This window comes from Rossellomorea sp. RS05, from assembly GCF_039822645.1.
GTDB classification, from domain to species: domain Bacteria; phylum Bacillota; class Bacilli; order Bacillales; family Bacillaceae_B; genus Rossellomorea; species Rossellomorea marisflavi_B.
In genome coordinates this window covers 57,672-115,342 of the sequence record NZ_JBDKWY010000008.1, presented here as the reverse complement: position 1 = coordinate 115,342, position 57,671 = coordinate 57,672, and the positions used below count along the sequence as shown (strand labels likewise).

General features: G+C 49.4%; 51 protein-coding genes (2 of these 51 cut by a window edge). 10 read left to right on the top strand and 41 right to left on the bottom strand.

Annotation, left to right across the window (positions count from 1 at the left end; all coding sequences use genetic code 11):
* From ABJ225_RS18140 to ABJ225_RS18120, 5 genes are all read right to left on the bottom strand, one after another.
* On the bottom strand, positions 1 to 1,595 hold the 5' portion of the coding sequence (locus tag ABJ225_RS18140; RefSeq protein ID WP_056532917.1) for a BglG family transcription antiterminator. Its footprint begins 319 nt before the window's first position; the window shows 1,595 of its 1,914 coding nt (coding positions 1-1,595); the start codon lies at positions 1,593 to 1,595; its stop codon lies beyond the left edge, outside the window.
* A gap of 68 nt (positions 1,596 to 1,663) precedes the next feature.
* Positions 1,664 to 4,294 (bottom strand): mannosylglycerate hydrolase, encoded by a 2,631-nt coding sequence (gene mngB / locus ABJ225_RS18135; RefSeq protein WP_347321269.1) that lies wholly within the window; start codon positions 4,292 to 4,294, stop codon positions 1,664 to 1,666.
* Positions 4,295 to 4,385: 91 nt separating this feature from the next.
* Positions 4,386 to 5,498: a PTS fructose transporter subunit IIC gene (locus ABJ225_RS18130; RefSeq protein ID WP_056532911.1), complete on the bottom strand. Its 1,113-nt coding sequence runs from the start codon at positions 5,496 to 5,498 to the stop codon at positions 4,386 to 4,388.
* Positions 5,499 to 5,517: 19 nt separating this feature from the next.
* Positions 5,518 to 5,838, bottom strand: coding sequence for a PTS fructose transporter subunit IIB (locus ABJ225_RS18125; RefSeq protein WP_048006779.1), 321 nt, complete (start codon positions 5,836 to 5,838; stop codon positions 5,518 to 5,520).
* 5 nt (positions 5,839 to 5,843) lie between these two features.
* Positions 5,844 to 6,302 carry a PTS sugar transporter subunit IIA gene (locus ABJ225_RS18120; protein ID WP_079514742.1) on the bottom strand — a complete coding sequence of 153 codons (459 nt, stop codon included), beginning with the start codon at positions 6,300 to 6,302 and terminating at the stop codon, positions 5,844 to 5,846.
* A gap of 202 nt (positions 6,303 to 6,504) precedes the next feature.
* Here ABJ225_RS18120 and ABJ225_RS18115 point away from each other — a divergent pair, with 202 nt between their 5' ends.
* Entirely contained in the window at positions 6,505 to 7,299 is a 795-nt protein-coding gene (locus tag ABJ225_RS18115) for a VLRF1 family aeRF1-type release factor (RefSeq protein ID WP_056532902.1), read from the top strand.
* 96 nt (positions 7,300 to 7,395) lie between these two features.
* Positions 7,396 to 7,683, top strand: coding sequence for a hypothetical protein (locus tag ABJ225_RS18110; RefSeq protein WP_053428774.1), 288 nt, complete (start codon positions 7,396 to 7,398; stop codon positions 7,681 to 7,683).
* A 159-nt stretch (positions 7,684 to 7,842) separates the two neighbouring features.
* Here the strand turns inward: ABJ225_RS18110 and ABJ225_RS18105 are convergent, their stop codons facing one another.
* Entirely contained in the window at positions 7,843 to 8,643 is an 801-nt protein-coding gene (locus tag ABJ225_RS18105; RefSeq protein ID WP_056532896.1) for an RDD family protein, read from the bottom strand.
* A gap of 101 nt (positions 8,644 to 8,744) precedes the next feature.
* Between ABJ225_RS18105 and ABJ225_RS18100 the strand changes: the two genes are divergently transcribed.
* Positions 8,745 to 9,719, top strand: a complete 975-nt coding sequence (locus tag ABJ225_RS18100; RefSeq protein WP_056532893.1) for a stage II sporulation protein M — start codon at positions 8,745 to 8,747, stop codon at positions 9,717 to 9,719.
* Here ABJ225_RS18100 and ABJ225_RS18095 read toward each other — a convergent pair.
* The 11 genes from ABJ225_RS18095 to ABJ225_RS18045 form a co-directional block, all read right to left on the bottom strand.
* Positions 9,699 to 11,057 carry a DUF58 domain-containing protein gene (locus ABJ225_RS18095; protein ID WP_082529589.1) on the bottom strand — a complete coding sequence of 453 codons (1,359 nt, stop codon included), beginning with the start codon at positions 11,055 to 11,057 and terminating at the stop codon, positions 9,699 to 9,701. The genes ABJ225_RS18100 and ABJ225_RS18095 overlap by 21 nt on opposite strands.
* Entirely contained in the window at positions 11,008 to 11,934 is a 927-nt protein-coding gene (locus ABJ225_RS18090; RefSeq protein ID WP_056532881.1) for an AAA family ATPase, read from the bottom strand. Before ABJ225_RS18090 ends, ABJ225_RS18095 begins: the two co-directional genes overlap by 50 nt.
* Positions 11,931 to 13,055, bottom strand: coding sequence for a DUF4350 domain-containing protein (locus ABJ225_RS18085; protein ID WP_056532875.1), 1,125 nt, complete (start codon positions 13,053 to 13,055; stop codon positions 11,931 to 11,933). The genes ABJ225_RS18090 and ABJ225_RS18085 overlap by 4 nt, the downstream gene beginning before the upstream one ends.
* A gap of 20 nt (positions 13,056 to 13,075) precedes the next feature.
* Positions 13,076 to 13,705 (bottom strand): DUF4129 domain-containing protein, encoded by a 630-nt coding sequence (locus ABJ225_RS18080; protein WP_056534644.1) that lies wholly within the window; start codon positions 13,703 to 13,705, stop codon positions 13,076 to 13,078.
* A 37-nt stretch (positions 13,706 to 13,742) separates the two neighbouring features.
* A complete protein-coding gene (locus ABJ225_RS18075) occupies positions 13,743 to 14,675 on the bottom strand; it encodes a DUF7847 domain-containing protein (RefSeq protein ID WP_347321268.1) in 933 nt (310 codons plus the stop codon).
* 229 nt (positions 14,676 to 14,904) lie between these two features.
* The gene (locus ABJ225_RS18070; RefSeq protein WP_142126398.1) at positions 14,905 to 15,537 is read right to left on the bottom strand and encodes a response regulator; all 633 of its coding nucleotides are present in this window, start codon (positions 15,535 to 15,537) and stop codon (positions 14,905 to 14,907) included.
* Positions 15,530 to 16,576, bottom strand: a complete 1,047-nt coding sequence (locus ABJ225_RS18065; RefSeq protein ID WP_056532867.1) for a sensor histidine kinase — start codon at positions 16,574 to 16,576, stop codon at positions 15,530 to 15,532. Before ABJ225_RS18065 ends, ABJ225_RS18070 begins: the two co-directional genes overlap by 8 nt.
* Entirely contained in the window at positions 16,573 to 17,304 is a 732-nt protein-coding gene (gene liaF, locus ABJ225_RS18060) for a cell wall-active antibiotics response protein LiaF (protein ID WP_079514732.1), read from the bottom strand. The genes ABJ225_RS18065 and liaF overlap by 4 nt, the downstream gene beginning before the upstream one ends.
* Before the next feature lie 89 nt (positions 17,305 to 17,393).
* Complete coding sequence (locus tag ABJ225_RS18055; RefSeq protein ID WP_290031575.1) at positions 17,394 to 18,038, bottom strand: PspA/IM30 family protein; 645 nt, start codon at positions 18,036 to 18,038, stop codon at positions 17,394 to 17,396.
* 20 nt (positions 18,039 to 18,058) lie between these two features.
* Positions 18,059 to 18,403 carry a lmo0954 family membrane protein gene (locus ABJ225_RS18050; protein WP_056532857.1) on the bottom strand — a complete coding sequence of 115 codons (345 nt, stop codon included), beginning with the start codon at positions 18,401 to 18,403 and terminating at the stop codon, positions 18,059 to 18,061.
* Between the two features lie 1,479 nt (positions 18,404 to 19,882).
* A complete protein-coding gene (locus tag ABJ225_RS18045) occupies positions 19,883 to 21,670 on the bottom strand; it encodes a M3 family oligoendopeptidase (protein WP_238283557.1) in 1,788 nt (595 codons plus the stop codon).
* 199 nt (positions 21,671 to 21,869) lie between these two features.
* On the opposite strand from ABJ225_RS18045, the gene ABJ225_RS18040 reads away from it, so the two are divergent.
* Together ABJ225_RS18040 and ABJ225_RS18035 are read left to right on the top strand one after the other, a co-directional pair.
* Positions 21,870 to 22,595, top strand: a complete 726-nt coding sequence (locus ABJ225_RS18040; protein ID WP_309300023.1) for a TspO/MBR family protein — start codon at positions 21,870 to 21,872, stop codon at positions 22,593 to 22,595.
* Positions 22,596 to 22,639: 44 nt separating this feature from the next.
* Positions 22,640 to 22,777 carry a hypothetical protein gene (locus ABJ225_RS18035; RefSeq protein WP_162244076.1) on the top strand — a complete coding sequence of 46 codons (138 nt, stop codon included), beginning with the start codon at positions 22,640 to 22,642 and terminating at the stop codon, positions 22,775 to 22,777.
* A gap of 28 nt (positions 22,778 to 22,805) precedes the next feature.
* Here ABJ225_RS18035 and ABJ225_RS18030 read toward each other — a convergent pair whose 3' ends face one another.
* The 3 genes from ABJ225_RS18030 to ABJ225_RS18020 form a co-directional block, all read right to left on the bottom strand.
* The gene (locus ABJ225_RS18030; RefSeq protein WP_179125698.1) at positions 22,806 to 24,686 is read right to left on the bottom strand and encodes a cation:proton antiporter; all 1,881 of its coding nucleotides are present in this window, start codon (positions 24,684 to 24,686) and stop codon (positions 22,806 to 22,808) included.
* Positions 24,687 to 24,752: 66 nt separating this feature from the next.
* Positions 24,753 to 26,069: an oligosaccharide flippase family protein gene (locus ABJ225_RS18025; protein WP_347321267.1), complete on the bottom strand. Its 1,317-nt coding sequence runs from the start codon at positions 26,067 to 26,069 to the stop codon at positions 24,753 to 24,755.
* Positions 26,070 to 26,184: 115 nt separating this feature from the next.
* Positions 26,185 to 29,349 (bottom strand): efflux RND transporter permease subunit, encoded by a 3,165-nt coding sequence (locus tag ABJ225_RS18020; protein WP_347321266.1) that lies wholly within the window; start codon positions 29,347 to 29,349, stop codon positions 26,185 to 26,187.
* 163 nt (positions 29,350 to 29,512) lie between these two features.
* Here ABJ225_RS18020 and ABJ225_RS18015 point away from each other — a divergent pair, with 163 nt between their 5' ends.
* The gene (locus ABJ225_RS18015) at positions 29,513 to 30,343 is read left to right on the top strand and encodes a TetR/AcrR family transcriptional regulator (protein WP_056532842.1); all 831 of its coding nucleotides are present in this window, start codon (positions 29,513 to 29,515) and stop codon (positions 30,341 to 30,343) included.
* A 56-nt stretch (positions 30,344 to 30,399) separates the two neighbouring features.
* On the opposite strand, the gene ABJ225_RS18010 is transcribed toward ABJ225_RS18015, so the two are convergent.
* The 3 genes from ABJ225_RS18010 to gntK form a co-directional block, all read right to left on the bottom strand.
* Positions 30,400 to 31,056: an oxidoreductase gene (locus tag ABJ225_RS18010; protein WP_347321265.1), complete on the bottom strand. Its 657-nt coding sequence runs from the start codon at positions 31,054 to 31,056 to the stop codon at positions 30,400 to 30,402.
* Positions 31,057 to 31,114: 58 nt separating this feature from the next.
* Positions 31,115 to 31,834, bottom strand: coding sequence for a YebC/PmpR family DNA-binding transcriptional regulator (locus ABJ225_RS18005; RefSeq protein ID WP_048006760.1), 720 nt, complete (start codon positions 31,832 to 31,834; stop codon positions 31,115 to 31,117).
* 90 nt (positions 31,835 to 31,924) lie between these two features.
* Complete coding sequence (gntK, locus tag ABJ225_RS18000; protein ID WP_079515371.1) at positions 31,925 to 33,445, bottom strand: gluconokinase; 1,521 nt, start codon at positions 33,443 to 33,445, stop codon at positions 31,925 to 31,927.
* 295 nt (positions 33,446 to 33,740) lie between these two features.
* Between gntK and ABJ225_RS17995 the strand changes: the two genes are divergently transcribed.
* On the top strand, positions 33,741 to 34,589 hold the full coding sequence (locus tag ABJ225_RS17995) for a MurR/RpiR family transcriptional regulator (protein ID WP_148985987.1): 849 nt from the start codon (positions 33,741 to 33,743) through the stop codon (positions 34,587 to 34,589).
* Positions 34,590 to 35,642: 1,053 nt separating this feature from the next.
* Here the strand turns inward: ABJ225_RS17995 and ABJ225_RS17990 are convergent.
* The 7 genes from ABJ225_RS17990 to ABJ225_RS17960 form a co-directional block, all read right to left on the bottom strand.
* Complete coding sequence (locus ABJ225_RS17990) at positions 35,643 to 37,349, bottom strand: adenine deaminase C-terminal domain-containing protein (protein ID WP_347321264.1); 1,707 nt, start codon at positions 37,347 to 37,349, stop codon at positions 35,643 to 35,645.
* Positions 37,350 to 37,365: 16 nt separating this feature from the next.
* Positions 37,366 to 38,418, bottom strand: a complete 1,053-nt coding sequence (locus tag ABJ225_RS17985) for an ABC transporter ATP-binding protein (protein ID WP_218245087.1) — start codon at positions 38,416 to 38,418, stop codon at positions 37,366 to 37,368.
* Between the two features lie 15 nt (positions 38,419 to 38,433).
* Positions 38,434 to 39,219, bottom strand: coding sequence for an ABC transporter permease (locus tag ABJ225_RS17980; protein WP_481900639.1), 786 nt, complete (start codon positions 39,217 to 39,219; stop codon positions 38,434 to 38,436).
* Between the two features lie 6 nt (positions 39,220 to 39,225).
* Positions 39,226 to 40,047 (bottom strand): ABC transporter permease, encoded by an 822-nt coding sequence (locus ABJ225_RS17975; protein WP_056532828.1) that lies wholly within the window; start codon positions 40,045 to 40,047, stop codon positions 39,226 to 39,228.
* 26 nt (positions 40,048 to 40,073) lie between these two features.
* Positions 40,074 to 41,003, bottom strand: a complete 930-nt coding sequence (locus ABJ225_RS17970; RefSeq protein ID WP_347321262.1) for a nucleoside hydrolase — start codon at positions 41,001 to 41,003, stop codon at positions 40,074 to 40,076.
* A gap of 17 nt (positions 41,004 to 41,020) precedes the next feature.
* On the bottom strand, positions 41,021 to 42,064 hold the full coding sequence (locus tag ABJ225_RS17965; RefSeq protein ID WP_347321261.1) for an ABC transporter substrate-binding protein: 1,044 nt from the start codon (positions 42,062 to 42,064) through the stop codon (positions 41,021 to 41,023).
* A 175-nt stretch (positions 42,065 to 42,239) separates the two neighbouring features.
* On the bottom strand, positions 42,240 to 42,575 hold the full coding sequence (locus ABJ225_RS17960; protein WP_056532820.1) for a hypothetical protein: 336 nt from the start codon (positions 42,573 to 42,575) through the stop codon (positions 42,240 to 42,242).
* Between the two features lie 198 nt (positions 42,576 to 42,773).
* Between ABJ225_RS17960 and ABJ225_RS17955 the strand changes: the two genes are divergently transcribed.
* Positions 42,774 to 42,932 (top strand): hypothetical protein, encoded by a 159-nt coding sequence (locus ABJ225_RS17955; RefSeq protein ID WP_156183299.1) that lies wholly within the window; start codon positions 42,774 to 42,776, stop codon positions 42,930 to 42,932.
* 19 nt (positions 42,933 to 42,951) lie between these two features.
* Here ABJ225_RS17955 and ABJ225_RS17950 read toward each other — a convergent pair whose 3' ends face one another.
* Positions 42,952 to 45,192 carry a UvrD-helicase domain-containing protein gene (locus ABJ225_RS17950; protein ID WP_347321260.1) on the bottom strand — a complete coding sequence of 747 codons (2,241 nt, stop codon included), beginning with the start codon at positions 45,190 to 45,192 and terminating at the stop codon, positions 42,952 to 42,954.
* A 252-nt stretch (positions 45,193 to 45,444) separates the two neighbouring features.
* Between ABJ225_RS17950 and ABJ225_RS17945 the strand changes: the two genes are divergently transcribed.
* Positions 45,445 to 45,684, top strand: a complete 240-nt coding sequence (locus ABJ225_RS17945) for a hypothetical protein (protein ID WP_235563412.1) — start codon at positions 45,445 to 45,447, stop codon at positions 45,682 to 45,684.
* 55 nt (positions 45,685 to 45,739) lie between these two features.
* Here ABJ225_RS17945 and ABJ225_RS17940 read toward each other — a convergent pair whose 3' ends face one another.
* The 3 genes from ABJ225_RS17940 to ABJ225_RS17930 form a co-directional block, all read right to left on the bottom strand.
* A complete protein-coding gene (locus ABJ225_RS17940) occupies positions 45,740 to 46,516 on the bottom strand; it encodes a methyltransferase domain-containing protein (RefSeq protein WP_347321259.1) in 777 nt (258 codons plus the stop codon).
* Positions 46,517 to 47,548: 1,032 nt separating this feature from the next.
* On the bottom strand, positions 47,549 to 48,673 hold the full coding sequence (locus tag ABJ225_RS17935) for a DEAD/DEAH box helicase (RefSeq protein ID WP_347321258.1): 1,125 nt from the start codon (positions 48,671 to 48,673) through the stop codon (positions 47,549 to 47,551).
* On the bottom strand, positions 48,670 to 50,001 hold the full coding sequence (locus ABJ225_RS17930; RefSeq protein WP_347321257.1) for an ATP-binding protein: 1,332 nt from the start codon (positions 49,999 to 50,001) through the stop codon (positions 48,670 to 48,672). The genes ABJ225_RS17935 and ABJ225_RS17930 overlap by 4 nt, the downstream gene beginning before the upstream one ends.
* A gap of 236 nt (positions 50,002 to 50,237) precedes the next feature.
* Here ABJ225_RS17930 and ABJ225_RS17925 point away from each other — a divergent pair, with 236 nt between their 5' ends.
* The gene (locus ABJ225_RS17925) at positions 50,238 to 50,534 is read left to right on the top strand and encodes a hypothetical protein (protein WP_347321256.1); all 297 of its coding nucleotides are present in this window, start codon (positions 50,238 to 50,240) and stop codon (positions 50,532 to 50,534) included.
* A gap of 26 nt (positions 50,535 to 50,560) precedes the next feature.
* On the opposite strand, the gene thrB is transcribed toward ABJ225_RS17925, so the two are convergent.
* The 7 genes from thrB to leuB form a co-directional block, all read right to left on the bottom strand.
* Positions 50,561 to 51,490 (bottom strand): homoserine kinase, encoded by a 930-nt coding sequence (gene thrB / locus ABJ225_RS17920; RefSeq protein ID WP_218245081.1) that lies wholly within the window; start codon positions 51,488 to 51,490, stop codon positions 50,561 to 50,563.
* Positions 51,484 to 52,548 (bottom strand): threonine synthase, encoded by a 1,065-nt coding sequence (gene thrC / locus ABJ225_RS17915; protein WP_056532798.1) that lies wholly within the window; start codon positions 52,546 to 52,548, stop codon positions 51,484 to 51,486. The genes thrB and thrC overlap by 7 nt, the downstream gene beginning before the upstream one ends.
* Complete coding sequence (locus tag ABJ225_RS17910; RefSeq protein WP_347321255.1) at positions 52,545 to 53,843, bottom strand: homoserine dehydrogenase; 1,299 nt, start codon at positions 53,841 to 53,843, stop codon at positions 52,545 to 52,547. The genes thrC and ABJ225_RS17910 overlap by 4 nt, the downstream gene beginning before the upstream one ends.
* A gap of 183 nt (positions 53,844 to 54,026) precedes the next feature.
* Positions 54,027 to 55,010: a threonine ammonia-lyase gene (ilvA, locus tag ABJ225_RS17905; protein ID WP_286188102.1), complete on the bottom strand. Its 984-nt coding sequence runs from the start codon at positions 55,008 to 55,010 to the stop codon at positions 54,027 to 54,029.
* Entirely contained in the window at positions 55,010 to 55,615 is a 606-nt protein-coding gene (gene leuD / locus ABJ225_RS17900) for a 3-isopropylmalate dehydratase small subunit (protein WP_079514717.1), read from the bottom strand. The genes ilvA and leuD overlap by 1 nt, the downstream gene beginning before the upstream one ends.
* Positions 55,616 to 55,626: 11 nt before the next feature.
* Complete coding sequence (leuC, locus tag ABJ225_RS17895) at positions 55,627 to 57,042, bottom strand: 3-isopropylmalate dehydratase large subunit (protein ID WP_347321254.1); 1,416 nt, start codon at positions 57,040 to 57,042, stop codon at positions 55,627 to 55,629.
* Positions 57,043 to 57,081: 39 nt separating this feature from the next.
* A protein-coding gene (gene leuB, locus ABJ225_RS17890) for a 3-isopropylmalate dehydrogenase (protein WP_048005705.1) crosses the window boundary here: on the bottom strand, positions 57,082 to 57,671 show its 3' portion. Its footprint extends 523 nt past the window's final position; only the last 590 of its 1,113 coding nucleotides appear in the window; the start codon falls outside the window, past its right edge — the gene reads right to left on this strand; the stop codon is at positions 57,082 to 57,084.

Here is a 57,671-nt window from a genome sequence, read left to right as displayed (position 1 = left end):
AAATCGTGATCCACGAAGTCTTCTGCTTCCAACTGCTCACTCATGCTTTTCAGCAGGCTCTCCTTGTCCACCTTATCTTCTATGTGGCGGAACAGAATCGGTCTGAAATAGGTCGTGAGCATGGTCGATTTCAGGATCGACTCATTCATAATGGCTTCTACTTGCTTTGATTCATCCTCTGTCAGGAAAGGACTGACAATCGCCACCGGTTTGTTCTTTTTGGACAATTTCACTGTCGAGATGACGATGTCTTCACTGATGCTCTCCCGATGTTCATATTCATAAAGGGAAATGATATCCGTAATCACCAGGTCCCTGAACGTGGCACGCAGCTTCGTTTCCAGGAGACGGGCGGTTCCAAGTCCTGTCCCGCATACGATGAGCGCCACTTTTTTTCGGTCTGACTCAAGGAAGTACTTCCGCTCAAGGGCTGCCCCGATATGAAGGACGAGGTAGCCGAGCTCATCGTCGTTTACCGCGCTCGGAAATCGGTCCTGTACTCCCTTCACCGCCCCTAAAGTGACCTCATAGGCCACGGGATAGTTGATTTTGATATGATCCAGGAGAGGGTTCTTCATATTCATATTGAATCGGATCCGGTAGAACATGGCCTTGAGGTGAGAGATAAGATCCGATTTCAACTGGGTGTCGGATCGGAGGTCATAATGATGCCGCTTATAGATATACTCAAGCATATCCATGACGAGCTCATGTTGCTCATCTGCCATATAGTCTCCGTCCTTCACCTTTGGGCGCACCTTGCTCATGATCTGCAGCAGGAAGTAAATCTTCTCCGCATCGGAGAATTCGAGGGAGAATGTTTCCTCAAGTTCACTCACGATAGTTCCCGCCAATTGCTGATAGTCGACCGGTGCTTCAAATGTGGCAAACACTGAAATTGGGTGCTCTGTACGGATTCGTTCAATAGATATGGCTGTATGGATGATGAGATTTTCCAGAGCGATATCCGGCAGATTCAACGAGTGCTGCCTAAACTGAGCCGTCAGGATAGTGGAAATCTTCTCTAACTCCTTCATGTCAAAAAAGCGATGAAGGGCGCTGGCCCGACCGATTTCGGAGGAACCTTGCGATAGATTTTTCGCAAGGCAGAATCGGATGTTCTTTTCTTCCCCGTCCACTCTTACCCCGTGGCCCGGTTTTGACGACAGTTCCAGATGATACCCTGTCAGGATTCTGCGAACGTTTTTCATATCATTGTTCAACGTGGCCCTGCTGATGAACATCTGATCGGCCAGGTCTTCGAGCTTCGTGTATCCTTTTGATAATAAAAGGGATTTCAAGATGTTTTGAACGCGGTAGTCCGGGTCATCCTGCACCACGTTCTGGCGGTTGAATTGTTCACATAAGCCATCAAACGCTTCTTTTTCCCATACCAGAAGGTGATATCCTTTCTGCCGCTCAAGGGCTATCTCTGCTCCATAGGGTGCAAGACTGTCATTGAGCTTTTTGATATCGGTTCTGATGGTGCGCGTGGAGACTTCAAAATGGGATGCCATCTCATCAGGCAGCCATCCATCCCTCTCCAGGAATGATTGAAAGATTCCGGCAAGGCGTTTATTCAAGAATAAATTCAATTGCATCTCCTCTTTTCGACTGCCACCCAACGTGAACAATCATAGGGGGGATACCCCTATGATTGCATTCATTTTATTACGTAGGTTTGAAGCTGACAGTGTGACAAGTCCGTGATGTTTTCCATAGCTGTTGTTTCGTTCAGGGCGACTGCTTCCAACGTGCGATTCTTTACATCGACCGTCGACTTTGAAGTCTCGTATGGATTGAAGCATCGCAGGATGTAAGCATCCGACCGTTCTGCTTTCTTGATGGCACTCACTGCAGCTGTGTGGTCAGGGCTGACTTCAAACAGGCTGTATTCCTTTTCATACTTCGCTTCTTCATCGCGATTCGAGAAGATCAAGCGCCCATTCAGGAAGTCTGCCAGTTGATACACCGCAAGCGGCGACAGGTACTCCTTCGCTGTCCTCACAAGCTCTGCATCATCAAAGCCGCCTGTATTCATCTGGTATGCAAAGGTGAACTTCAATTCACCGATCATTTGTGCATCCGGAGTTTCGATGATTTTCTCTCCAGAAGCACGACCAGGTCTGTATAGCAGATCTTCTTTGCCCATGTATCCGAACGTACGGAACAGGGTGAGGGCAATCGTGTCATAATGCTCGCCGATGATTTCATACTCACGGACTCCTTCTGTGAAGACCGTGAATCCATGCCCCTCATCATGCAAGTTCACGAAACTTTGCATCGGTTCGATGGAAATCGGCTTTTCCTGCCACTCTTCTTCTTCCCACACATCCAGCTCCGGAAGGGCAACTGGTCTCTTGATTATACCAAAAGGCTGATCTGCATAGGAGAACCTGGACGCAATATCCGTTGCGAATACTACGCGGAGACGATGGCTTAGTGCCTGGTTATCCAAGTCGACGTTAAAGTGGATAAGTGGATCTCCGGAACGAAGTGAAACCGTTACAGACAGAGGCATATCCACAGAGCATTTCCCATTGGCCCGTTCTTCCAAGTCACGTGGTACTTCCATCAACAGATTGATGTTCATGATTTCCTCTACGGCATTCCTTCCCACGTCCACCGTTCCGTCCGACCCGACAGAGCTGATGATCAGATCTTTGCGTGGCGGTGAGTAGTTGTATGAATCCCCATCGTCACCGTTTTCTTCGAAGATCATTTGATTTTTATAGACGCTTCCTGTCGGCTTATGCGTAATGGTCAGGGTGCAATCATCCTCAAATTGAATGCGGTAGTGGTCATTTTCAATCGCATCGACTTTTTCATTCGGCTGATCTCCAAGTTCGTTTTCTTGCAGATCAAAGTAGAACTGCGAATATCCGAGGGACGGGATCTCATTGACTTTGACGACCAGTTTTGCTGCATATACCTTCTCAGGCAGATAGACTTTCTTGCTTGGATTGAGATAGATATGCTGATTGAGCACATAATCGGTCAGCTCGGTTTTTTCCTTGATCGTGAAAGGCAGCTGTTCACCGTTTACATCACGGATCGTGAATTCCTTCTCCGGAAGATAGGCGTCGAATTCCACAAACCCCTTCCGTGCATAAGGAACCGCATTGAATACTGTGAAGGAGAAGGTTTCTTCTTGATTGATCTTCTGAGCAATCATGCGCATATGAAGCTCAAGGAGATTGTCCCCGAGATCCCGCGCCTGCTTGTACCGGAAGAAGACATCCTGATTGGTTGTATCACTGTTGCAACCACCAATGCTGTCATGGGCGGCATTTTCGAACATGAGCTTCCAGATCTCCGCTACAGTCTCATGAGGATAGTCGTGCCCGAGGGAATGGCTGATTGTGAGAACAGGCTCGAGGGTGTTCGTAATGAAGTTCTCGATTTGGTTGTTCAATTGCTTCAGGTCCGCCCTCGTCGAGAAGATGGTCTTATGGATCCGGCTGTGCTTCCCTTCTGTCAGTTCTCCTTCCAATACCGGCAGTGAAGTGGCGGATTCTTTGATTTCCTGGAGGAAGCGCTCTGGCTCGTTCAGGACATACTCACGGTCTTCATCGATTTCGTTGAATCGATTGATGAGCTCAGGCAGGTTTTTGCGGATCGGGGCCTGGTCGAAACCATTCGGGAAATAAACATGCTCCGTAGATGCTTTTGCTTCGAGCTTCCCGACTTGTTCATTGAGATACGGTAGAATATCGTCCTCGCCTTCAGGGATATTGCCTCCGTAGTAGTAACCGAATGGAATCTGAACAGCGAAGACTTCACTGCCATCTGATCCCTTCCAAGTAAACTCCGTTTGCTTCAGGCGATTATCGGCAACCCCTCTCCAGAAGAGGAATGTATCGATGCCGAACTGCTTGTAAATCTGGGGCATCTGAGCCGCCTGGCCGAATGCGTCGGGCACATAGCCGACAGCCATGGAGTGACCGAAAGATTCCGCAATGCTTTGACCGTAGTAAAGGTTCCGGACGATGGATTCGCCGGAAATGACAAGCTGGTCGGTTTGCGTATACCAAGGGCCGGTCATGATGCGCTTAGCTGCAATCAACGCTTCCAGTCTCTCCTTGTCTTCTGGATACCATTTCAAGTAATCATCAAGGAGTGATGCCTGCGCATCCAGCAGGTAGTACTTAAACTCTTCGTTGTTTTCAAGTGTTTCAAGAACTTCCTTCACCTGTTTCGCAAGATAGATTTTGGAACGGGACGTTGTGAAATACCACTCGCGATCCCAGTGTGTATGGGGAATGACGTGTACTTTTGTTTTTGCTTTCAACATGATGACCTCCTGAGGAGAAGAGATTCCTCTTCCTTTATGAGTGATCTTGGAAATAACCCTGTCACGGATCTCTCCGTGACAGGCGGTTGATTTATTCTAAAACGAGCTCGATCTCGTCCTCTTCTGTTGGTTTTGTCGTTTTGCTTGTTTTCACTTCTTCTTCGTCATTGAAGTTACCTAGGAGTACCGCACCGATTGCGATGATGAGGGCTCCACTGATTCCTCCGATCAAGTATGCGAACGGATTACCGATGGAGATGGCTCCGTAAAGACCACCGATCGGTGGCATCTTGTCAAAGGCGCCGAGCAGGATCGTGATGGCTGCACCAGCGGCACATCCGATCATATTGAGCGGAATCATCTTCAATGGGTTGCGGAGGGTGAATGGGATCGCCCCTTCCGTGATGCCGATCATCCCCATGATCCAGGCACCGTTCCCTGCTTCACGGAACGTTGCGTTGAATTTGCTTCTTCGGATGACGGTCGCAATCGCATAGCCGAGCGGCGGGATGCAGATTGCGATGTTGATCATGATGTTCGGAAGATAGATACCGGAAGCCAATAGGGCGTTCCCTGCCATCCAAGCTGCCTTGTTGACCGGTCCACCAAGATCGAAGCCGATCATGGCTCCGAGGATGACAGCTAGAAGGACTTTGTTCGTTCCGCTCTGGGTCATGCTATTGATCCAATCGATCAGCCCCTGATTCAGTGCACCCAGAGGTCCACCCAAGACAAGGGCCATGAGGATTCCCGTGAGACCGACGGTGATGAGTGGAAGGATGATCAACGGTACAGTGCTTGCCGCTGCTCCTTTGATCTGAACTTTGTTCTTAATGAGGATCGTGAGGTAACCGGCAAAGAATCCGGCAATCACGGCTCCAAGGAATCCTGCATTCGTACTGATGGCCAGGCTTCCACCGACAAATCCCGCGGCAAGTGCTGGCTTCCCGCCGATTGAATAGGCGATGTAAGCAGCAAGAATCACATTGAGGAGTCCGATTGCCGTCCAGCCGACTCCCTGGAAGAGGTACACATAATGCAGGAAGCCTGATGCGTCTGCATAATCATCGAGGTTGCTTACCCCGAATCCGAACCCGATCATTTTCGCAATTGCGACCACCAGTGATCCACCGATGATGATCGGTAGGGCGAACGATATACCTGTCATCAAGTGCTGTTTTGCTTCCGATAACCACTTTTTCATCTTAAGTCCCCCTTTGGCCCTATGCGTTTGCTTTTTGAACGGCTTCTACCGCTTTTTGAAGAACAAGCTCTGCTTTACTGACTGCCTGACCAATTTTCACCCGCACGATGCGTTTGCCTTCGAAACGTTCCATATCTTCAATCGCCTTATCTGCTGCGATGATGACGAAATCTGCTTCCGATGCTTCCAACGGGGTGATTTCATTTACTTTCCCTAGGGCTCCCTGTTGCTCGATCTTCACATCATACCCAAGCTTCACTCCTGCTTTCTCCAAGGCTTTCGCTGCCATCGGTGTATGGGCCAATCCTGCAATACATGATGTTACGCCTACGATTTTCATAGCGGTCACGCTCCTATTTGATTAGTAAAATACTGATAAAATTCTTCTGCTGTCTCGAGGCTCTCCAGCTTCTCTTTGAATTCATCTTCCAATAGATTCGTTGCCAGGGAAGCGATGACTTTCAAATGAAGATTCTCCAGATTACTGCTCGGCATGAGGATCCCGAAGACGTACTTCACGTCCTTTCCGTCCAGAGAGTCCCAGTCCACTTCATTCTTTAAGCGGATGAAACAAATCCTTGCCTCCATGACGGCGTCGCTCTTCGTGTGGGGCAGGGCGACGGATTCTGATAGTCCGGTGGAATATTCCTTCTCCCGCTGCCAAAGATCCCTCACCAATGCTTCTTTATTATCTGTTATGTTGAATTTGACCGATACATCGCCGATGAAGTTCATGATATCTTCTTTCGTTTTGAACTCCTGTTCCAGGAAGATCAGCTCCGGTGATAGTAGCAATTGTGTCACCCCTCATATTGTTGTCGTTTGCTTATGAATCTATCATAATGAAATCGCTATCATAGATGAATATAAAGAATTTCCAAAACAATCGGAAAAAATGTACACGAAAGATTTGACACACTATTTACATACAAATTTACCTATATATGTTTAAAGTAGTTCCCCTCCGTTTAAATACATACCATACACTGCTTAAAGGAGGAGTACCATGAGTTTCCCAAAACTGATGAATAAGTTGGAGAACCTGCACCTGCACACCCCCGATAAGATGCTGACCGTGTACTTGAATACTGACCGGAGCGATCCCGATCAGCAGGGTGGAGAATGGAAAATCGCCTTGAAGAACGGATTCAACCGGCTCGAGGAATACCTGGAGAGCGCCCCTGAAGAACAGGAACGTTTGAAGGATCTCCGTCCGAAAGTCGAAGAATATGTGCACAGCAAGGAGCGTGAACTGCCCCGGAGCTTCATTTTTTTCGCCTCCCGGGACAGCGGCATCTGGGAAGCCATCGAGCTTCAGGTGCCGGTGGAGACCAACTTCTATTGGGAAGAAGATCCTATGCTTGACGGTCTGAAGGACCTGCATGAATCCTACCCTCATACAGGTCTTATCCTCATACAGCAAAATCAGGTCAAGATCCTGACGTCTGCTTTCGGCAACCTCTTATCGAACGAATCCATGGAGTTCGATCTCGACACCGATGACTGGCGGAAATATGAAGGTCCACACCACGCAGACGCCAGCATGGGAAGTTCCAAGTCGAACCAAAAAGAAGAGTTCGAAAACCGGGTCAAGGCCAACCAGCAGCGCTGGTGGAAGAGTCTCGCCAGTATGCTCGATAAAAAAGCAGCTGATGAGAAGTGGGAACGAATCGTCCTTGTCGGCAACAAGGAAGAAGCAGCCGTCCTGGAGGAAAACATGAACAAGGAAGTACATGAGACAATCGGAAAGAATCTCCTCAATGAAAATGAACATCACGTAATCGAAAAAATCCTCGCGTAGAACGGAAAGATCCCGCCGGAAACCGGCGGGATCTTTCATTCTTTCATGCACATCCGCCCACTCCATTCATACACTGAAAACAGGAGGTGTGCGCCTGTGCTATCACGAATTAAATGGTTATCTTTTTCAATCGAGCTTTTCTTGGCCGTACCGATTTTCGGGAATCTTGCCGGTGAATCCATCCCGTATCTTCTCTGTCTCATTTCCCTGTGGCACCTGGGAGTATTCTTCATTTCCCGATCGGATGACCAGCCCGTTCTCGGAAGTGTGCTTGGAATCATCGCTTCCTTCCTTAACTTCTTCCCTGTCATCCGGCTTATCGCCCATGCCATCACTGCGATTGTCCTCATTTTTGAAATTCAAAAGGCTCCTGGTATGGAGTGATAAACTCAAAAAATGGAGAATAATGGTTTCATTATTCTCCTCCAAAGTAAACCTACATAAAGGGAAACTTCAGGGTCTTTCCTCCATGCAACACGGGGATTCCCCCACTCCGACACAATAAAAAAAGCCCTATGCAGTGAAACTGCATAGGGCCCTCTTCTATAATTCATATTCCCACTCATCGCGAAGCTTCAAATAAAGGATCAGCAACGTATTCTCTAGCTGCTCATACGTCTTCTGCTCCTTGCTCAATTCAAGCTTCGGAAACAAAACGGTGGCTATCTTCTTCGTCAGCTCGTTCCTTTTCTCGAGGGGCAGATTGGTGAAGCGTTCTGCGTACCCTTTCAACAAGGTCCAGTCCCTCTCATTCAGCTGCTTCATATTCCATTCCTCGATCTTAAGATCTTCACTCTTGAGATTCCTTCTTTGAATCTCCTTGTCCAGCCTGCTCATCCGCTTACTCTTGGCCCTTCGCTCATGAACCACGATCGTTCCCGCAACGAGGTCTCCAAGACGTTTATGTTTGGGATGGGCATACACCATGATCATTCCCAGTACATAGTAAGCAGGCAGTTGATCGATGATCCTCATCAAGTTCCGGATCACTGAAGAAAGAAGCGTGATACGATGGCCATTCTCCTGCATCACATGGATGCCGAGTATCTTTTTCCCGATGGTCTTACCGTTCCAAAAGTACTCAAGACCGGCAAAGTATCCCCAGTTAAGGATGAACATCACGATCACCACGCCCAAAATCAGATAAGGCGATACAGATCCAAGACCTAAATACATATCGAATCCCCATACGCCTAAGAATGTGATGAACAGGATCAAAAGAGCGACGACGGTGATGATTGCCTGATCAATGATGAGGGCCGCCGCCCTGCTTCCAAGTCCCGCCGGCTCAAATTTGAGGGAAACGTATTCGGGGGTTTTGACTTCCACTTTTTCTTCCATCATGAAAATAACCTCCTTTCTATTGAATTTCATGCGAAACAGTTTCTATTTTTTCCTAAAATTACTATAATAAGAGGTATCATTACCGACAGGAAGGTGTGCTCATGAACGTCAAACAGTTCGTTAAACAACATAGGGAAGACTGGAAACGCCTTGAAGAGTTGGTGACGGTCCTCCAGAAAAAGAGAAATGCCTCCGGGGATGCCATCCGGCGCTTCAATAAGCTCTATCAAAAGGCGGCCCAGAATCTCTCATACAGTCAGACCTATTATCCGAAAGAAGATGTTACTCAATACTTGAACGGCCTTGTATCCCAATCCCATAATCTGTTATACAATGACCAGCTATCGAGCGGAAAGCAGGTACGCCGATTCTTCTCCACTACGTTCATCGGACTACTCCTTGAACAGTGGAAAGCTGTCGTTATCGCCATGGGACTGTTTTTCCTAGGAGCAGCAGGGGCGTTCATCGCCGTCATCGGCGACCCCCTCGCCGCTTATTCCATCCTGCCTGACAGCATGGCCCAAACCGTCGATCCTTCTTCAACCGGTGAAATCGATGGAAATGTGGACTCCCCGACCATGTCGGGAGCCATCATGACGAATAATATCCAGGTTTCCTTCCTTGCATTCGCAGGCGGCATCACGTTCGGTCTGTTGACAACCTATGTGCTGATCTATAACGGCATCCTCCTTGGAGCCCTTGCTGCCGTGTTTACCAATGCCGGACACACCTATGAATTCTGGGCGTACATTCTCCCTCATGGAATGATCGAGCTTACAGCGATTTTCATCGCCGGCGGTGCAGGGCTTCTCATGGGGTATAAACTTTTTGTACCCGGCACCCTTTCAAGGGGCTATCATCTAAAGGTGCAGGCCAAACGATCGGTCCAGCTCGTTCTCGGAACGATTCCGCTGTTCATCATCGCTGGCCTCATCGAAGGATTCATCACACCGGCAGCGATTCCCCTGTCAGTGAAATATGGAATCGCCCTGGTGACCGTTCTGGGACTCATCCTTTATGTCGCCATCGGAAAGCTCCTTTTAGGAAGAAACAGATTACAAGAGACCTCTGTTTAACACATCAATATAATGGGAAACGGCCGTTGAAGCCAGTTTCTCCTCACGGGCCTCCAGCATATGGAGGCCTTGTTTTTCCCATTTTATCTTTTCTTTTCTCTTCTCCATGATCTGTTGCTGCGCCATGCTCTTGATCATGGTCGCCTTCACATTGGCAGGCTCATCCTTGCTCCTATTTATGACCGTCTCATCTTCCACTCCGATTGTCAGGAATAAATGCTGCCTTCTCAAACGTTGGAAATGAAAGAGGAGACTATCTTCATTCAAGAATGTGTGCACATCACTGAATAAGAGAAGGAGACTGCGCTTTCGCTGCACCGACTGGATATGCTGGAACACAAGGGCATAGTTTGATTCTGCCGCATCCACTTGAAGCGAGTAGATCTGCTCCAGGATCGTCTGCATATGCCCCATTCCTTTTGCCGGCGGAACATATACTTTGATTTCCCGACTGAAGCCAATGACGGATACATAGTCACCGTTCTTCAATGCAGCCGCCGCTACGGTCATGGCAGCTTCGAGTGATTTCTCCAGCCGATTCCCTTTTTTCAATTCTGCCCCCATCATCCGTCCGCAATCGATGAGGATCGTGATGTACTTCCCGTGTTCCGGCTCATACTCATTGGTCATGACTTCCTGGAGCTTGGCTGTCTGCCGCCAGTTGATCATACGAGGGTCATCGCCCGTAACATATGTCCGGATCTTGGCAAACTCCCCTGACCCGCTCTTTTGTTTCCTGATTTTCTGCCCTTCATACATAAGGTACTGCTGGGCGTCTTCGAGAACCTTCCTCGTCTCTGTAAGATCCGGAATGACTCGAACCGCGTCGTCCGTTTCAAATGTCTTCTGCTTTGCCCATAGTCCCAATCGGCTCCTGTAGCGAAGGTAGATACAACTAAGATTGTAATCACCCCGGACGGGCGCAATCATATTATAGCTTCCGCTTAAACTGCTGGAAGCCGGGATTTTCCCTTTCAGGGGGAAACGCGCCTCAAACACTTGCGGGAGCCCGTCCTTCAGTTCGATGAGCATCTCATGATGGGAAGCGTTATGGATGTGAAGGTCCACTTTATATTCCAGCCCCCGTTCCAGCTGATTCTCAATCTGCCTTGACATCCCCACCTCTTTCTTCTTAGGTGATAGAAGGAGATCGCACAGGCTGAGACCGATCAGGAGTGCATCGATGAGGAAAACAAGTGGCCACGGCAGACCGAATCCCCCCGCTACGATCAGGAGGATTGAAGCAATACCGAGTACGATTAGAAGTTTTCCTGTCGGAAGGATTCCCTTATCTTGGAACAGTAACCGACCCAACAAGTTCCTGGATGATTTGGTCAACGGTCAATCCCTCCAATTCTACATGCGGGGATAGCTGGATCCTGTGCCTTAGAGCTGGTTTTGCTACAATCTTAACGTCATCCGGAGTCACGTAGTCCCTCTCCTGAAGGTATGCCCATGCCCGTGCAGCCCGCGCAATGGAAATGGCGGCACGTGTACTTGCTCCGAAGCGGATCGATTCCGTCTCACGGGTACGCCGGACGATTTGCATGATGTAATCCAGTACGGCATCGTTGATGGTCACCCCTTCTATTTCATTCCTGATGGAGAGGAAGGTGGCCAGGTCCATGACCGGTGCATCTGACTCTGTGCGGATCCCGGCAATCACCTGGGCCAGCACTTGTTTCTCTTCTGCAAATGCAGGGAAGTCAATATCGAGCTTGAAGAGGAATCGGTCCTGCTGGGCCTCCGGAAGAGGATACGTCCCTTCGAACTCCAACGGGTTCTGCGTTGCAACGACGAAGAATACTTCTTCGAGGGTATACGTCTTCCCTTGGATGGTAACCTGTTTCTCCTCCATCGCTTCCAACAGGGCAGCCTGGGTCTTTGCTGGTGTCCGGTTGATTTCATCCGCTAATAGGATGTTCGTGAAAATCGGTCCCTTCAGAGTCTGGAAAGAGCTTTCTTTCATATTGTAGATGGTGCTCCCCGTAATATCGCTCGGGAGAAGGTCCGGGGTGAACTGGATCCTGTTGAATCCTCCGCCGATCAGTCTTGCCAGCGTCTTCACCATCTGTGTCTTACCCGTACCCGGCACACCTTCCACGAGGACATGTCCTCCTGCCAGTACAGCAGATAGCAATAATCTCAGGTTCGTAGATTGACCGATGATTCTCTCTTCATATTTACTCAATAGGACGTTTATCTCTTGATTCATAGATCCTCCACCTCTTTCCTCAATTCGTCAATCACTTGTGACCACTTTACGTATTCCACTTGATCCAACCTTGCTCTCTGCAGGACGACCGGAAGCCCCTCTGTGATCGCCATGATCTTCTTATCCGGGAGAAGCTTGACCCTTCGCTTCAGGGAATCCTGTATATCCGGCCACTCCTTTGATGTGGGGATGCCCCAGCGGTCTTGAAGGGATTGCCTGACATAGTCCGCCTGCATTTGGAGGGATTCCTTATAAAGCTTCCTCCTTATGTACCATGAGCCCAGTGCCCGGATCCGTTCATCGCTGAACCTGACTGTTTCCTCTCTGACCGTTTCAATGGGGCCGAATCGTTTCCCTTTCAGCCAGAGCCAGAGGATGGTCAAGATGATGGCCTGCAACAAGAAGATGAGCATCCACTGCGGATACACCAGTACATCCCGCAGTCCTGAAGTGCCGTAGTGATAGTACTCATCAAACAGGATGGCCTCTTTATTATCGGCACCTGCTTCTCTCAGGAGGGTCAGGAGAATGGGAAGATGTTCCTTCTTCAGGATCGTGTTATTGATGAACCACTGTGGATTTGTCGAGACAATGAGTTCGCCGTCACCAAATTCGCGCTTCGTCGCAACGGCTCCTTCCCGATCACTCAGCAGGACTACATCGTCTTCCGGTATGATCCTTACATTCGAGAGCTCGCCTGTTCTGAAGAGTCTCTGCCCCAGACTGACATTGTTTGTAAACTGGTCGGTATACTCCGTTTCGATTCCGAATAATCCATCCGGGTCTTCTTTGATGAGCAGGATGGTATTCCCTCTTTCCATGAACTCCTCATACCCTTGGATTTCCTCCTGGGTGGGGAAAGAAAAAGGTTCGATCATGATCAGCAGCTGATCCGACCCATCCGGAAGACGGTCAGAAGGCAACTCCCACCGCGATACTTCCGGTGCTTCCTGCCCAAGGTACGTATAAAGCGCTTTTGTTCCTGTCGGGGAGGGTGATTCGGAAAGGAACGGCTTATAGTCCTTCGGCTTGTCTCCTGATAGGAGGACGCCCGCCGTCAGGAATAGTGCGATGGCAACGGCAAACCCGATCCATCCTTTAAGATTTGACAATCGTTTCAATGCTCTTTCCTCCCTCCCTTTTAGCCCTCATGTGCCTTGTCTTTCATAAGCTCGATCGCCTCATCTCGGAATGAGGCGTATTCCTCGGCATCTACTTCACGTTCCCCGTATGCCACTTGATCAAAGACGATCGCCAGCCTGTAAAAGCGATCAGCCCATTCCTTATTGACCTTTCTCAGCTCATCATAGTAGTCCCAGTTCGTCTTCCATACCATCGCCTTCAGCCATTCCCTTTCATGGAAATAGAGCAGGAGGGCGAGGAACATATGACGCGTTGCCTGAGAATGATTGCCTGAGGCGGCAAGTGACTCGGATTCTTTCATATGCCTCTCGTATGACCATTCCAGTTCGTTCATGGACTGGAGCGGCTTGCGCTCGTTCAGCTTCCTTCTTTTCACCTTCCTGCTTATCAGCACTATGGTGATGACCACCAGCGCAATGATGAGACAGGCGATGATACCGATCAAAATGATGGAGGATGCCCTTGCTGTCGGCTCTACAGCTGGAAATATGGCCTCGATTGCCTTGGCAATCGCCTCAAGTGCTTTATCCCAAAGTTCGCTGAAGAAACCCGGATCCTTATGATAGGCCTGATATTCCGGATCATTCAGGATATCTTCCAACTGATCACGTGCTTTCCCTTCATTCAACAATCCGTTCCTCACCTACTTCCTATCATACTTCCAATCAGACCGTCTCATATTCATCGATTAATTGATCAAGGTCGTCCCCATCATTACGTATTTTCAAGTCGAAATAGATAATGGCATACCCGACTGAAATAATCATCGTTGTGAATAGGGTGACAAGGTTGACGACAAGTTGATATACTACGCTATTCCCAAGGAAGAGCCCGAGCGTCAGTGGCAACACCCCAGTGATGACACCCACAATCAATGCATAGATCACGAACAACCCTACAATGGTCCAAGTACGTCTTTTGGTCAGGTGCCAGCTTCGTCCAAGCCCCGGCGCACTGCCCTTTTCCATGGCGGAGATAGCGACACCGAAGCCCCAACGCACCATAAAATACAAAACCCCGACGAAGAGGGCGGTGAATAATACGATGCTCATCATGATTCCTATAAAAGGATGGACGAGCGTGCCAAACGCAATTAGGAAAGCGATAATGATCATAGGAATAATCATCATCCCACCCCCGATGAGAGAAATGAGAAGGGTGCTGCCGAGAAGGGGGCCGTAACGTGAAAAACCTTCCTTAAGAATCTGCTTATAGGTGAAGCTCTCCCCCTTCCGGATATGATCAACGGCAAAGATGATCGCACCCTGGGCAGCCGGATAGATCAAAAACGAGACAAGGGTAACCAAACCGAGAAGTAGCGACCCGATTAGACCGCCAGGAGTTATAGCTTCCTCTTCCGCCGCGATATCATTAGCCCAGCTTTCAAATCCAGCACCGCTGAAGATTTCGGGTCCTACTGATACTTCTTTCAGGAAGCTCGTTCCCATCATCAGGCTGATGAGTGCCTCCAATAGGAAAAACGGACCGACCAGCGTCAGGAATACGAGGAAAAACGTTTTAAAATGCTGTTTACTCAGGCGGAACGTTTGATCCAGGATTTGTCCGAACCCCTTTGGTTTATTTAAAGAACCATTCATTTCTTTCACTCCTAATCTTTCTTTTTTTTACAATATACCGCCTATTTTATCATTTCCTGCCTGTCTTTTGACGAAATATGGCTAATTTCCTCCGTTTATACTAATATTACCATCTACCCTTCTCAGATATATAGTTTCAACCCGGCGGAAATGCAAAAAAATGTGAAACAACTAAAAAAAGACCCTTCCGGCAGGATCTTCTCCCTGGCGGAAACGTCTTTTCCCATGGCTATCTGGCCAAATCGTGTTTGAATGCATAGATGACTGCCTGTGTCCGGTCCTGTACATCAAGCTTCGATAGGATATTGCTGACATGGGTCTTGACCGTCTTCAATGCGATGAAGAGCTCATCGGCAATCTCTTGATTCGTCTTGCCCTGAGTCATCAACAGAAGGATTTCAAGCTCCCTGTTCGTCAGCTCCTCATGGGGATGGCTGACGGTCTTCTGCCTCATCCGGGTCATCATCTTCCCCGTCACTTCAGGCTCAAGGATTGATTGACCGGCATAGGTCTTCCTGACGGCTTCCGCAATGTCGCTCGCCTTGGACGTTTTCAGCATGTAGCTGACCGCACCCGCTTCAAGGGCAGGATACACTTTATCATCATCCAGGAAGCTTGTGACGATGATGATCTTTGCTTCCGGCCACTGGGAGACGATATTTTTCGTGGCTTCGATGCCATCCATCCCTTTCATGACGAGATCCATCAAGATGATGTCCGGTCGCAGCTCCAATGCCATTCGGACCCCTTCACTGCCGTCGGATGCTTCTCCGACGACTTCGATATCCGGCTGCGCTGACAGATAGGCGGATACACCAATCCTCACCATTTCATGGTCATCAACAAATACTACCTTAATCATGACTATCCCCTTCCTTCTCCACAACAGGCACCTTGACTTCCAGACTTGTGCCTTTACCCGGTACACTGATGATTTTGACCGTGCCCCCGATTTCCAGGGCTCGTTCTTTCATATTCTGAAGTCCATAGGAGCTTGTCACCTTGGACTCGTTCACATCGAATCCCTGACCATCATCTACAACCCTCAAGATGATCATGGATTCACGGATGATCAACCGGACATCAAGGCTCGCCGCCTTTGCATGGCGCAGGGTGTTGGATACGGATTCCTGCAAGATCCGGAATAGATGGTCCTCCACTCCTTTATCAAGATCCATCTCCTCCACCTTCCACTGGATATCAAGAGGCATCTTCTGGGCCAGCTCCACAAGGAGTTCTTCCATTCCCTGCTGAAGGGTCTTCCCTCTCAGGGCTACAGGACGAAGATGGAGAAGAAGCGCCCGCATCTCAAGCTGGGATTGTTGGATCGTCCTTTCCACCATATCAAGCTGCTTCTGTTCCCCCGGAGAGCGGGATTCAGAAGGGGTCTCCGCTATGGCAGACATAAGCATGGAGGCTGCGAACAATTGCTGGCTGACAGAGTCATGAAGTTCCCTCGCCAGCCGATTCCTCTCCTCCGATACGATTTCCTGGACACGTTTTTCCGACTCTTCCGCTTTTTGCGTGGCAAGCTTCTGTGAGGTCCTTGCCTGCTCTGAAAGCTGCGTCCTTAAATCATCGGCTTTTCTCAGCACATGGTAGAGCTCTCCTCCATCATCCTTAATTTGCACAGGCTTCCCTTGCTTGGCCAGAAGGAGCGCCTCTTCAATTTCCCTGAACTGCTGCTTCTGTCCCAAGCCCGTTTTCACACCGAATGCCCCCCCGATGATCAAACAAACGAACAAGATGAACCCCACCCCGGGAATATCCATGATTTCCACTTCAAGGAGCAGAGCCCAATCAGATAGGGGGAAAAGATAAAAATAGCCTGCCGTGACAAGGATGAAGAGTCCCAGTGATAACAGAATACTGCGTATGACCTGCTTTCCTACGCTGCTCATGTCCGTTTCACCTCGAGATCCCCCACCCACATAGATATGACTACCTTCACTTTTTGCGGGGCTTCCTCGTAGCCTGGTGTTTGATAATAGAGGGACTCATTGAAAACCCGGGGTTCCTGATGCTCGAATACTTCAATCGCTCCCGCCAGTACGGAGTGATGGATGCTCACTTCCACATCATAAGGAACCAGGATTTCAACGCTCCCCAGGATGTTCCTTACCGTCACAACTGACGTTCCTTTCGGCAGGTACGTATTCCCGAGATCGATGACCGTATCACCGATGATTCCCTGAACATTGATATCTTCCCACTCGTAGACCCCCTCAGGCGTCTTCTTGCGACCGAACCATTCGTTTTGGATGGCTGCCCGTTTTAGCACGACGGGAGCCTTCAAGGGTGGAGCTCCTTCCTTAAATGATGGTTGCACCCTCTTAGGCGATTTTTTCGAGTCGGCATAGCGGAAAATCACATAGAGCAATAGGGCAAATAGCGAGAACTTGAAGGCCACGGTGTTGAAAATATTGACCACGAGGACGATGATCCCGAACCACATGAGAAGCCTCCCCGATTTGCTCGGCAGCTTCTTCCTTCCAAGATAGATGCAGAAGGCTGCGATGCAAAGGAAGATGAGAACACCTCCATCAAAAAAAGACACCTCAAGGAACAGTAATAATATCCCGATCAAGATGATCCAGCTGATGCCGTCGGTTCTAAGTCGATTGATCAAAGCATTCCCTCCTTCCCTTGTCTATCAATCGGAAAGGGGGTGACCCGATTCGGGCAACCCCTTTTTCACTATGATTAGAATACCATGTTTTATGAAGCTGTTTCTTCTTTTTTCGTTTCTTTTTCCAATTGTGCGATCTTGGCATCGATGGTCGAGCGGTAGTACGAGTTTTGGACTCCATGCTCCAACCGATCAAGATACTGTTCGATCTCATCAAACTTGGAGAAACGACCATCCGTGTATCCCGCAGACGGATCCAGTACGGTATTGACCTTGCTCTGGGCACGGGCGATATTCTCCCTTCCCATGAGTTCCATGCGTTTGATGTACATATCCTTCAGCTTGTGCTTCATCTCTTCATATTTTCGCTCCAGATCCTGAAGATCCTTTTCAGACTGAGCTGCAGATTCAGCAATTCTCATTGCCCTTTTTTCATAGAAAGCCTGCTCCTGAACGGCAAACTGTTGAAGCTCGGTTTCTCCTGCGTTCCCTGCCACCTCTGCCTGATGCTTACGCTTTTCTGCAAGGGATAGAGCATGATGATGCTCTTTCTTGAACTCTTCCTTCAGCGTGTACTGGCGCTCCATCAGCTTCTGGACTTTTTCTACCTCTTGCTCACACTGTCTCAAGTACTGGTTGAGCACAGCGATAGGATTCTTCTGTTCCTTTTTATCGATGACTTCGTGGATATCGGACATGACGGTATGTTTGATTCGTTGAAATAGGTTTCCCATTGTTTTTCTCTCCTTTAAGATCAGTTTTTATTCAATTTGGACCATTCACGTTCAAAGTTCGTGAACGGATCGGCGGATTCTTCTTTCACCACTTCTTCTTTGTTCCAGTTCTTATAGATCACATAGAGCACGTACAGGGCAACCAAGCCGATGATGGCCGGGAAGTTCGAGACGGTCGAGCTGAAAGCTGCGAGACCGATCAACGCCCAGACGATTTTGGCGAATGTCGAGTCTGTTTTCAGGAATTGCTTGATACTCACGTACATGAGGGCACCCGATATAAGAAGGACCGCGATCGGACCCAGATTCACAAGAAGCACGATGGCCGAGATCCCCCCTGCCACAATCAAACCGAATTTCTTCATCATTGTTTCCTCCTTTCTTCTTCATGTCTTTATCCTACCTGCTACGCTCGTTTTCCATAACGAGCTACAGCCAGATTTCACACTAGGACCTGAGACGTAGCGCTACTCGGACCAGAAGGGTTTTGATCACCTTGGTTATAAGAATATTGATGGCTAAATAACTCTATATGAAGTCCACGGTGGCAGACTAGCCCGTTCCTTTGCGCTGCAGGGAGTTGCTTTCCTGTGCTGTGGGGTCTGGATCCCCCTGAAATATGATGAGAAGTGAAGACAAAATCGTCCTAAATGAAGTGTGAAATGGAAGACTAGTCCGTTCCTTTGCGCTGCAGGGATTTGCTTTCCGCGGGGGGCATGTCGAGCCTCCTCGTGCCTGCGGGGTCTCGATCATCCCCCTTTTCCGCAGGAGTCAAATCCCTTCCGCTCCAATCCACTCAGTGGTGTTGGACTAGGAGAGGTAATCGTTTGTTAATAAGGATAGAAAGTCATACTAATAAAGAAACTAGGATGGGGATGTCCTGCTTCTCCTGCGCACAAAGTATAGCGAACATAAAAAGCTCGCATTCAGCACGCATTCATTGCAAAAAACTGGATGCGATACCTTGCATCAAATCAGCACATCCCCTTTCCCTCGCACAGAGTGAAGTGCAGCGAAGGCCTCCCGACTCCTATGGGAATAGCGGGCAGGGTGAGACCCTGCAGGCGCAGCCGAAGCGACTCACCGCACGCCCCATGGAAAGCGGGAGGTCGCAGCGGAACGGAACGGGCTCTTCTCCTCTACATATTCACAAAAAATACGATGGTGTTAGCATGTTTCGAATCAGCACTCTCCTACTACTAAGCACAGAGTGCAGTGCAGCGAAGGCCTCCCGACTCCTATGGGAGAAGCGGGCAGGGTGAGACCCTGCAGGCAACGCCGAAGCGGCTCACCGCACGCCCCATGGAAAGCGGGTGGCCGCAGCGGAACGGAACGGTCTCTTTCCACCACAACCTTATGTTAAGAACAGAATGACGATACTTGGTTAGCGCATCCCCTCTCCCTCGCACAGAGTGAAGTGTAGCGGAGGCCTCCCGACTCCTATGGGAATAGCGGGCAGGGTGAGACCCTGCAGGCGCAGCCGAAGCGGCTCACCGCCCGCCCCATGGAAAGCGGGTGGCCGTAGCGAAACGGAACGATCTCGTCTCCACCACAACCTTATGTTAAGAACAGGATGACGATACTTGGTTCCAATCAGCGTACCCCCTCTCCCTCGCACAGAGTGCAGTGCAGCAGAAGCCTCCCGACTCCTATGGGAATAGCGGGCAGGATGAGACCCTGCAGGCGCGCCGAAGCGGCTCACCGCACGCCCCATGGAAAGCGGAAGGCCGCAGCGGAATGAAACGGTCTCGTCTCCACCACATCCTCATTCCAAAAACAGGATCGCAATCCCACAAAAAAACAGCGCCTGCCAGAAACCTGACAAACACTGTTGCTGCTCATACTTATTTCGTCAACTCAAGAAACTCTTCCGCATCCTGAATGCACAAACGGATTCCCTTTTCCCAGAACGCCTCTTTCGTGATATCCTCGCCGAGATGCTTCATCGCAAGCTCCTCCACATTCATCACCGCCGTATCACGAAGCAACGCCATATACTTCTCCTCATAATCCCCGCCAGCCTCAAGCGCCTTCGCATAAATGCTCAACGAGAACAAGTAGCCGAACGTATACGGGAAGTTATAGAACGGCACACCCGTGATGTAGAAATGAAGCTTCGATGCCCAGAAGTGTGGATGGACTTCATCCACTGCTCCGGCATACGCTTCCTTCTGCGCTTCCGCCATCAGCTCATTCAGTTTATCTGACGATACGATCCCTTTCGCACGTTCCTCATAAAAGCGCGTCTCGAACAAGAACCGCGCATGGATGTTCATGAAGAACGCCACACTGCGCTGAAGCTTGTCTTCAATGAGGGCGACCTTCTCTTCCTTCGACTCCGCTTCCTGTACCGCTGCATCCGCCACGATCATTTCTGCAAATGTGGAGGCTGTTTCCGCCACGTTCATGGCATAATTGCGATTCAGCGTATGCATGTCCTTGAGTGCATGTGAATGGAACGCATGACCGAGCTCATGGGCAAGGGTCGATACATTGGACATCGTCCCGGAATAGGTCATGAAGATCCGTGACTGCTGACTGAGTGGGAAGGAGGTACAGAAGCCTCCAGGGCGTTTACCGGGGCGATCCTCCGCTTCAATCCAAGAATCCTCAAACGCTTTTTCTGTGAACTGGGCCATTTCGGATCCGAAACGCGCAAACTGTTTCTGGATGAATGCCGCTCCTTCATCGTAGGACATAGTGGACGTCGTTTCTGCCACAGGGGCGTCAAGGTCCGACCATGTCAGTTTTTCCTTGCCGAGGATCTTCGCTTTTCGGTTAAGGTATTCAACGAATGGAGCCTTATGTTTGGAGATCGCTCCCCACATGGCATCGAGGGTTTCCTGCTTCATTCTGTTGTATTCAAGAGGCTCTTTTAAGATCTCTTCCCAGCCTCGCTTTTTATAGACATTGAGCCTGAATCCGGATAGGTGATTCAGTGTTTTGGCAAACAGCTCTTCTTTTTCTCCCCAGGCTTTTTCAAGCTTCTCGAACACCGCTTTACGCGTGTTGTCGTCAGGGTGGGAAAGGAGATTATTCGCCTGTCCTACGGAATAGCTCTTCCCGTCATGTTCGATGGTCATGGTGCCTACGATTGTGTCATACATCTGGCCCCATCCATGATAGCCGTCCACTGCAAGTGCCCCGATCAAAGACTCTTCCTCACTTGATAGTTTATCTTTTGCTTTTTGACGCCATTCTTCAAGGACAAAGGCGATTTCCTTCAGTCCTTCATGCTTGAGAAGCTCAACCCATACCTGTTCGCTGCATTCAGACAGCTGCTGTTGGAACTTCGTGAATACACTTGAAAAGTCCGCGCTGATGGTTGTCACTTCTCCCCGAAGGGCGTTTGCCTTCCTGTCGTGCATATCCTGTGCCTCGAGACAGCTGACGAATGCGCCTGCCTGTCTGAGGTTCATCATGACGTCTTTTGCTTCATCGATCAGGTTCCACACTAAAGCTGCGTCTTCGCCTGTTTGAGGCGGATAGAATGCCACCGCGTTTTCCTCGAACCGCCGCTTCATTTCTTTCAGTTCATCCAGATGTGCCCGGAACTCGGCTGATTCGCTTCCCCCTTTGAAAAATACGTCCAGATCCCAAACTTCCGAATATGTATGTGTTGAATGGCTCATTATGTCCTCCTAAAAGTGTTCGTTTTTATCCTTCTCTCTGCCTTTATTCGTGATGACAGGGCAAAATTCCTGCTTTACACGTCCTTAATCCTTTCTTCCCAAACTGTCGTCCGGAGGTTTTTAATATGGCAAAAGTGGAATAGTATAGCATGGAAAACGATTTTCCGGATACACTACGAAAAAATTGGAGGTCATCATTATGAGAGTCATTCTTAACATCCTTGCGTTTGCATTGGTCATCGTGATGAATACGCTCGCGGTCACACTGCCCCTGAACAATCAATCCACAGGCGAAATTAGTGACCGCCTGGATATCATGCTCACACCTGCTGGATATGTCTTCTCCATCTGGAGCCTGATCTACTTACTATTGGGTATCTGGGTCCTGCGACAGATTCCGAAGGCACGGAGAGATCTACCCCTCTATACGCGCACAAGCGGATGGTTCATCCTCAACTGTCTCTTCAACTCACTATGGATCGTGATGTGGCACTATAACTATTTCGGCATCTCTGTCCTGGTCATGGCAGGAATCCTCCTTACACTGATTGCCCTGTATAAGCGGGTGAAATCGACAGATCCTTCCCTTTTGGACCAGGCACCCTTCTCCATCTATCTCGGCTGGATTTCGGTAGCAGCGATCGTGAACGTCACGTACTATCTGACTGAAATCGGGTTCGACGGCTTCGGCATACCGGATATCGTCTGGGCTTCCCTTGGATTGGCGGCAGCGACCATCCTCGCGTTCTGGTTCAGGACAAAGGAAAACGACTTCCTATATCCCCTTGTTATTGTCTGGGCATTCATTGGGATCGGAGTGAAGAATATGGATGAGCATTCCGGGTTTGCTTATGCAGCCTATGCACTCGCCGCTATCATCTTCCTCTTCGATGTCTTTTACAGAAGGAAAAAGGTAACAGCATAGGTCCTGCACCCCCTGCTCATAGTATGAACAGGGGGTGTGTGGAATTGAGCCAAAACCAATCACGCAAAACGTCTGCCGGAACGGACATTGACGAAGTGAAACGCCTTAATGCACAATCTGGCAAGACCTATAATGAAGTGAAGAAGCTTCTCAGTAATATGCTTCACAGCGAGCGCCGTTAAACGCCCTCCACATGAAAAGCCATCCCGTTCAGCGGGATGGCTTTTCGCTTTCTTTTTCTTTATTTCGTTCCGCTTCTTTATTCTCTGCGATCCGTTCGTTGATTTTGTTCATTTCCTTCTTCCGCGTGGTCAAGCTGACGACGATGTCCCCTTCTTCCACCCTTGGAGAGGCTTCATTGCGGAAGAATTCAACCTTGCCTGTCGGCTTTTGGATGAGGAGCAGGATCGTTCCTTCCTCAATATCCTCCATATAGCTTTTGAATGGATATTTCTCGGTGACGGTTGTCTTCCGGAACACATCCCCACACTCTACCCGTTTATTGAGTTCTTCCCACGTCGGTCCATCCTGGAAGACGATATTCCCGCCGATGGTATGAACCATCTCTTCAAGGTCTTCACCCGATTGGTTCCTTAAATTCAACTGATACAGGTTGTTCCGTCCAAACTCAGAAATGAACGACGTACAGACAAGGGCATTATAGGAATCAAGTTCCGTGGCTGCGATCATGTAATCATATGGAGTCATATCCAGACGGTATTCCGTCTTCTCTGAGAGGATCTCGCCCGAATAGAACGGCAGCCCGGCCTTTCTTGCACTGTAGAGTCTCTGCCAAGATGAATCGGCAATCAATGTGGGGATCTTCAGTTCACGAAGTGCCTTGGCAAATTCAGTACTGAACGCACTCCCCCCGACCAGGATGACACCGGGATGCTCATCGTTGGCAAGCTTCAGTTTACTCGCCAGCCACTTGATGGAGAAACCGTGGGCACATACCGTGGCAAAGACAAGGGCAAATGTCAGGGATGTCAAAATGGAGGCATCCTTGAACCCCTTGTCCAATAAAACCGAAGCGAAGTAGCTTGACACCGTAAGAGCTACAATTCCACGCGGTGCGATCCACCCAACCAGTATTTTTTCCCTTTTCGACAGATCTGTCCCGATGGTTGATAACCATATGGACAACGGTCTGACGATGAAGAGCATGAGAAGTACAAATCCAATGATCTGCCAATCAAAGATTTCAAGAAGGGTATCCACAGTCAGGGAAGCTGTCAGCATGACGAATATGGTCGATGTGAGCAATACCGAGATATTTTCTTTGAAATGCCTCATATCACTGATCGAGGCAATATGCATATTGGCAAGCGTCATCCCCATGGCAGTGACAGCAAGGAGCCCTGTTTCGTGGGTGATCTGATCAGAGACCGAAAAGCCCGCCAGCACTAAGGCAAAGACGACCGGTGATTTCAAGAATTCCGGTACATGTCCCTTTTCAAAAAGGAATCCAGTGAATCGTCCAAGCGCCCACCCAAGCACGATCGCAAAGAGTGATGCAGCAAAGAATGAAACAAGCTTAAGAATAGTAGCGTCCTCGCTGATAAGGAAATTAATGATTTCAAATGCAAAAACAGCAAGAAGCGCACCGAATGGATCGACGATGATCCCTTCCCATTTCAAAATCGCTGCAGGTCGCGGCTTAAGCTTTGACTGTCTGAGGAGGGGCAGGATGACTGTTGGCCCGGTAACGATGAACAACCCTCCGATAACGAAGGCAACCGCCCATGACAGTCCTGCAACATAGTGGGCACCCAGCGAACCCAAGATCCAGGCGAGGAACGCACCGATCGTAACGATCCTGAATACCGGTTTACCAAGGCCCCTCACTTCCCTGAAATCCAGATTCAGGCTTCCTTCGAAAAGGATGATGGCAACAGCCATGGAAATAAGCGGTTCATACAGTTCCCCGAAAACTTCTTCAGGATTGATGAGTCCGAGGATCGGACCAGCAAGTAAGCCGACGATGGACATGACGACGATGGCGGGAAGCTTGAACCTCCATGCCGCCCATTGGGAAGCGATTCCCAGGAAGCCGACTAACATAAGGTTAAATAAAATCGATTCAATCATACAGTTTCTCCTTTAACGTAATGAAGCCAGCGGGGCCCGCTGACTTTCAGGTGAGCTATGTTTAGTTTATATTTTTTCCGCGGGTTTTAACCAAACCGTCGCTTCCAACTCTTTACAGATGGTGAAATAGTGAAGCAGCATGGCGAGGACGGCTCCGCCGTTCATCCCGACAATGACTCCTTCCATCCCGTAGCGTGATCCCATCAAATAAATGCAAGCGAATGAAAAAGCACTTGCCCACATCGTATGTAGCAGGGCATCTTTCACGAGTCCAAGGCCGATCATGAATGCTTGAAGCGGCAGCATCAGGAAGTGGAATAAGAAATACGGCCATAAAAGCTTCAGATAATAGGCCGATGTAACCGAGTGAAAGAATCGCTCTGTAATGGCGTCCCCCCAAGCATAGTACACGAATACGACCGGGATCCCGTATCCGATCGTGAGCCACATCACCTGCTTCAAGTGAGCTAGAATCCCCGGCCAATCGTTCGAAGATGCCTTCTCTGATATGGTCGGGATGAGGACCGTCATCATGGACACGGCGATGAAAGAAGGGAAGAATCCGATGGTCAGGGCAATTCCCGCAAGCATGCCGAAATGTTCATTAGCCTCCCCTGCCTCCATCCCTGACATGACGAGTGCCAGTTTGATGAGAAAAGGCTGGATGGCATGTGTCAGAGCATGGAATATCCGCAAAAAGGTCGTCGGGATCGAAACCGACAACACCGCTTTTCTCATCTCTCCCTTCGGTAGACTGCTATGGCTATCCTTCCTTTTACCCCGTATCTCGACTATGTAAGCATGGATTAAATAGACAAATACAATGCACTCGCTGGCGATCATCGTGCCAAGTGCAATGAAGATGGACGTATTGAGCTCGAACTCCAAGAATTGATAGATGGACACAAGGAACAAAAGCTGGATGCCTTTTCTCAGGAAATTGGCCGCAGCAATCTTCCCCATCTTCTGGATCCCCATAAAGTATCCCCTCGTAATGGAGGTGAAGGCGATGATGGGGATGACGAGGATGATCAGCCATCTGATCCCCTGATGGTAGCCGCTGAATAAGGGCGTCCATGCGTATACCAGGACCATGACGCCGAGTAGGATGATGGTCGTAAGGAGCGCGAATCGGAACGCATAGCCAAGCATCCCCCTATGGAGCCTTTCTTCCCTCTCTGCAAAAAACTTGGAAAGGGAGATGGGAAGCTCCATGCTCGATAAAATCACAATTAAAAAAACGGTGGGCAGGATGGACATATATGTACCAAGTCCCGCTTCACCCAGTTCCTGCGCCAATATCATATTGATGATGAATTCCAGGAGCTCGCCTGCGAATGCCGTCACCATCAAGATCAAGATTCCTTTATAAAACAGATTCATCCACAGTCCCGCCCTTTATCACAAGATGTTCTAGTCTATGACAGGCAATCCTGGAATATGAGGACAGGCAGGATGACAAAAAAGCAGCCCCCGTCAGGAGACTGCTTTCTTATTGTTATTCTGCTTTGGATTTTCTGGTTACCTTGCGTTTGATCTTCATGAGGATCTCATACACGATCGGTACGATCACAAGAGTCAGAAGGGTTGAACTTGTCAATCCACCAATGACCGTTACACCGAGACCTTTGGAGATTAATCCGCTGCCTTCAAGGCCTAGAGCGAGCGGGAAGAGCGCCCCGATTGTCGCGATGGCCGTCATGAGGATCGGACGTAGACGGGTGGCACCTGCTTCGAGCAGGGCATCACGCGTAGACATTCCTTCGTTCTCTTTGTGAATGACGCGGTCCACAAGGACAATGGCATTGGTCACGACGATTCCGATTAGCATCAGTGCTCCGATCAGGGAGGAAATACTGATGGTTTCACCAGCAATCAACAGGCCGACAAGGGCACCGATCACGGTGAACGGCAAGGAGAACAGGATGGCAAATGGCGCAAGCCCTCCACCGAATGTGATGACAAGGATCAGATACACGATGGCAATGGCTGCCAGCATGGCAAGACCGAGCTGTGTAAAGGATTCCTGGATGTCTTGGGTGACTCCGCCCATGTTCACATCGATTCCAGATGGAAGATCCATATCATCAATGTCTTTTTGAAGGTCTTGAGAGGCTTTTGATACATCATCCGACTTCAGCTCACCGCTCACATTGGCGTAGACTTTCCCGTCACGTCTTGAGAGGGTATCGGATGTTTCACCTTCTTCAATCTTCACGACATCGCCGATCTTCACTTCCATACCAAGTGGAGATTGGATCGTTTTATCTTTCAGGTCGTTGATATCTTTATAGCTTTCCTTCGGTGCATCGAGGTAGATATCCACATCTTCCCCGTCTTTCTGGATGGTGGTCAGCACAGGTCGCTGGCGATCCTGACTGAGCTCCATGGCGATTTGGCCCGCTGTGAGTCCAAGCTCGCTCAGTTTCTCCTGATCGGCTATGAAGGAGTACTCTTCGTACGATTCAGCAAGGGAGTTCTTCACTTTTTTATAGTCGCCTTTGTCTTCCATCTTTTTCTGAAGATCTTTGACGACAGGTTCGATGTCCTTCACGGAATCACCGTACACATAAACGGAAATCTCATTGCTTCCGGCACTGGCCGAGAAGTCCTGGGATGCCCACTCCCCTTTGGATGTGGTTTCCTGAAGGTGTTTGATGACCTTTTCTTTCTCATCAGAGAAATTCTTTGTATCTTCGTCATACGATACGAAGAAAATGGCATCGTTCGTGCTTCCTGGACTCATCGGATTCTCGCTTCCGACAGAGTATTGGATGGTGTCTGCGCCTTTTCGGCTTTGAAGATAGCTTTCTGCTTCATCGGCGATTTTCGCCACATCTTCACGGGTCTGACCCGGCTCCGGTTTGAACGTAGCCATGATCATCTTCTCTTCATCACCAGGAAGGAAGCTCACACCGATCTTCGGCACGAGGAAGAGGCTTCCTACGAGCATGGCGATGGCAAGGACCGAGGTAATGATTTTATGATTCAGCGTCCAGTTCAGGATTCGCTTGTATCCATTGGCCATGCGGCTTGGTTTTTCCACATGCTTTTTCTTAGATGAGCCCGGCTTGAACATCGTGTGAGCAAGCATCGGTACGACAGTGACTGCCACAAGGAGTGATGCCAATAGGGCAAATACGATGGTCAAGGCGAACGGAAGGAATAGTTCCCCGATCATTCCTTGGACCAATCCGAGTGGAAGGAACACGGCAATCGTTACGATCGTTGAAGACATGATCGGCACGAACATTTCCTTCGTTGCTTCCCGGATCAGTTCTTTGCCTTTCAGTTTTTCACCCGGAAGGGCCATACGGCGATAAATATTTTCTACAACAACGATGGAGTCATCGATGACACGACCGATTGCGACTGTCATGGCTCCAAGCGTCATGATGTTCAATGTGATATCCATTTCCTTCAGGAGAAGAATCGCAATCAACAAGGAAAGCGGGATGGAAATGACGGAAATGATCGTTGACTTGATATCACGAAGGAACAGCAGGATGATGATGACGGCGAAGATCGCTCCGAACAATGCTTTGTTCAACATCGTGCTGACGGACTCTTCGATTGGTTCACCCTGGTCAAACGTAGACGTCAGTTCAACACCATCGATATCTTTCTCAAACTTCTTCATCTGATCTTTCACGGCATTCACGACATCCACCGTATTGGCATCAGCTGTTTTTACAACCTGAAGCCCGATGGATTCTTTGCCATTGGTTTTCGAGATTGATTCAGCTTCACCTTTCACCTTGATGTCGGCGATTTCAGAAAGCTTCACCGTTGGGATCTTCATCTCTGCTCCCTGCTGAGGAGCTGCAGCCTGTTGCCCTTGCTGTGCTTGTGGCGCTTGAGCTTGAGGAGCCTGCCCTTCTGCTCCGCTCATTCCCTGTTGTGCACTTTCAGCATCGCCAGGGACAAGGGGAATCTTCACGTTTTCAAGATCTTTGACGGTCGTGATGTTCCCGTCGACAAGGACGGACTTTTGGGTATCATCGAACGTGTAAAGCCCAAGAGGCTGGGAAATGTCTGACCCTTGGATGATGTTCTTCACTGTATCTTCAGTCAGTCCGTATTGATCAAGTTTATCCTGATCAAATACGATTTGACCTTCCTGCACTTCCTGACCGGAAGCTTGAACAGAAGCAACCCCATCAAGACCTTCAAACTCAGGGATGATGGTGCCTTCCACAGTCTTCGTCAATTCAGACAGGGATTGATTCTCATCCGATACGCTGAGGGCGATGACCGGGAAGGCATTCAGGCTGAGCCTTGATACTTCAGGGTCGTTGACCTCGTCAGGGAAGGAGATGTCAGAAACGGCATCTTCCACCTCCCTCTTTGCTTCATCCATGTCTTTGGAATACTTATATTCAATCTGAATGGCCGAAGCATTTTGATACGAAGTGGAGCTTACGACGTTTACTCCGTTCAGATTCTGGACGCGCTGCTCGATGGGTTCGGATACTTTATCCGCCACATCTTCCGGTGTCGCGCCTGGATAAACCGTCGTGATGGTGACAACAGGCGTATTGATATTCGGCAATGTTTCAAGCTTCATGTTGAAGCCTGAATACAAGCCCGCCACGATGATGATGATCGTCATCAGCCAAACGGCGAATTTGTTTTTCAGGACAAAATTGATGATACTATTCACTCAAATACCTTCCTTTCCAAAATAAACTGACCGACTAGTCATAACATCACCTAATATAACTGACCGAACAGTCACTCGTCAATAATTTGTGTATTAAAAGGGTTTATTTTTTGTGACCATTCGGTCATAATGTACCTATGAGACCATTGGGGAGAGAACGTGTATGAAAGAAAAAGAAAAATTGATCATCGAAACGTCGATGAAGCTGTTTGCCAACAAAGGATTCAACGCTACCTCTGTTCAAGAGATCGTTGAGGAATGCCATATATCCAAAGGTGCCTTTTACTTATATTTCAAATCGAAGGATGCCCTCCTTTTTGCCATCATGGAGCATTATTTCCAGATGATCTATACAAGCATCAATGAAGTCGAGCACGCTGATCTTCCTCCCTATGAGAAATTCCAGAAGCAGTTGGAACGCCAATTGACGGAGATATCGAGACACAAAGAGTTCATCGTCATGCAGATCAGGGAAAATGCCATCCCCTTCAATGAAAAGATCGAATCTTTGTTGATGGAGATGAAACGGGAGTCCTACCACCTTTATTCACGAAGGCTTTATGAAATCTACGGTCCTCCGATCGAGCCATATATTTGGGATGCCACGATGATGATCCACGGCTTTTTCCATTCTTACCTTGAAACCATCATCCTAGACCAGATCCCTCTTGATTTCGCTTATTTATCCACCTTCGTATTGAGAAGGATGGATGATATGGTGGAGGGGCTGGTCAAGAGCGGAGATGAGCCCGTCATGCGCAAAGAGCGAATGGAGACACTGCTGCACGTGGAGAAAGCCCAACTCTGTTCTTTGATCGGTGAAGCATCAAGCAAGACAGAAGACGAGAACATCCGCGTATCCCTCGATGTCATCAAAGAAGAACTCGAAAAAGAAGAACCGCGGAAGGTTGTCATCAAGGGCATGATGGCGAACCTGGAATCCGATCCTTCCCTGCGCCCCCTTCTGAGTGCATTGAAAGAGTATACGGTTTAGACAACCAAAAGAGCCAGGCCCCCCAATGGAGGAGCCTGGCTCTTTTTCGTGTATCGTCACAGTTCCTGAATGGCATCTGATTCCCATACTGAAACGTCGCGGTCCCAATGGCCGCTTGCAGCTGACAGCATCCCTCTTGCCACCTGGATCCCTTCGATGCTCCGGTATTTTCTCAGCTTTCCTCTCATGAAGGGCTGAAGGATCCGCGATGCCGCTTCCCCCATCTTTTCCCCAAAACGGAACTCTGCCCGCTCCCCAAGAAGAAGGGAAGGCCTGAAAATATGGAGGGTTGAATATCCCAATGCCGTGATATCCCTCTCTGTCATCCCTTTGACACGACTATAGAAAAAGCGTGAGTCCACATCAGCTCCCATGGAAGAGATCAACAGGAATTGTTTCGCTCCGTGGATTTTTCCGAGTTCTGCAAGCTGTAGCGGATACCCATGATCGACTCTCTTGAATGCCTCCTGGGACTTGGCTTTCTTGATCGTCGTTCCGAGGCAGCAGTAAACATCATCGATTGTCTCACCAGGCTCCAATCTCATATCGTCCAATGATTGCACCCGTTCATCCAGCTTTTCATGGGCGACCCCGGACTCTCTCCTCACAATCCAGATAACCTTATCGTAACGTGGAGAATCAAGGAGCAACCTGACCAGCCTGGAACCTACCATCCCCGTTGCCCCGGCAATGAGAGCGACTTTTCCTTCCATGAACCTGCCTCCTTTTTAAAAAGGGGTGCCCCGGTAGACCCGGGACACCCCTCATTCTTTATTCACCTAAATCAACGTTATGATAGACCTGCTGGACATCTTCAAGGTCTTCGAGAGCATCGATCATTTTCTCGAACTGCGCCTTTGCATCTTCAGGAAGTTCTACATCGTTCTGTGCAAGCATGGTCAGCTCGGCCACGGAGAATTCCGAAATGCCGGCTGCCTTGAATGCTTCCTGTACAGCATGGAATTGATCGGGATCAGCATACACGATCACCGCATCTTCTTCTGCGATGATGTCACGGGCATCTACATCCGCTTCCATCAGGATTTCAAGAACGTCATCTTCTGACTTGCCTTCGATTCCGATAACGGCTGTCGCGTCAAACATGTAAGCAACCGATCCACTCACACCCATATTCCCGCCGTTTTTACCGAATGCCGCACGCACTTCGGATGCTGTACGATTCACATTATTGGTCAAGGCGTCTACAATGACCATGGAACCGTTCGGGCCGAAGCCTTCATAGCGGAGCTCATCATAATTCTCATCGGAACCGCCCTTCGCTTTTTCAATGGCACGGTCGATGATGTGCTTCGGTACGTTGTACGTTTTCGCACGCTCAAGGGTGAACTTCAGCGCCTGATTCAGGTCCGGGTCCGGTTCGCCTTGTTTGGCCACTACATAAATTTCACGACCGAATTTTGCATAGATCCTACTTGTATTGGCATCCTTGGACGCCTTCTTTTCTTTGATATTATTCCATTTACGTCCCATCTATAACACTCACTTTCGTTCAATAAATTCCTATCGTGTCAATCCTCATCCATTATACCCTATAAAGGTGGGATTTGGGGAGGAGCACTCTTACGATTCGATCCTTCTTGCCTGAAAATCACTGATGGCATCGTATTCCGGTGCAAGGAGCGCCGGCAACCGCGAAAAGATCGGCATCAATTCCTGATATACTTTCACAGCCTCGGGTTCAGGTCGGTGTGAATGAACGCTGCCCACCATAGAGCGTACTTCTTCCAATGACCCCATCCAGCCCTGATCCACCATCCCGAGGACGACGGCACCGAGGCAGGAGCTTTCAAAGCTCTCTGGGACAAATACTTCCTGGTTGAAGATATCGGCGAGCATCTGCCTCCACAGTTCAGAACGAGCGAATCCACCGGTGGCCTGTACACGTACAGGGGTGCCGATCAATTCTTCCAGCGCCTGAAGCACGCTGTATAGATTCATGACGATGCCCTCAAGGACTGCTCTGACCATATGTTCCTTCTTATGATGCATGGCAAGTCCGAAGAAGGATCCCCTTGCTTTTGCGTTCCAAAGAGGCGCCCTTTCTCCTGCCATATATGGGTGGAAGATCAGACCGTCCGCTCCTGGATTGACCTTGGAGGCGAGAGCCGTCAACACTTCATAAGGTTCGAGGCCCAGTCTGCCGGCAGCGTCCACTTCGGCTGTAGCGAGTTCTTCCTTCACCCAGCGGAAGATCATTCCTCCGTTGTTTACGGGTCCACCGATGATCCAATGCTTATCGGTAAGCGCATAGCAGAATATCCGCCCTTTTGGATCCGTGATGGGACGATCCGTGACGGCACGGATGGCACCGCTTGTCCCGATTGTTACCGCAACGACCCCGCTTTCGATGGCGTTCACACCAAGATTCGAAAGGACGCCATCGCTCGCTCCTACGTAAAACGGTGTATCTGCATCGATTCCGAGTAACTCGGCGTAATTCCCTTGAAGCCCCGTCAGGCTCGTGGTGGTAGAAACCGGCGTAGACAGCTGGTTCTTTTTAACCCCTGCGACCTCCAGCGCTTCTTCATCCCAATCAAGATCTTCGAGATGAAACATTCCAGTAGCAGAAGCAATCGAATAATCGATCACATACTTATCGAACAAACGGTGGAAGATGAATTCCTTGATGGAAATGAACTTCGCCGCTTTTGCAAAAAGCTCGGGCTCATCATGACGTAGCCAGGCAAGCTTCACAAGGGGGGACATGGGATGGATCGGCGTACCGGTCCTTTGGTAAATCTCCATTCCGTTCATCTCATGCTTGATCTTTTCCGCCCATTCACTGCTTCGGTTATCCGCCCATGTAATGGATCGGGTCAGCAGACTGTTTTCCTCATCTACCAAGATGAGACTGTGCATGGCGGAACTGAACGATACAAACGAAATCTCCTCTTCCGTTTTCCCCGCTACTTCCTTGATGCAATAAATGACTGCCTGGAAGATTTCTTCGGGATCCTGCTCTGCCACTCCCGGAACCGGGGTGTGAAGGGGATACTCGATTCCATGACGCTCGATTGCTTCGCCTTTTTCATTGTACAGTACGGCTTTGGTACTGGTGGTTCCAATATCGACACCTATCATATATCGTGACATGACTATTTCCTCCTAAACGAACATAGAGAAGGGATGATCCTTCTTTCATTAAATCGGGGCAGACGTCGCCCTGTCGTTTTAAATACCTCTTTCTAACATAACACCTGAAAGCGCATTTAACCAAACCATATACACGGAAATCTCCTAGGTTCAGCCATCTGGAAAAATGATGAAAGTATTCAAAAAATATTTTTTATTATGCAAACGATTACAGAATTTATTTTTATTTCCACCAAAAACTAGTATACTAATAGAAGGAAAACCCTTACAGGAGTGTGATTCAATGAGCCAAGACCACCAGCACTGCCTCGCCAGGATCCGTGCACATTACCCCCAATTCAGCACTACCGAAAAAAAGATTGCCGACTTCATCCTGAAGAAACCGGAAGAAACCATCCATTCTTCCATTAACGGACTATCAGATCGCTTAGGTGTCGCCGACTCGACCGTGTTCCGCTTTTGTAAACGCGTAGGGTTCAAAGGATTCCAAGCCATGAAGATTGCCCTGGCATCCGAGATCATGAAGGATTCTTCCCACGATAGGCTCGACGAGGGGGATACCCCGACTTCCATCGCTTCAAAGGTATTCCGCTCAAATTGCAAGACGATTGAAGATACCCTTGTGATACTCGATGAAGAGGATCTGATGAAAGCCGTACAAGCCATGGAAACGGCACGCTCCATCGAATTCTTCGGCAGCGGTGGATCAGGCATCGTGGCCCTTGACGGCTATCACAAATTCATCCGCACCGGGTTGAAAGTGCATGCGACCCTCGACTCCCACATCCAGCTCATGGCCGCATCGCAAATGACCGATGAAGACTGTGCGATCTTCGTCTCCCATTCAGGAAGCACAAAGGATATTCTCCATATACTGGACATCGTCAAGAGCACCGGAGCCACCACCATCGGGATCACGAACTTTGCCAAGTCCCCTTTGAGCCAGCAGGTGGACATCCCCCTCTTCACCGTATCAGAGGAAACCGACTACCGGAACGAAGCACTCTCATCCCGGATCGCCCAGCTCACCCTGATCGATACCCTTTATGCCAACCTCCTGCAGATACGCGAAACCAAGGGGCAGGAATCCATCAGAAAAATGCAGGAAGCCATCAAGAGTAAGAGAGGATGACTCCATAACACTCTATTTTTAAGGGATCTAATCTTCCTTTACTAGAAAGCAAGGAGATAAAGACCGTTTCTTTCCGCTGCAGGCGCTTGCTTTCCTGCGGGGAGGGCGTCGAGCCTCCTCGTGCCTGCGGGGTCTCGCCACTCCTCCTTTTCCGCTGGAGTCAAGCGCCTTCCGCTTCAATCCACTCTTTGGTTCTGGTGGTGGGGAGGGCTATTACTCTGTTGGTAATGTGGAAGGGATGAATCTATCTGTTCTTCCATATTAGTTGCTCCATCTCTACTTCTTCTTAATTAACCCCCTCAGAAAAAACCATTCACCCACTTGTGGATAAATAGCTATGTGGATAACATAAAATCGTCCCAAGGTACTTATCCACAGCGCATCCACCGTTTCTTATCCATTTCATCCATTAACACAAAAAAGGAAACAGGAAGTGGATGATGTCCAGCCCCCATCACCCCATCCCCACCAAAAGTACAGTGCAGCGAAGGACGGCCGACTCTTACAGGAATAGAGTGAAGAGTGAGACCCCGCAGGCACGAGGAGGCTCTCCTCACTCCCCTAGGAAAGCAGTCCGCCGCAGCAAAACGAAACCGTCCCATCTTTGCACTACTATCCACAAAACAGAAGGGGGATGATGATGTCCAGAACCCATCACCCCTCCCCACCAAAAGTGCAGTGCAGCGTAGGCCGACCGACTCCTAATGGAAAAGAGTGAGGGGTGAGACCCCGCAGGCACGAGGAGGCTCTCCTCACTCCCCTAGGAAAGCGGTCGGCCGCAGCGAAACGAAAAAACGTCCCATCTTTGCACTACTATCTACAAAACCGAAGGGGGATGATGATGTCCAGAACCCCTCACCCATCCCCACCAAAAGTGTAGTGCAGCGAAGGACTGCCTACTCCTACGGGAATAGAGGGAAGAGTGAGACCCCGCAGGCACGCGGAGGCTCACCTCACTCCCCGAGGAAAGCGGCCGGCCACAGCGGAACGAAACGTCCCCTCTATGGCTTCAAACCACAAAAAAGAGAGCAGGCACCAAGCCCACTCCCTACCTCACTCTACAATCAACGGAACCACACGGCCCCCATTCACATCAATCAACCCGCGATCCGTAATCTTCAACGCCGGACTCACAGGCAGCGACAGCGTACTCAGCGACATGATCACATTATAATGCTCATACCCCATCGCCTTAAGCGAAGCCGTCACCTGCCCCACCTGCTCCGACACACACTCAAGTTTATCCTCGGACAAAATCCCGCCGACCGGTAGCTCAAGCATCGACAAAATCTCGCCACCATCCACACAGCACACACCGCCTTGCTTCTGGATCACTTCATTCGCCGCCAGCATCATATCCTCTGGACTATGCCCCACAACAAGCAGATTGTGATTATCATGTGAATAAGTCGTCGCAAACGCACCGCTCTTGATGATATCACCGGCAATTAACCCATGGGCCCGACTGTCTGTCCCGTATCTCGAAAACGTGGCGATCTGCGCCAGACCGCTTCCTTCCCACTGCAGACGTCCTTCGCTGGACTCCACGGACCGGTGGACTTCCTCGGTGAAGGTCGACCCGTTCTTCACCTGGATGATCCTGCACATATAATCACCGTCAGATTTCCCACTCTCCATGGCGAAATCGTCCAAGCTCAATTCAGCAAGATCGACACTTTTATAGAAGGATTCAGGGAAAGCCCGATCCGGTTCAGCCTGATCATACCGTTGATTCACATCATAGACCCGGCGACCCGCTTTGTAGACCTCGTCAATTTGAAATGATTCCAGATCGGATATCAAAAGAAAGTCTGCCACCTTCGAAGGCGCGATGCTTCCCCGATCATACATACGCATCCTCTGAGCTGGAGTGTAGGTACACGCATAAATGGCCATCTCGGGCGTCATCCCCATGGCGATCGCCTTCTTCAGCAGGACATTCAAATGGCCCCTCTCTGTAAAGGAATCCGCCATCACATCATCGGTGATGAAGCAAAAGAGCTCATCCACCGGCTGGCTGATCAGGTATTCCATCACCTCGGGCGTCATGGACTTTTCCTGGATTTCAACGAACATACCAGCCGCCATTCGCTGCTCCATCCCCTCCACTGTCTGATGGGTGTGATCGGAATGGACGCCGGCGAACGCAACCTGTTGAAGCTCGAGGTCCAGCAGCTTCGGCACGTGTCCCTCAATGATCAGCTCCGGGTGCTCGCGGTTCATATGGTCAAGGATGGCATTCGTCTTGCTCGGTGCTTCCGTGATGATTTCATAGAAGTTCATGATTTCTCCCAGGCACTTGATCCGTTCCGTCCGAAGAAGCTCATCGATTTCCCCGATGCCGATGTCCCCTCCCGTCGTTTCCATGGAAGTGGCCGGGACAGAGCTCGGAATGGAATAGAACATGTCCACTTCGCACGCTTCACTGGCGCGGATCATTTCCTTCACACCGGACAGGCCGAATACATTGGCCATCTCATGGGGTTCGGGCACGATGGTCGTGACCCCGTTCCGGATCAGGCCGTATGAGAATGTAGAGGGTGTCACCATGGTGCTCTCTATGTGAAGATGGATATCGATCAGACCCGGGACCATGTAGGAACCGTCCCCTGCCAAGACGTGGGACGCTTCGAAATACTCCGCTCCCCGGTCCCCGATATAGAAGAACTTTCCGTCTTTGATGGCCACGTTCCCTTTGGTGAATCGTTTAAAATAACTGTTGTAGACGCGAACGTCCGTTACCAGCATATCGACTTTCATACTTTCCCTCCTAAAGCTATTCCACCACAACCATCTGATCCTGAGGTATTTCGAGCGAGACCTTTTCTCCCGCACGGTAAGGCAGTGCTGTTTCTTTATTCACGGTGAAATCGCCAAGGGCTGTTTCCACGACGAATTGGAAGCTGCGTCCAAGGTAGGTCGAGATCTTCACGATGCCGGGAATGATGTTCATCCCTTCCTTCGTTCCTTCATGGAGCAAGAGGTTGTCCGGTCGAATGGCACCGATCTTTCCTGATCTGCTCATTTGCGGGTGCCTGGTCAAGACAAAGTCATGACCTGAAACAGATAGCCGGATGTTGTCCTCTGCATCCTGCCGCTCCTCAAACTCGATGAAGTTCTTAAAGCCGATGAAATCAGCAATGAATCTCGTTTTAGGATACTGATAAATGGTCGTCGGCTCATCTAGCTGTTCAATAACCCCTTTGTTCATGATGGCTACCTTATCGGAAATGGAAAAACACTCCTCCTGATCATGGGATACGTAAACCGTTGTAATCCCCAGCTCCTGCTGAATCCGGCGGATTTCCACCCTCATGTTCACTCTCAGGTTGGCATCGAGGTTGCTGAGTGGTTCATCGAATAACAGGATTTCCGGTTCGATGACCAAGGCCCGTGCAATCGCGACCCGCTGTTTTTGTCCGCCTGACAGCTCTTTCGGGAATCGTTGTTCATAGCCTGCAAGATCGACGACCTCTAGTACTCTCTGTACCTTTTTCTCTATCTCTCCTTTTCCAAGCTTCCTCAGACGGAGTCCGAATGCCACATTATCAAAGATTGTTAAATGGGGGAAAAGGGCGTAGTTCTGAAATACAAAACCAAAATTTCGCTTGTTCACTGGAACCTTCGTGTAATCTTTACCGTTCAGAAGGAATTTCCCCTTGTTCGCTTTCAGGAATCCTGCAATCAATCGGAGCGTGGTCGTTTTCCCGCATCCACTCGGTCCAAGCAGGGAAACGAGCTGACCCTTCTCGATTTCAAGATTGAAGTTCTCCAGAATCGTTTGCTTATTATAGGAAACAGATACATCGTCCAAACTAAATAATGCCAATGGAGTGGCCCCCTTTTATCGTTTAGTGAAATAAGATAGTCCCATCAGTCTTTCAACCATGAACATGAAGAATGCCGTGATGACCATGAGGAGGACGGAGATCGCCGCGATGGTCGGATCGAAATAGTTCTCCACATATGTGAGCATTTGGATCGGGAACGTAGAGATGCCCGGTCCGGTCATGAATACGGATATGTCGACGTTATTGAAGGATTCCAGGAAGGCGATCATGACCGCTGCCAGGATCCCTGACTTGATGTTCGGCAGGACGACAATGAAAAACGTCTTGACCTTGCTCGCTCCCAGGCTCTCTGCAGCCTCTTCGATGGAAAAATCAAAGTTTGATAGACTCGATGAAATGACCCTGATGATGAAAGGAAGCATGATGATGGTATGACCAATGAAAAGCGCTGTATAAATTGGAAGCTGATAAGTCCCGACGATATAGCGCAGGAATGAAAAACCAAGCACGATCCCCGGTATGAGGATCGGGGAAATGAACACGGCATCGAGCAGTTTCTTCCCTTTGAAGTCGAATCGACTCAGGGCATACGCCGCCGGGATGCCAAGGACAAGGGCAAATAGATTCCCCATGAGTGAGACAATAATGGATGTCTTAAAAGTGGAAATGAACATTTGCACGTCGAATATATTCAAATACCATTTAAATGAAAGGTGTTCCGGAGGGAACTTCAAAACGCTCCCACCTTCAAAGGACGTCACCGATATGATCAGTAAAGGTCCCAATAAGAATAGAAATACTAGGAATGTGAATAATGCCAATCCTCGATTCTTCTGCATCAACCTCTACCCCTTCGGATTTAATTTACGTGCTAATGCATTCATGCAGGCAATCACGGCAAACGTGATGACAATCATGATGGTGGCGACAATGGAGGCCACCTGCCAGTCATTGAGCGTGATGGCGTTCTGATACAGGAAGGTGGAGATGACCCGCTGTTTGCCCCCCAACAGGGCAGGTGTGGTGTACGCCGTGAAGCTTCCCACAAAGACGAGGATACTCCCGATGACAAGCCCCGGTACACAGAGGGGAAGAACGACCTTCAGGAAAACAATGGCCTTTGATGCCCCCAGGCTTTCGGCTGCTTCCAGAAGATCATGCTGGATGTTCTCCATGACCCCCACCAGGGAAACGATGATTAAGGGAAGAAATAAATGAACCAACCCGATGATGATGGCCGTTGGGGTATAAAGGATATCGAGAGGTTCGTGAATGATGCCCATTCCAAGGAGCATCTTATTCAACAATCCATTTCGTCCGATAATGATCATCCAGCTGAACGATCGGACAACCGAACTCGTCAGCAATGGGAAGATCGTGAGAAGAAGAAGGACTGCCTTCATTCTCCCCCCGAGCTTTGAGATATAATAAGCTGCCGGAAACCCTAGGATGATGCAGATCAACGTCGTCAGCAGGCTGACCCGCAGCGTGGTGAATAGAATATCAAGGAAATACCGATCCTTCAGGAACGTTAAGTACCCGTCTAAGGTGATTCCGCTTCCGTCGGTAAACGTCGTCCCGATCGTGAGGACGATGGGAATAATCATGAATACCGTCAAAAACAGGATGCCTGGCAGCATCAATAGATACATATAACGCGTCTTCATACTCAAAAACCCCTGTCTCCAATAGATTAAGATGAAACGATGGAATGGAATAATCGTAGGAAAGCCGCTTCATCGACCTCCGTACAGACGGATAGATTCCTGTCTTGCTCCAACCTGTTCTGGAAGTCACATACGAGTTGGCCATCACATAGCTCGCTCCTCGTTTCCACATCGACGTAGAAACCCTCGGTCTTGACGAGACTTTGGTCGATGGCAACCGCGACCGCAAGCGGATCGTGCATGGCACAACCGTCCACACCGTTCCGTTTGAAATATCGTTTACGGTATTGAGCCGTGCTATTATCGATATACTGACGGATTACAGGATTTTCAATCGCTTGGATATGGTCTTCCTTCAGGATTGCGTGTCTGGTGACATCGAGCCCCACCTGGGTGATATCGTTGAAGCCTGCGTGAAGCACAATCTTCACAGCCTCCGGATCGACCACCATATTGAACTCGGCCGTCGGCGTGACATTCCCCGGTCCTTTGACCACACCGCCCATGAAAATGACTTCTTTCACATAGTGGACAATCTGTGGGCATTTCTTAATCGCCAATGCCAGATTGGTCAGTGGACCCGTCATGACAAGTGTGACCTCATGAGGGAAATTCAGGATCGAATTGATGATGAAATCAGGAGCAAATCCTTCCTCTGCAGGTCTTGATGGAGCGATGTCCTTCAATTCCCCACCAAGTCCGTCTTCCCCGTGGACCCCATGTTCGAAGAAATGGGGCCTGATCAAAGGGGCGTCGGCCCCTTTGATGACCGTCAGATTGGTTTCCCCGAGTAGATCCAACACCTTCAGCGTATTGTCCGTTGCTTGATCCAGGGACACGTTTCCATTCACCGTTGTGATTCCAAGAAGATCGAACTCCCTGCTTTTCACTGCCAGGATGATGCCGATCGCATCATCTATGCCGGTATCCACATCAAGTATCAGTTTACGCTTCATGCCATCCACTCCCATTGTTAGTTTGCCAGTTCACGGTTCCAGCGATCGATCCACTGCTTGGAATTCTGATTCACAAACTCCATATCCAGCGTATTTAATCCTTCTACAACCTCTTCCCCATACGTCAATCCCTCTGCTTCTTCCTCAGATAGCTTAACTTCGGTGTTAACAGGTGAATCGACCTTGGCCTTCGCTGACTTCTCTTGTACTTCTTTGCTCAGTATATAATCGATGAACTTCTCAGCCATCTCTTTATTCTTCGAATCTTTTACGATGTTCACCGTATTCATGACGGCATATCCGCCTTTTTCAGGTGAAACGAATGTGGCACTCGGTACGGCCTCTTTCAAATCGGCGAAATACATTTCCATGATCGGTCCAGCCACGATCTCTCCCTGAGAGAACATATTGACGAATTCCGATGTTTGGCCGTATTCTTTCACCACATTTGGCAGGATGTCTTTCATTTGACTGAATGCTTGGTCTTCATTGAATGTGTCAGCCCCACTGACTTTCGATGCTGCATCAAGCATCATCGGACCGCTTGTGGAGGTGATCCCAGGGATGGTAATGGATGCCTTCAGGTCATTGCGCCATAAATCATCCCAATCCTTGATCGGTTGTTTCACTTCATCCGCATTATAGGCGATACCGAACTGACCGACCGTATAAGCAGGACCATAGTCTTCTCCAAGAGGAGCTTTGGCTACATCATAGATGGAATCAAGATTTTCTAGCTTTGAATGACCAATTTTCGCAAACAGTCCATCATCGATCCCCTGTTGCGCATAGTAGTCGGATAGGAAGATGACATCCACATCCCCGCGGCCTTGACGGACCTTATTCAAACGATCTGCGTTGTTGCCCGTGTCGAGGACGATTTCTACATTGTTCTCTTCTTCAAACGGCTTATACACTTCTTTATCGAAGAAGTCTTCAGCAAATCCCCATGTGGAGATGACGAGCTTCTTGGAATCCTTCTTACTGCCTGAACCATTACCACTGCATGCTCCCAGTAGGAAAAGCGACGCAACGGTGAGAATGACGATGAACTTTTTCATTTTCTTGACCCCCTGATGATTGTTTTTAGTGAATAGCATATAAAAAAAGACAATCCTAAATAGAATAAAAGCATTCTACTCAAGATTGTCTTTTCTTTGTAAACAAAGATGAAACAAATCCAGAAGATTAAACGGCATCCCTTCAAGATGAATCAAGTCGGGACGTCCAGGTATTCTATTTGACGATGATGTTTGTGAAAGCGATCTGGGTGAAGGAATCGTAATCTCGGAGGACCGCCTCGATGTCCCATCCGATCTCTTTCAGCTTTTCTTTGAGCTTCTTCTTGAACAGGATCGACATGTGAAAGTCGACTTCAAGCTTCAGATGGGGCGCTTCCCCTTCGAGAGCCTGTGATCTGGGTGCGCGGCGATGCTTCGCTTGAAACGTGATGATCTTTTCTTCGATCTTCACCTTCAGTAGTGTCGTCCCGAAACCGAAGAGTTCCTTGGAGACGTCATTGTACAAGTGGGAAAGAATCTTTTTCGTTTCATTCGCATCCTTCGTCATCATTTCACCCGCCAACAAAGTTGTTACTAGTTATTATACATTTTTTTAGTGAGTTGACAATAGAATATACGGATTTTTATCGAAATTTGTAGATTTTCATTAAAATAACTCTTCCACACATGCCTAATCACGAACATTAAAAGGCATACAACCAACCACCTCCCTCATACACTACCCATATAGGCATCTGGGAGGGATGATATGAATATCGCCGTCACCATCGGATTCATTTTTATTTTAGGCATGATCCTTGGGTTTCTTATCTTTTTTCTCCGTAAGACGCTCCACGTGGAAGATGCAAGCAGGATCGATCCCCCTGTGGAAAACGAAGATGAATACACAAAGCCCGATTCCCATTAGGGAATCGGGCTTTTATGCGTTAGATCGTGACTTCTTTCCTTCCGGGCTTCATATCCCCCATACAGATCGGGCACTCCTTGGTCGAGGCACTCTCACCCGGGGCGATCCGTTGCCATGCGATGCACCTCGGCTGGGTGCAGATCCATGCATCAATGGAAATATAGACTGAATCTTCCTTGGGCTTCTTCACAGGCGCCTTCACCGGCTCCGTTTTGAAAATATCACTGATAAACCGGGAACAAGGGCGGGTCTCCCCTTGATAATAGGCAGGGGATGATATGTAAAGACGCTCCTTAGCCCTCGTAATGGCTACATAGGCGAGCCGGCGCTCCTCCTCGATGGCCTTCTCAAGCTTTTCGGACTTTTTCACATCCTTCAGGACCTTGTCCTCCAGATGATCTGCTTTCAAGGCAGAGGAGTGGGGGAGGTTCCCCTCGATGGCCCCGATCAGGAACACGACGGGGAATTCAAGTCCCTTGGACCGGTGGATGGTCATAAGAGACACGCTGTCGGACTGTCTGTACTGATCAGAATAGACTTCTTCATACTTCTTTTTCATTTCATCAATGAAAGAGATGAAACTTGCGATCGTTTCGAAACGCTTTGCCGAACCCTCCAGCTCATCGAGCATTTCCTTAATCATTTCCTTCTGCTCCGTCACGATATTGGACTCTTTCGCATCCATATACCGGTGGTAAAAGTCCCTCCTGATCCGTTTGATCGCCTGCTGAGGGGCGTGGTCCCGGATCATCTTCAAGAACGAGATCCTCTCATTGATCGATTTCACCTGGAACGGTTTCAGCCCCGGGATCTTCGTCACGTGAAGTAGCGGATTCGGGCTCTGCTCCTTCGTCTCACCCTGCCGGATCTGGGTCATCCCCCTTTCCTTGTTGATGAAAAGGGTCGGAAGGATGGATTCCATCGCAGAGAAGTTCCTCGGTACGATGGCGAGTCGGAGATGATCCACGACGGGCTTCACCATCCAGTTATCATAGAAGAGGGAATCCTTCTGGTTGTATGGGGTGAACGGGATTTCCTTCAGCAGGAGTTCTTCGAATACGGCACGGCCGCTGCTCATGGTCCGGTGCAGGATCGTCACGTCCTGATACTGGTAGCCGCTTTCAACGAGGCGCTTGATCTCTTCAGCGATCCACTGTGCTTCCTCATCGACGGTCGACGGCCTGGAATAGAGAGGCTTTTCCGCCTCAGGCCTCGTCGCAATCAACGTTTTGTCCCGGCGCTGTCCATTGCGGCCGATCACTTCATTGCCGAGACCGATGATGGAAGCATCGGAGCGGTAATTCTCTTGAAGGGTGACGACTTTGGCATCGGGGAACTCTTCATCAAAATCGAGGATGAACTCATTCCTGGCTCCGTTGAAGGAGTAGATCGTCTGGTCATCATCCCCCACCACGAAAAGATTCCCATGCGCTGCGATCAATTTGACCAGCTCGTACTGCACAAGGTTTGTATCCTGGAACTCATCGACCATCACATAGCGGAAACGATGCTGTAGCGTCTGAAGGAGATTCGGATTCATCATGAGGAGTTCATGTGCCTCCGTGAGAATATCATCGAAGTCCATCTTATGGTTCATCCGTTTCCACTCCTCATATTTGAGGAGGATGCTCCGTGTTTCCTTTTCGGTTTTCGTCCCTTCTGGAAGCTCACGCAAATCGAATTTGTTCAATTTGTAATGAGAAAGCTTGGCAAGGAGCGTCTCTGCATCATAGGGATTCTGGATGTTCATCCCACGCTGGATCTGCTTCAACAGGATCTGTTTGTATCGCTCATTCCCGATGACTTCCTGCGTGTACTGTCTGGAGCGCAGAAGATGAAGGAAGAGGGCATGGAATGTACTGGCGTGCACCCGGTGTCCGCCTTCAGTCCCCGGAAGACGGGTGATCCGCTGCTTCATCTCATCGGCAGCCTTCTTCGTGAAGGTCACCAGCAGAATATGCTGGGGTTCGATTCCCTTCACCGTCATCAGATAGCCGGTCCTACTCACCAGGACAGTCGTCTTACCCGTCCCTGCACCAGCAAGGGTCAGGCACGGCCCTTCCCCGTGACGGACGGCTTGGATTTGCGCCTGATTCAACTGAATCCCCGCGCTCTCTAATATTCTAAAATAATATGAATCTTCCTCATCAGGTGCCACAAGAGCCTCCGACGTCTGCCCGTTTTGTAACGGGGCGACGGGAATCTCTTTCTTATCGGCATCGAATGGGTAGATGGAATAGTGGGTCAATACGTTATTCAAAGCTCATTCTCCTAGCTTACCTGGCGATTCGTAACCAACTAATCATAACAATGATGAAACCGTCATGGCAATGACCAATCAACCCCTTAAACGGTTGTTTAACGAATGACCCTATACTATAATAAGCATTTGCTCCCCCAACCAAACGTTTGTTTAACCCCCTCGTCCTCTCTCAACAATGGAATCCTCCATGTAACTGTCTTCCCTACGTTAATCCTCCCTTCAGAAAGGGAATAAGAAAACGGGTGATACATGATGAACATAACCAAATGGGGATACACTCGCTTCCGAAGCATCAAAGCTGAATTCGACCTGTTCCCACATTCTCTGGTCATACTCAGGAAAATACGATCCTACTATTTTGTTTACAACGTCCGCTGGTCTCCCCTCGATCCCGTCGTCGAGACCCACCACCTCGAAGAAATGGAACGGCTCGTCAACCGGGAAATGGACCTTGAGGACCAGTATTTGAAGCGACGGTCTGAATACTGATGTCCACACTGTGATACCCCGACACGGAGCGTCGGGGTATCGGGGCGTGCACCGATTATTTTTTTGCTGTGAAAAACAATCGTTTAAAGCGAAACATGATTTCGCCGTTGACTTGTCTGGAATATTGCCCCTTAATCCCCTCAAGGATCTCCCGCTGAAAGGCTTGTTTTTTCGCTTCATCCGCCTCAAGGGCCTTCAAAAAGGGAAGGAGCTTCGTCCCATTAACCCATTCCAGGATTTCCTCATGCTCCTTCATCCTATGATAATAGGAAGTTTCCCACACAGAAAATACGTCTGTAAGCCCCGACAGGATATCTACGTAATCCCCGACTGGCAGCTTATTCGTCTGAGAGAATTCCTTCTCCGTAAACCCCCATTTCGGATCACGGATCACTTCGTTGATCACCCGGAAAGCAGGAGACCCCTCATTGATCGGCATCTGCACAGCAAGCGTCCCCCCATCGTTCAGCAATTGGAACATCTCCCCTAGTAACTTCCCATGATCGGGAATCCATTGGATCACGGCGTTTGAGAAGACAATATCATACCCACGATCCAATGACGGCAGGTCTTTGGACGCATCACACAAATCAAACCGCATACGGGGATATGCCTGCCTCGCTGCCTCAATCATCGCAATAGAAGAATCAATTCCATACACATCTGCATCCGGATAGCGGAGATGCAACCGCTCCGTCCCGTTACCCGGCCCACAGCCAATATCAAGCACCCGGCGGGGATCCACATGATCGATCCGAGCAATCAAATCAATCGACGGCTGTGTCCGTTCATCTCCAAACATCAAATACTGAGAAGCATTCCACTCATTCATCCTCACCCCTCCTTTTTCCACATCCTACCACCACTATAACAAAACCACCCTCCCCTAACCATTCACCGTTTTGGATCAGACCACATAAGAAAAACCGATCATCGACACCAACCAACACGTCACTAAAAAAAAGCAGGGTGAAGCAAAAGTGATAACCCTCATCACCGCATAGTTCAGTGCAGCGAAGGGTGGACGACTCCTGCGGAAAGGCTGGCAGGTGAGACCCCGCAGGCACGAGGAGGCTCATCGCTCGCCCCGCGGAAAGCGACCACCCGCAGCGAAACGGAACGAACACATCCCATCACACCCCAACTCAAAGACCCAAGGCTGAATGAACCCATCACAATTGGTAAGTTAAACCAACACTCCCCCAAAACCTATATAAACACCTGATTTAACCGTCTTCCTCAAGAAAAACACCAAAAAACAAAGAAACTTTACAAAAAATAAAGAAAAACCACGATTAACCCATAAAATCTCCATTAAATCAGATTATATCAATAATTCTGAACATTTGATTAATTACACGAACCTGCTATGATACATAATAACAAAAGAAAGCACCACCCACCTTAAAAGAAAGGCGTGATTCCAATGAAGTAGGAAAGCAAAGCATATCAACATCACCATCCGCAATGAAATGGCCCGTGAAAACCAGTTTCAGGATTGTGTGGATATGCGGGGACGCGCACCATTCTTATTTCAGGGGATGATACCAATGAAGAACGTCAGCGAAGCATGCTAAATCACGATACGCTAGAAGAAGGCCTGTGAAAACCTCCTTTGTATCCTGTGGGCATGTGGGAAAATCAGAAGAACGAAAAAAATAAACTAAAGCATGCAATTCCATTAATTTTAAAAATGAAGGTTCGTATGTTGATTAGTAAGAAAGGATCGTAAAGGTAAATTGAATAAGATGTATTTACATTAAGGCGCTGTTTATGTTCAGTATACATAGACAGCGTCTTGCACTGTGTTCAGGGATTAAAAAACGACCCCTCCTGTCAACAGGAGCGGCCGTCAGGGCAGCAATTATCGCGGATCTTTCAGCTGTCCGCCGTGGATTGTTTTTTCATTGAACGATAAATCCACTTCTTTTCCGAGCTTTTCAAGGAAGCTCTGTTCACGTTTGGATACCAGGGAAATGACGGTTCCTGAAGCTCCCATTCTTCCCGTTCTGCCCGAACGATGGATGTACTGCTTTGTATCGGTCGGGAAATCGAAATGAACTACGTGGGTGACCCCTTGGATATCGAGGCCGCGCGCTGCCACATCCGTTGTAAGGAGCATCGGGACTTTCCCAGCCCTGAAGCGGTCTAGAGATGCCTTCCTCTCCACCTTCTTGGATTCCCCTGCAAGTACCTCCAGATCCACGCCTTTAAATTTCAACTTTTCTTCTGCCTCGGAAAGTTTATCAAGCTGATTGAAAAATACAAGGGCTTTTATGTCCTTGAAATGAGCAAGATTTCTCAGCGCCTCGATCTTATCACGGAGCTCTGTGTACACATAAAGATGCTCGACATTCGGCTGGTCCAGTTTTTCATCGATCTTCACTAATTCCGGATCCTGCAAGAGCTCTTCAGCCACCCTTGAGGTTTCCGGTGACAAAGTTGCAGAGAAGAAGAGCACCTGTCTCTCCTTCAGTGTCGATTTGATGATTTCCCGGACTTCTTTCACATGCTCGTGGGTGATCATCAGGTCAAACTCATCCACAACGATGGTTTTCACTTCATGCACCTTCAGTTTTTTCAGCTTCATGAGCTCCAGGAGACGTCCCGTTGTCCCGACGATGATATGAGGCTTCTTTTTCAGCTTTTCCAGCTGCTTCTTGATATTTGCTCCACCGATGAAGGCCGCACCGGTCACGCCCGTATCTTTGCTCCATTTAGTAATTTCCTGTTGAATTTGCATCACCAGTTCCCTTGAAGGGGCAATGATCACTGCCTGTGCCTGCTTTCTCGAAGGATCGATAGCCTGGATGATGGGAAGCAGATAGGCTAATGTTTTTCCTGTTCCTGTCGGCGACTCGCAGATAAGGTCTTTTCCTTCAAGCACCTTCGGGATGGCTTTTTCCTGGATCGGGGTCATATCTCCAAAACTGGATTCATCCCACGTCTTTTGTATGGCTGGGTGATCGATAAGTTCAGTTGCTTTCATGTTACATTCCTCTCTTCTGCATCGGCACATGTACTTCCTTTCCATAATGGAAGGCGGATTTTCACCGTTGTACCGACATCTTTTTCTGTTTTAAATGTTAAGGAGCCTTTATGGCGCTGGATGATTTTTTGACATACAGCAAGTCCAAGTCCGGTCCCTTTTTCTTTTGTCGAGTAGAATGGTTCTCCGAGTCGCTCCACACGCTCCGGATCCATTCCTGTACCGTTATCCTCTACATATATGATGGCGTGATCATCGGAACTGCCTAACGTAATGCACACATGGCCGTTCCGATTCTCCGGTATGGATTCCACACCATTCTTGATAATATTGATGAATACCTGCTTAAGCTGATTGCCCTCGCCCATCACCAGCATGTCTTCAGATTCCTTGTTGCGAAAGGTCATGGACACATTATCCATATGTGCCTGCGCTTCCATCAGTACGAGGACATGGGATAATAATTGGTCGATACGGTGAGGACGAAACGGGATATCCTGTTGTTTACCGAGTATGAGCATTTCTCCTGAGATCAGATCGATCCTGTCGACTTCTTGACGCATGATATCCAAGTATGATGACTGCACTTCATTTGACGTTTTCAACAGCTGGATGAAGCCCTTTAGTGAGGTCAATGGATTCCTGATTTCATGGGCGACAGCTGCAGCCAGCTGTCCGATGACCGAAAGCTTTTCCGAGGCGAGTGCCATTTCCTCGTTTTTCCTCTCACGGGTGATATCCCGGGCAATGGCAAACATACCGGTCACCTCGTCATTGATGATGATGGGGACAAAGGAACATCGCACTAATTTTGACCGATCACCAAGGTGGATGGTCGTTTCAAATGTGGAAGGCACACCTTTCAATGTTTGGGAATGGTGTCCTTTCAACAGGTTCAGATCGTTCTTTTCTAAGTATTGGCTGAACGAAACCGACTTGAGGCGATCCATGGACGATTCAAGGAGCTTTTCCGCCTCACCATTCACATAGATGACCTGACCGTTCAAGGATAACTCAATGACGGCATCGGGATTTTGCTCAATAAGGGAATGATAGTGCTGATTCCTGCTTTCAAGCTGGACTTCTTTCTTACGCAACCGCTCATTGGCAAGTGTGATTTCACGTGTGGTCTTATGGACAAGGAAATAGAGTACTACGCCTGTGATGAGGATGAAAAACCACCCTTTAAAGCGTTGGGAGTATATATATAACCCCAGATTTTCCTTTGCCAGATGAATCGACACATAGTCAGATAAGAAAATCCAAAGCAATCCGACCAGAAAATACATCAACGCAATTCGTGCGGCTATCCATTTAGCTTGTCCCATCTTAAGCGTCACCTAAATTCACGTAGTCTTTCCTATATGGTTTCACCAACTATGATGAATTATCACAGTGCTGTTTCCGACTCCCCTATCATACCACGCTGTGAGGGTGCTTAGGAGATGAATTCAGACCATCTGTCTTTTTTGTCCCTCCTTCCTTTGAACCAAATTGCCCCCTGTACGTTCAAAGCCCTTCCTTGAGGAAAAAGGTACTACTATGTGAAAGCAGGTGACAGAATATGTGTACGCTTCATAAAACAAGGCTGTTCAGCCAGAGCGGTAGCATCACCATTCCGAGAGAGTGGCGGGAACGATTCGGATTGTTGCCAGGCAGACAGGCGGAATTCATCCATGAGGCAGGATCCATCCTGATCAGGGAGGCACTCGAAGAGACCACCTACAATAAAGGATTTATATCGGAGAAAGGAACAGTGAATATTCCCAAAGAGCTTCGCGAGGACCTGGGAATTAAACCGCGTTCGATCTATCACTTATATGCGGATGACGAAGAGCAGGGGATTGTGATGACGAGGTGAAAGTGAAAAAAAGCCCGCCCCTTCGCTTATAGCGTGAAAGGACGGACCTTCGGCTGCTCAAGGACAGAGCTACCTTCGGATGTGATCAGAAGGTGACGGACGAGCATATGGGGAAATGACTGCTTGATTTCGTTAGCAAGATCCGCCCCTTCCCCCTTCCCGGTAAAGCAAGCAATCGTAGGGCCGGCCCCACTTAGAGCGACGCCGAATGCCCCTGCTTCGAGTGCAGTCCTTTCCACCAGATCATAATGTGGTAAGAGGCTTTTGCGGTATGGCTGATGGTAGCGATCCGCCTTCATCATCCTGCCGGCTGTTTCAAGATCACCAGTCAGGAGGGCGGCGACCAGGACGTTGGATACGGATCCTGCAAGGACCGATTCAGTGAATGAAAGCTCATCGGGCAGTGCTTCCCGTGCCTCAGAAGTTTTCAGCTCCGTCGGGGGAATGACGGCGACCACATCAAAAGCAGGATTTTGAATCGATACGAGTTCCACATCCTCTCCCGACTGAGTCGCAATCACAAGTCCTCCGTAAAGGGATGCTCCCACATTATCAGGATGGCCTTCAAATCGATTGGCTTCCTTCAGCTTCTCAAGCATCGTCAGGTTCAGCCCACAGGCGGCATTCGCCAGTTCAACCCCGGCGATGACGGCTGCGGCACTCGATCCGAGTCCCCGAGTGAGCGGGATCATGCTCTCCACGGACAGCTTGCACGGCGGATGGACCTTACCGTGACGTCCTGCTACTTCCATGGCCACACATACGATGAAATGCTCCTCATCCTTCGGGAACTCTTTAAGTTCCGGTGAAAGGGCAATAACCTCCCATCGCTCCGCTTCCTCGGCATCAAGGTTCAGATAGAGGTTCAGTGAAAGGCCGATGGAATCAAAACCCGGTCCAAGATTCGCCGTACTGGCTGGAACAGTGATTTTCCAAGAGCGCCCTTCGCCTACCATACCCCCATCGTCCCCTTGATATAATCCTTCACAGCTTCCCTATCATTAGGGAGTTTCGCCGGAATGACGGGACTATATTCAATTGCTGTCTGGGGATCCTTCAGGCCATTCCCCGTGAGGACGGCCACAACCTTCGATCCTTTAGGCAGCACGCCTGACTGGAGGGATTTGCGGATGCCTGCGATGGAAGCACATGAGGCAGGTTCGGCAAAGATCCCCTCTGTCTTGGCAAGAAGCTGATACGCTTCAATGATTTCTTCATCCGTGACCTCATTGATATGTCCATTCGATTCCTTCAGAGCGTCCACTGCCAGCGACCAGCTCGCCGGGTTGCCGATTCTGATGGCCGTCGCCAAGGTTTCAGGCTGCTCGATCACCCGGTCATGAACAAGTGGTGCGGCACCGGATGCTTCGAATCCGAACATCCTTGGAAGACCTGATTGCTTCTTCCCATCGTATTCCTTGAATCCTTTCCAGTAAGCAGAGATATTCCCTGCGTTCCCTACAGGAATGGCCAGGATATCGGGTGCAGAGCCGAGCGTGTCCACCACCTCGAAGGCTGCCGTCTTCTGTCCTTCCAGCCGATATGGATTCACTGAATTGACCAGGGTGACCGCTTCGGTCCGGCTAAGATCCCGGACGATTTCCAACGCTTGATCGAAATTCCCTTCAATGGAGACGATCTCGGCACCGTACATGACCGCCTGTGCAAGTTTTCCTTGTGCGATCTTACCTTCAGGAATAACGACGATGCATTTGAGTCCGGCACGTGCGGCGTATGCTGCAGCAGACGCTGACGTGTTACCGGTGGATGCACAGATGACTGTCGAGCTTCCTTCTTCGACCGCCTTCGCCACTGCCAGAACCATCCCGCGATCCTTGAAGGATCCTGTCGGATTGGCTCCTTCAACCTTCACATGAAGATCGATGCCCCATTCCTTGGACAGGTTTTCAAGCTTGATGAGGGGCGTATTCCCTTCATGCAGTGTCAATCCGGGTGTCTGCCCCGAAACAGGCAGGTTCTCTCCATACTCCTTGATCAGTCCGTCCCAACTCATGCCTTTCCGCCTCCTTCTACTCTGTAAGTGCTCTCGATGGAATGTACCGTTTCTTCGTCTTTCAGTTCCATAAGGATGTCCTCGAAATGATCCAGGGAGGCCTGATGGGTCACCACGACGATTTCGGCTACTCCCTCCGTTGCCAATGGGTTTTGAAGGATTTTTTCAAATCCTACCCCGTGAGAAGCAAAAATGCTGGTCAGCTTCGACAGCACGCCCACCTCATCCTTTACATGGAGACGAAGGAAATGCTTCGATTTGATTTCAGACGACTCCTTGAGCTTCTTCGTGAACTGGGGATGGACCGCGCTTTTCCCGTTGACCCCAAGCCTCATATTCTTCATGATCCCCACCATATCCGATACGACCGCAGTAGCCGTAGGAAGGCTTCCTGCACCTGGTCCATAGAACATCGTTTCACCTACGGCTTCTCCATACACATATACGGCATTATACTCATCATTGACAGAAGCAAGAGGATGCTCCTTCTGCAGCAAGGTCGGTTCGACGCTCACCTCCACCTTCTCCCCGTCACGATGTGCATAGCCGATGAGCTTCATCGTATAGTCGAATTGCTCAGCATATTGGATATCTTCACCCGTCACCCCCGTGATCCCCTTGACCTTGACGTCTGCAAGATCGACATTCATGGAGAAACCGAGAGTGGAGAGGATCGCCATCTTCCTTGCAGCATCGAGGCCACCGACGTCAGCCGTTGGATCGGCTTCGGCATACCCGAGGTCCTGCGCTTGCTTCAGCACCTCTTCGAAATTGCTGCCTTCTTTCGTCATCTTTGTGAGGATGAAGTTCGTCGTGCCGTTGACGATTCCCATCATCTTCGTGATCCGATCGGAGGAAAGGCCGTCTACCAAGCTTCTGAGGATCGGGATCCCACCTGCAACGCTTGCCTCGTAGAAAAGGTCGCAACCATTTTCAGATGCTGTCTTCAATAGTTCCGGTCCATGGAGAGCCATAAGATCCTTGTTGGCCGTCACAACATGCTTTCTCTGCTTCAGTGCGGATAGAAGGTGTTCCTTTGTAGCCTCGATGCCTCCCATGACCTCTACGATAATATCAATCTCAGGATCGTTCAGGACTTCGGCTGGATCCGTTGTGAGGACCTCCCTTCCGAGCTTCAGATCTCTTTCCTTCTCAAGTTCCTGGACGAGTGCTTTTTTCACTTTTACCGGGCAGCCGATCTGATGGGTCAGCTTATCCTGATGATTCTCTACTATTTTCACGACCCCTGACCCCACTGTTCCAAGTCCCAAGAGTCCGATTGATATGGATTCCATTTAGCCATAACCTCCATGTGTTCATTTGGAATATACATTTGTTCTTCTATAGAGGACATTATAGAGGAAACATCTAGCCCTTACAATACATTTTTCAGAATAAATGGAAAATATATAAAAGACGGGTTCCTACAACGAAAAGAGAGGACCGCCCTTTACGTAAAGAGCCGCCCTTCCCACTGTTTACAGGATATGATGAAGCTGCCGGGCAGACTTCGACAGATCACGGAATACCGAGATCTTTCCTGGATCAATATTTCCTCCGCTGATGACGCAGCCAACCTTCTTCCCCTGAACGTTCACCTTTTTACAGATTACCGCCGCAAGAGAAGCAGCACCCGCCCCTTCAACCAAGGTCTTTTCCCGTTCAAGCATGAACATGATGGCACAGGAAATTTCTTCATCCGTTACCGTCACCATATCATCGACGTATTTTTTGATGATAGGGAAGGTCAGTTCCCCTGGCTTTTTCACAAGCAGTCCATCTGCAATCGTATGGACATGCTCTAGGGGACCTTTCCCCCTTCCAGTGAAGAAGTTGTAGGTGGCAGGTGCCCCCAGTGCCTGAACACCGATGATTCGGACCTTCGGGTGAAAGGCTTTGACGGCAGAGGCCATACCCGCAAGGAGGCCACCCCCTCCGACCGGTACGAGGATGACTTCCAAGTCACTCAGTTGTTGAAGCATTTCAAGCGCTACCGTCCCCTGTCCTGCCATTACCTTCGGATCATCGAATGCATGGACGAAGGAGGAGCCCCACTGTTGTTGATCTTCAAGGGCCGACTGGAAGGCTTCGTTGTACGTATCTCCACCTAGTACAACCCCTGCACCGTAATGTCTGGTAGCCGCGACTTTCGTAGAAGGAGTGCGTTTGGGCATGAAGATTTTCGAAGAGACGTTCCTCATGGCCGCAGCCAGGGCCACACCCTGTGCATGGTTGCCTGCAGACGCAGCAATGATCCCTTTCTCTGCCTCCACTTCCGGGAGGGACATGATTTTGTTCATGGCCCCCCGGACTTTGAAGGAGCCCGTACGCTGAAGGTTCTCCATCTTCATATAAATGTCGCCGCCCGTGTAGGCATTCAAGGTGGCCGACTGCTTCAAAGGGGTCCGGTGCACTTGATGGCCGATTCGTTCCATTGCTTCTACAACGTCAGTGTGATCCATTAAATTCCCAAGCTACTCACCTCATATTTTTTTTCATAGGCATCGATACTGTCACCGTATTCAAGGGTCAATCCGATTTCATCCAGCCCTTTGATGAGCATATTCTTCCAGTAGGGATCGATGGAGAAGGACACCTGCAAGCCTTCGGAATCTTTAATCGTTTGATCCTCAAGTGAAATCTCGATTTCATACTGCTCAGCCTTCCGCTCATTCGCCCAAAGCTGATCAACGATTTGATCGTCAAGTCGGATCGGGAGGATGCCGTTTTTCAAGCAGTTGTTATGGAAGATATCTGCAAAACTCTTCGCAATGACCACTGAGAACCCGAAATCCTGAAGCGCCCAAGGGGCGTGCTCCCTCGATGAACCACATCCAAAATTCTTCCCTCCGATCAATATCCCGGCATCTTTGTAGGCCGGGGTGTCAAGGAGAAATCCTTCCCGAAGTGTCTTCCCATCGTCTTCAAATCGCCAATGATAGAATAGGAACTGACCGAAGCCCTGGCGTTCGATCCGCTTCAAGAACTGTTTGGGGATGATTTGATCTGTATCGACGTGATCCCGGTGCAACGGGAATACGCTCTCTTTTACATGATTGATTGCCATGGTGTCACCTCCTATGATACTGAAATTCTTTCTAATTTCCGGACATCCGTCAGCTTACCCGTCACGGCAGCGGCCGCTGCCATGGAAGGGCTGAGGAGGTGGGTGCGCGACCCGTTGCCCTGCCTGCCTTCGAAATTACGGTTGGATGTAGAGGCACATCGCTTACCCGGCGGGACGATATCATCATTCATGGCGAGGCACATGCTGCATCCTGCCTCCCTCCATTCAAAGCCCGCTTCTTGGAAGATGGTATGGAGACCTGCTTCCTCAGCCTGTTGCTTTACGCTGAACGAGCCTGGAACGACAAGTGCCGTTACCCCTTCCTTCACCTTATGACCCTGCACCACTTCGGCGGCTGCTCGTAAATCGCTCAACCGCGAGTTGGTACAGGAGCCGATGAATACATAGTCAACGGTGATGTCTTCAATGGACTGATCAGGCTCAAGGCCCATATAGTGAAGGGCACGCTCGATCCCTTCACGATCCGACGCGTCTTCATACGACTGTGGATCCGGGATCCTCGCCGTGATGGGTGCCCCCATCCCGGGGTTCGTCCCCCAGGTGACGTGAGGCTCAATGTCCTCTCCCTTCACCTCGATCCGTTGATCATACTCAGCATCGGCGTCACTCTGCAGGGACAACCAATCCTCTTTCAACTCCTGGAATGAGTGATTCTTCGGAAGGTTCGGACGCCCTTCAAGATAGGCGATCGTCGTCTCGTCAGGGCTGATGAGACCTGCTTTTGCACCTGCTTCGATACTCATGTTACAGACGGTCATCCGCTCTTCCATGGAAAGGTTCCGGATGACGTCGCCCGTGAATTCGATAACATGTCCGGTACCGAATCCGACACCGTGAGTGGAAATGATGTTCAGGATCACATCTTTTGCCGTCACCCCAAATCCAAGCTTTCCGGATACGTTCACCTGAAGGGTCTTCGGCCTCGATTGCCAAAGGGTCTGGGTAGCCAATACGTGCTCCACCTCACTCGTCCCGATCCCGAACGCCAGGGCACCGAACGCCCCATGCGTGGATGTATGGCTATCCCCGCAGACAATCGTCTTCCCTGGCTGTGTGAGTCCGAGCTCCGGACCGATGACGTGGACGATCCCTTGATCAGGGTGATGGATATCGGCTAACGTAACGCCGAATTCCCGGCAATTCTTCTTCAGTGTATCCATCTGGAGTCGTGCAATCTCATCACGGATGATATGCCGCTCCTTTGTCGGGACGTTATGATCCATCGTCGCGTAGGTCAGATCCGGACGACGTACCTGCCGTCCCTTCATGCGCAGACCTTCGAATGCCTGGGGGGAGGTGACTTCATGCACCAGATGCAGATCGATATATAGGAGGTCCGGCTTTCCTTCTTCCCTTTGTACAACATGCCTTTCCCAAATCTTTTCAATAATGTTTTTGCCCGTCATGAGCTCCCTCCTTATACTTCTGTCGCATTTTGATGTCTCTTATAGGTAAGCTGATAGAATTGAAGATAGTGCATGGTCTGCTTCCAGTCTCTCTACGACGAGATCGCTCATGGCTTCAGTCCCGACTGCAGTGCCCCTTCCACCGCTCCAAAGGTCGCCTGTCCGGAAGCCTGCATTCAACACTTCCTGCACGGCCATTTCGATCATTTCCGCCTCTTCCTGCATGCCGAATGAATGCCTCAGCATCATGGCCACCGACAGGATCATGGCGAGCGGATTGGCTTTTCCTTTCCCTGCGATATCCGGCGCCGATCCATGGACCGGTTCATAGAGTCCGAATGCATCCTCCCGCAGGCTGGCTGATGGCAGCATGCCCAGTGATCCGGTGATCATGGAGGCTTCATCACTGAGGATGTCGCCGAACATATTCTCCGTTACCATGACATCGAATTGACCCGGCTGATACATGAGCTTCATTGCAGCTACATCAACAAGCATGTGCTCCACTTCCACTTCCGGGTATTCCTTTGCTGCTTCGTTGACGATTTCTCTCCACATTCGGCTTGTTTCCAATACATTGGCCTTGTCGACGGATGTGAGACGCTTCTTCCTCTTTTGAGCAAGACGGA

What these genes read in the sequence shown, in the direction of transcription:
- ABJ225_RS18070 (WP_142126398.1), bottom strand. Translation starts at nt 15,537, where the DNA reads ATGATTAAGGTAGTATTTGTTGATGACCATGAAATGGTGAGGATTGGT.
- ABJ225_RS17970 (WP_347321262.1), bottom strand. Translation starts at nt 41,003, where the DNA reads ATGAAGCGTAAACTGATACTTGATGTGGATACCGGCATAGATGATGCG.
- ilvA (WP_286188102.1), bottom strand. Translation starts at nt 55,010, where the DNA reads ATGGATCACACTGACGTTGTAGAAGCAATGGAACGAATCGGCCATCAA.
- ABJ225_RS18030 (WP_179125698.1), bottom strand. Translation starts at nt 24,686, where the DNA reads ATGATTGAATCGATTTTATTTAACCTTATGTTAGTCGGCTTCCTGGGA.
- ABJ225_RS18050 (WP_056532857.1), bottom strand. Translation starts at nt 18,403, where the DNA reads ATGAAGAAATTCGGTTTGATTGTGGCAGGGGGGATCTCGGCCATCGTG.
- ABJ225_RS18040 (WP_309300023.1), top strand. Translation starts at nt 21,870, where the DNA reads ATGAGAGTCATTCTTAACATCCTTGCGTTTGCATTGGTCATCGTGATG.
- thrC (WP_056532798.1), bottom strand. Translation starts at nt 52,548, where the DNA reads ATGAGTTGGGACGGACTGATCAAGGAGTATGGAGAGAACCTGCCTGTT.
- ABJ225_RS17975 (WP_056532828.1), bottom strand. Translation starts at nt 40,047, where the DNA reads ATGAAGACGCGTTATATGTATCTATTGATGCTGCCAGGCATCCTGTTT.
- ABJ225_RS17980 (WP_481900639.1), bottom strand. Translation starts at nt 39,219, where the DNA reads ATGCAGAAGAATCGAGGATTGGCATTATTCACATTCCTAGTATTTCTA.
- ABJ225_RS17945 (WP_235563412.1), top strand. Translation starts at nt 45,445, where the DNA reads ATGATGAACATAACCAAATGGGGATACACTCGCTTCCGAAGCATCAAA.
- ABJ225_RS17990 (WP_347321264.1), bottom strand. Translation starts at nt 37,349, where the DNA reads ATGAAAGTCGATATGCTGGTAACGGACGTTCGCGTCTACAACAGTTAT.
- ABJ225_RS18015 (WP_056532842.1), top strand. Translation starts at nt 29,513, where the DNA reads ATGAAAGAAAAAGAAAAATTGATCATCGAAACGTCGATGAAGCTGTTT.
- ABJ225_RS17925 (WP_347321256.1), top strand. Translation starts at nt 50,238, where the DNA reads ATGTGTACGCTTCATAAAACAAGGCTGTTCAGCCAGAGCGGTAGCATC.
- ABJ225_RS18045 (WP_238283557.1), bottom strand. Translation starts at nt 21,670, where the DNA reads ATGAGCCATTCAACACATACATATTCGGAAGTTTGGGATCTGGACGTA.
- ABJ225_RS18105 (WP_056532896.1), bottom strand. Translation starts at nt 8,643, where the DNA reads ATGATGGAAGAAAAAGTGGAAGTCAAAACCCCCGAATACGTTTCCCTC.
- ABJ225_RS18055 (WP_290031575.1), bottom strand. Translation starts at nt 18,038, where the DNA reads ATGGGAAACCTATTTCAACGAATCAAACATACCGTCATGTCCGATATC.
- ABJ225_RS18125 (WP_048006779.1), bottom strand. Translation starts at nt 5,838, where the DNA reads ATGAAAATCGTAGGCGTAACATCATGTATTGCAGGATTGGCCCATACA.
- ABJ225_RS18090 (WP_056532881.1), bottom strand. Translation starts at nt 11,934, where the DNA reads ATGAATCAAGAGATAAACGTCCTATTGAGTAAATATGAAGAGAGAATC.
- gntK (WP_079515371.1), bottom strand. Translation starts at nt 33,445, where the DNA reads ATGATAGGTGTCGATATTGGAACCACCAGTACCAAAGCCGTACTGTAC.
- ABJ225_RS17940 (WP_347321259.1), bottom strand. Translation starts at nt 46,516, where the DNA reads ATGAATGAGTGGAATGCTTCTCAGTATTTGATGTTTGGAGATGAACGG.
- ABJ225_RS18075 (WP_347321268.1), bottom strand. Translation starts at nt 14,675, where the DNA reads ATGAATGGTTCTTTAAATAAACCAAAGGGGTTCGGACAAATCCTGGAT.
- ABJ225_RS17910 (WP_347321255.1), bottom strand. Translation starts at nt 53,843, where the DNA reads ATGGAATCCATATCAATCGGACTCTTGGGACTTGGAACAGTGGGGTCA.
- ABJ225_RS17930 (WP_347321257.1), bottom strand. Translation starts at nt 50,001, where the DNA reads ATGGGACAAGCTAAATGGATAGCCGCACGAATTGCGTTGATGTATTTT.
- mngB (WP_347321269.1), bottom strand. Translation starts at nt 4,294, where the DNA reads ATGTTGAAAGCAAAAACAAAAGTACACGTCATTCCCCATACACACTGG.
- leuC (WP_347321254.1), bottom strand. Translation starts at nt 57,042, where the DNA reads ATGACGGGCAAAAACATTATTGAAAAGATTTGGGAAAGGCATGTTGTA.
- ABJ225_RS18130 (WP_056532911.1), bottom strand. Translation starts at nt 5,498, where the DNA reads ATGAAAAAGTGGTTATCGGAAGCAAAACAGCACTTGATGACAGGTATA.
- ABJ225_RS18065 (WP_056532867.1), bottom strand. Translation starts at nt 16,576, where the DNA reads ATGAGCAGCGTAGGAAAGCAGGTCATACGCAGTATTCTGTTATCACTG.
- ABJ225_RS18115 (WP_056532902.1), top strand. Translation starts at nt 6,505, where the DNA reads ATGAGTTTCCCAAAACTGATGAATAAGTTGGAGAACCTGCACCTGCAC.
- ABJ225_RS18005 (WP_048006760.1), bottom strand. Translation starts at nt 31,834, where the DNA reads ATGGGACGTAAATGGAATAATATCAAAGAAAAGAAGGCGTCCAAGGAT.
- ABJ225_RS17960 (WP_056532820.1), bottom strand. Translation starts at nt 42,575, where the DNA reads ATGATGACGAAGGATGCGAATGAAACGAAAAAGATTCTTTCCCACTTG.
- ABJ225_RS18025 (WP_347321267.1), bottom strand. Translation starts at nt 26,069, where the DNA reads ATGAATCTGTTTTATAAAGGAATCTTGATCTTGATGGTGACGGCATTC.
- ABJ225_RS17995 (WP_148985987.1), top strand. Translation starts at nt 33,741, where the DNA reads ATGAGCCAAGACCACCAGCACTGCCTCGCCAGGATCCGTGCACATTAC.
- ABJ225_RS17935 (WP_347321258.1), bottom strand. Translation starts at nt 48,673, where the DNA reads ATGAAAGCAACTGAACTTATCGATCACCCAGCCATACAAAAGACGTGG.
- ABJ225_RS18100 (WP_056532893.1), top strand. Translation starts at nt 8,745, where the DNA reads ATGAACGTCAAACAGTTCGTTAAACAACATAGGGAAGACTGGAAACGC.
- ABJ225_RS17955 (WP_156183299.1), top strand. Translation starts at nt 42,774, where the DNA reads ATGAATATCGCCGTCACCATCGGATTCATTTTTATTTTAGGCATGATC.
- ABJ225_RS17965 (WP_347321261.1), bottom strand. Translation starts at nt 42,064, where the DNA reads ATGAAAAAGTTCATCGTCATTCTCACCGTTGCGTCGCTTTTCCTACTG.
- ABJ225_RS18010 (WP_347321265.1), bottom strand. Translation starts at nt 31,056, where the DNA reads ATGGAAGGAAAAGTCGCTCTCATTGCCGGGGCAACGGGGATGGTAGGT.
- leuD (WP_079514717.1), bottom strand. Translation starts at nt 55,615, where the DNA reads ATGGCAATCAATCATGTAAAAGAGAGCGTATTCCCGTTGCACCGGGAT.
- thrB (WP_218245081.1), bottom strand. Translation starts at nt 51,490, where the DNA reads ATGGTAGGCGAAGGGCGCTCTTGGAAAATCACTGTTCCAGCCAGTACG.